This window comes from Pantoea sp. SYBGC1, assembly GCF_057197005.1.
This window is the reverse complement of the sequence record NZ_JBXUNM010000003.1, coordinates 115,729-164,066: the sequence shown is the minus strand read 5'-3', so window position 1 is coordinate 164,066 and position 48,338 is coordinate 115,729. Positions and strand designations below refer to the sequence as shown.

The following is a 48,338-nucleotide window of genomic DNA, read 5'->3' as shown; positions in this document are numbered from 1 at the left end:
TGGCTGGGGTGCAGGGATTCGAACCCCGGAATGCTGGTATCAGAAACCAGTGCCTTACCGCTTGGCGACACCCCAATAGGTGTTTAATCAAATTGTCTTTGTATGGCTGGGGTGCAGGGATTCGAACCCCGGAATGCTGGTATCAGAAACCAGTGCCTTACCGCTTGGCGACACCCCAATAGGTGTTTAATCAAATTGTCTTTGTATGGCTGGGGTGCAGGGATTCGAACCCCGGAATGCTGGTATCAGAAACCAGTGCCTTACCGCTTGGCGACACCCCAATTATCTGGTGGCTACGACGGGAATCGAACCTGTGACCCCATCATTATGAGTGATGTGCTCTAACCGACTGAGCTACGTAGCCATAATACTGCTTTACTGCTTTTCCCGATGCTGGCTGGGATACCTGGATTCGAACCAGGGAATGCCGGTATCAAAAACCGGTGCCTTACCGCTTGGCGATATCCCATCTGTTAACGCGTATCCACGAAAACATATCGGATTGGCTGGGGTACCTGGATTCGAACCAGGGAATGCCGGTATCAAAAACCGGTGCCTTACCGCTTGGCGATACCCCATCCGGCTGCCGAAGACTGAAATGGTGCGGGAGGCGAGACTTGAACTCGCACACCTTGCGGCGCCAGAACCTAAATCTGGTGCGTCTACCAATTTCGCCACTCCCGCAAAAAAGATGGTGGCTACGACGGGAATCGAACCTGTGACCCCATCATTATGAGTGATGTGCTCTAACCGACTGAGCTACGTAGCCATCTTTTTTCGCGTTACCTTCAACGGCGTTGCGGGGCGCATTATGCGTATTGAGCTTTGTAGCGTCAACAGTTTTTTTGCCGTTTTTTACCTTGCGGCGCCTGTTTGTCTGGCTTGTAACCAGGCTGGCGCTTTATTCAGCAATTTTCGATCACATCCGCGTCAGTTGCAACTAAAAAGGGACCGCAGCGGGTCCCTTACTCTATCCGGCGATGCGCTTATTTGTAAGCGGACTGATGTACGCCAACGGCACGGCCGGAAGGATCGTCCATGGATTTGAACGCCTCATCCCACTCAATCGCTTTAGCAGAAGAGCAGGCCACAGAAGGTCCGCCCGGCACGCACTCTGCCGCGCTCGGCAGCGGGAACAGCTCCTCAAAGATTTCGCGATAGAGATACGCTTCTTTTGAGCCAGGCGTGTTGTGCGGGAAGCGGAAGTGTGCGGTCGCCAGCTGCTGATCGCTGACCTGCTTCGCCGCCACTTCTTTCAGCGTATCGATCCAGCTGTAACCGACGCCATCAGAAAATTGCTCTTTTTGACGCCACGCCACGCTCTCCGGCAGGTACGATGAGAAGCATTCACGCAGAATATGCTTTTCCATCTTTCCGTTGCTGCCGCACAGTTTATCTTCCGGGTTGATGCGCATTGCCACATCCAGGAATTTTTTATCCAGGAACGGCACGCGTGCCTCTACGCCCCAGGCTGACATCGCTTTGTTCGCACGCGCGCAGTCAAACATATGCAGCGCCAGCAGCTTACGCACGTTCTCCTCATGAAACTCACGGGCGTTTGGTGCTTTATGGAAGTAGAGATAGCCGCCAAACACTTCATCTGCGCCCTCACCAGAAAGCACCATCTTGATACCCATCGCCTTGATTTTGCGCGACATCAGATACATCGGCGTTGAAGCGCGAATCGTGGTGACATCATACGTTTCGATGTGGTAAATCACGTCACGGATGGCGTCCAGACCTTCCTGTACCGTGAAATGAATTTCGTGGTGCACGGTACCGAGATGATCGGCGACCGCCTGCGCAGCTTTCAGATCGGGCGAGCCTTCCAGACCCACAGCAAACGAGTGCAGCTGTGGCCACCAGGCGTCGCTCTTATCAGCATCTTCCACCCGTTTAGCCGCAAAACGCTTGGTAACGGCCGAAATGATCGAAGAGTCCAGTCCGCCTGAGAGCAGCACGCCGTAAGGGACATCCGACATCAGATGGCTTTTTACTGACTCTTCCAGCGCATGTTTCAGGCCTGCAGCATCCGTGGTGTTCTGCGCAACCGCTGCAAAATCCATCCAGTCGCGCTGCCAGTAACGACGGATCTCACCGTCAGTGCTGGAGAGGAAGCTTCCCGGCGGAAATTCTTTAATTGAGCGGCAGACCGGAACCAGCGCTTTCATTTCAGATGCAACGTAAAGGTTGCCGTGCTCATCATTGCCCATATAGAGCGGAATGATACCGATATGATCGCGACCAATCAGGTACTGCTGTTTAACGCTGTCCCACAGGATGAAAGCGAACATACCCTGCAGGTCATCGAGGAAATCGACGCCTTTTTCCTGATAAAGCGCCAGAATCACTTCGCAGTCGGAGCCGGTCTGAAACGCGTAACGATCGCTCAGCTCAGCGCGCAGCGCCTGATGGTTATAAATTTCGCCGTTCACGGCCAGTACGTGGGTGTGGTCAGCGTTATACAGCGGCTGCGCGCCGTTGTTAACGTCAACGATTGAGAGGCGCTCATGCACCAGGATAGCCTTATCATCTGCAAACACTCCGGACCAGTCCGGGCCGCGGTGACGCATCAGACGGGAAGACTCCAGCGCTTTCTTGCGCAGTTCAACAGGATCGCTTTTCAGATCCAGCACACCAAAAATCGAACACATAACTGACTCCTGATCTCACCCTGTGGCGATGTTATTTTGCATTTGTCCGGCAGCCTGCGCTGCGTGATGTATAAGAAAATGCGCTAATTGATGGTGGTTGCGCAAGCAAAATAACGTTTTTATGATAAATAGAGTGTTGCACAGGTGAATAAATTAAATATTCATCAAAATAAATGCTGTTTTTTTAGATGATATCTAATAATTTGCCGATTTAGCTCTTTTTATCATCAGGGGTCCAAAACAGTAACGCCCCGCACACCGGCAGGTGGGCAGGGCGTCAGCAGATGCACGGCGCCGGTCAGAACAGATCGATATCGGCGACGGAAGGGAAAATCCAGTCGGGGCGGAACGGCATAGCGTCGATATCGCTCAGGGTAGAGACACCTGAGAGCACCAGAATGGTTTCCAGCCCCGCCTGGAAGCCTGCCAGAATATCGGTGCGCAGGTTATCACCCACGATCACTGTCTCTTCAGAGTGCGCATGCATTTTGTTCAGCGCAGCCCGCATAATGTAGGGGCTGGGCTTGCCAACGTAAAAGGGCTTACGGCCCGAAATGGTTTCGATACCGGCACAGAGTGCGCCGCAGGCGGGAATAAATCCACGCGCATGGGTATCCGGATTGGTCGCAATAAAGCGCGCGCCGTTAGCCACAAAAAATGCGGCTTTATGCATCATATCCCAGTTAAACGAGCGGGTTTCACCGACGATAACAAAATCAGGATTGACGTCAGTAATGGTAAAGCCGGCGTTGTAGAGTTCGTGAACCAGCGCACCTTCCCCGATTACATACGCTTTTTTCCCCTCCTGACGCCGCAGGAAATCAGCGGTGGCCATGGCTGAGGTATAAAATACCGAGTCAGGGATGTCGACGCCGGCGTTGGAGAAACGGTTAGCCAGATCCTGAGCAGTCTGCGACGGATAGTTAGTCAGCACGACCAGCGGCATGCCTTTTTCCAGGATACGCTGCAGAAATTCATTAGCCCCTTTCACGGCCGTGTTGTCATGCATCAACACGCCATCGATATCACAGATTACGCTTTTAATGGTCATACAAGATCCCGTCAGGCCGTCTCAGGCAGGTTACAATTAATCTTCCAGCAGATGCTGCAGCAGAATGCCATTCAGCATAGCGCGTTTTGCCAGCGCAAATGCACCAATCGCGGAGCGATGATCCAGCTGTGAACGCACTACCGGCAGGTTTTTGCGAAATTCACGCAGCACCTGCGTATTAATACAGCTCTCAATGGCGGGAAACAACACTTTGTCGGCGTCGGTGATTTCGCCCGCCAGCACCACCTTTTGCGGGTTAAAGAGGTTGATTGCAATGGCAATCGCTTTGCCAAGATAACGCCCCACATACTCAATCACTTCACACGCCAGCGCGTCGCCCTGATTAGCGGCGTGACAGATTTGCGGCATCAGGCAGTTATCCAGCGACAGCACACTCGGATATCCCTGATTCAGCAGATGGCGTACGCGGTTTTCAATGGCGCCATTTGCGGCGATGGTTTCCAGACAGCCGAAGTTGCCGCAGTGGCAGCGTTCCCCCAGCGGATCGACCTGGATATGGCCAATTTCGCCCACGTTACCGTTACTGCCGAGGAAAATTTGCCCGTTAGCAATAATGCCGGCACCGGTTCCACGATGCAGCCGCACCAGAATCGAGTCAGCGCAGTCGCGGCTTGCACCGAAGTAGTGCTCAGCCAGCGCCAGACTGCGGATATCATGCCCTACAAAGCTGGTCACGCTGAACCGCTGCTGCAGGCTGGCGACCAGCGGCCAGTGGCTGACGGCAATGTGCGGCATATAGCGAATAATCCCTTTAACCGGATCAACCAGCCCAGGCAGGATCACGGCAATTGCGATCAGCTCATGAATTTTCCGCTGATGCACGTTGATAAACGCGCTGATCGCATTAAACAGTGCGTTCTCCAGCGTCTCCTGCGTGCGCTCTGGTAGCGGATAATCTTCCTGCGCCAGCGATTTGCCGCTTAGATCAAACAGGGTAAGCGTGGCGTCGTTGCGTCCGAGACGGACGCCGATGGTATGAAAATGACGGGTTTCCGTGATAATGGAGATGGCGCGGCGACCGCCGGTAGAGGCCTGCTGCTCGACCTCTTTGATCAGACCGCGTTCAATCAACTGACGGGTAATTTTAGTGACACTGGCGGGCGCAAGCTGGCTGAGATCGGCAATCTGAATGCGCGAAATCGGCCCCTGTTGATCGATCAACCGATAAACGGCTGCGCTATTGAGTTGTTTGACAAGATCGACATTTCCTATTTGAGTCTGGCCGCCAGTGGTCATTCAATGCTTACTCGCTGAGGACGCTCTCTCCATTGACGAACGTCTTGATGATTTGATAATCGCGGGTAAAAACAGTGAGGTTGGCGGCTTTTCCTGCTGCTACCGTGCCCAGCTGTTTTTCCACGCCCATGGCTCTTGCCGGATAAAGCGTTGCCATACGTAACGCCTCATCCAGGGCAATGCCGCAATACTCTACGCTGTTCTGCACTGCTTCAATCATTGTCAGTGCTGAACCGCTCAGGGTTCCATGCTCATCCACGCACAGGCCATTGCGATAGTATATTGTTTTACCTGCAAAAATAAATTTATCAATCGCGGCACCCGCTGGCGCAGTCGCGTCAGTAACCAGAATCAGCCGTTCGCCTTTAAGCCGCTTTGCCATGCGCACGTTAGCGTAATTGACATGTAAGCCATCTGCAATGATGCCGCAGTATACATCAGGCGAATCAAACAGCGCACCGACCAGTCCAGGTTCACGGCCGCTAAAAGGGCTCATCGCATTATAAAGGTGGGTCGCAAAGGTAATACCGGCGCTGAATCCGGCTTTTGCCTCGGCATAGGTCGCATTAGAGTGACCGGCAGAAACGATGATACCGGCTGCGCCGAGCTGACGAATAACCTCGCTGCCTGCCTGTTCAGGCGCCAGCGTAACCTTAGTAATGACATCTGCGTTGGCACAAAGGTAGTCAACCAGTGCGGGATCGGGCTGGCGTATCAGAGCCGGATTGTGCGTCCCTTTTTTCTCCCGGCTGAGCCACGGACCTTCAAGGTGCAAACCCAGCGCCTGATTCTGCCGCGTTGTCAGCCAGGCGCGCATGGTTTCCACCGCCTGCTTCATCAGTTCATCACTGCTGGTAATCAGCGTGGGAAGAAAGCTGGTACAGCCTGACTTTTCATTAGCACGCTGCATTATCTCCAGCGTTTCCACGCTCAGCGCGTCAGGCGAATCGTTGAATTGCACACCGCCGCAGCCGTTGAGCTGCAGGTCGATAAAGCCGGGAGCGATAAACGCGCCGGCCATATCCTGTTGCGGTAGCGCTGCATCCAGCATGGCGCGCGGGCAAACCCGATCAATAATACCGTCCGCGATAACTACCGCGTGATCGTCCAGAATGTCATAGCCGGTAAAAATCCGACCGTTTACTAATGCGTACATTATCTCTCTCCCGGCTGCGCCAGCTGTCAGCGACAGCAGGCTTCTACATCGTCCTCTCAGACGCCCTGCATATTTTCCGCTTCAAGCTCGCGGAAATATTTTACCGTTTTAACTTTCAGTTCCATTGTCGCTGGCTCATCGCATACCACAACCGCTTTTGGATGCAGCTGCAGACAGCTGATGGTCCACATATGGTTTACGTTACCTTCTACCGCGGCCTGAAGCGCCAGCGCTTTGACATGGCCTGTCACGAGAATCATCACCTCTTCGGCATCCAGCAGCGTACCCACGCCAACAGTCAGCGCATATTTAGGAACCTGGCTGACATCGCCATCAAAAAAGCGTGAATTAGCGACACGCGTATCATGCGTCAGCGTTTTTATACGTGTACGCGATGAGAGCGAGGAGGCGGGTTCATTAAACGCAATATGGCCATCATTGCCTACACCACCCATAAACAGGTGGATTTTACCAAACGCACGAATCTTCTCTTCATACTGGCGACATTCTGCGTCAATATCTTCCGCATTGCCATTCAGAAGATTGATGTTTTCTGACGGAATATCAACATGATCGAAAAAGTTGCGATACATAAAGCTGTGATAGCTTTCCGGGTGCGCTTTCGGCAGACCAACATACTCATCCATATTGAATGTGACGACATGCTTAAAGCTGACCTGGCCCGCTTTGTGCATCTCAATCAAATGCTTGTAAGCTTCCAGCGGCGTGCCGCCCGTAGGCAATCCCAGAACAAAGGGACGCTCAGGGCCTGGGTTGAAGGCGTTAATCCGGTTGACGATATGGCGGGCTGCCCATTTGCCAACCTGAGCAGGTGTAGCCAGCGGAATCAGTCTCATAGTGCACCTCGGTTAAACAGATAAAAAGAATATGCTGTAGCAGCCGTGATCAAGTGTGAATGAGGTTAACGCGTTTATCAGCAGGCTACAGCGAAAAAGAGTGGTTGATATTTTTTATCATAAAATAAGTTTGTAGCAGTGACCAGTATTAAGCGACTTAATTTGGCTATTAAAGTGATAAAAGTCACAACCGGAGCGGTTTTAATTTGCGAGGCGAATTAATTTATCTTTACACTGCATCTCGCAGAGAATCGTCTTATCAACACGCCAGGTGCCGGGATAATAAAACCAACCCGTACCAGGGGATACGCCAGTCTCATAGGGGGAGAACAAGGTGAGTATATTAGGCTATTTACAAAAAGTCGGCCGTGCGCTGATGGTGCCGGTGGCCACGCTGCCGGCGGCCGCTATCCTGATGGGGGTAGGCTACTGGATCGATCCCGACAGCTGGGGGGCAGGTAACGCGCTGGCGGCACTGCTGATAAAGTCAGGCTCCGCGATTATCGACCATATGTCGGTACTGTTTGCGATTGGTGTCGCCTACGGTATGTCTAAGGATAAAGATGGCGCCGCGGCCCTGACCGGCTTTGTTGGCTTTCTTGTGGTGACCACGCTCTGTTCGCCTGCTGCCGTCGCTATGATACAGAAAATGCCGCTTGAGCAGGTGCCTGCGGCGTTTGGCAAAATTGAAAACCAGTTTGTCGGTATCATGGTGGGTATCCTTTCGGCTGAGATGTATAACCGCTTCAGCCATGTCGAATTGCCTAAAGCGCTCTCTTTCTTCAGCGGGCGTCGCCTGGTACCGATTCTGGTCTCCTTCCTGATGATTGTCGTGGCGTTTATCCTGATGTACGTCTGGCCGGTGATCTTTGGTGGTCTGGTAAGCTTTGGAGAACATATCCAGAAACTGGGTTCTGTCGGAGCAGGGGTATACGCCTTCTTTAACCGGTTACTGATCCCGGTTGGCCTGCACCACGCGCTCAATTCCGTGTTCTGGTTTGATGTTGCGGGTATTAACGACATTCCAAAATTCCTCGGCGGCGCGCAGTCTATTGCTAACGGCAGCGGCATTCCGGGCATTACGGGTCGCTATCAGGCGGGCTTCTTCCCAATCATGATGTTTGGCCTGCCGGGTGCGGCACTGGCTATCTATCACTGCTCGCGTCCTGAAAATCGCGCAAAAGTGGGTGGCATTATGCTGGCGGCCGCTTTCGCAGCATTCTTTACCGGTATCACTGAGCCGCTGGAATTCTCCTTTATGTTCGTGGCTCCGGTGCTCTATGTGATCCACGCGGTACTGACCGGTATTTCAGTGTTTATTGCGGCCAGCATGCAGTGGATTGCCGGATTTGGCTTCAGCGCCGGCCTGGTAGATATGGTGCTCTCATCGCGTAACCCGCTGGCGGTGCACTGGTGGATGCTGATCCCGCAGGGCCTGGTCTTCTTCGTGATCTACTACGTCGTCTTCCGTTTCACTATCCGCAAATTTAACCTGCTGACGCCGGGCCGCGAACTGGCAGCGGATGATGAAACCGATGGTTATGATGTGAATGTTATGCAGGAAAATAGCGGTGAAACGGCCACTGAATCGCTGGCGCGTCGCTATATTGCTGCCGTTGGCGGCTCTGAAAACCTGACGCATATCGATGCCTGTATCACGCGCCTGCGTCTGAACGTGAAAGATTCCGCACAGGTCAGCGAAGGTGTGGCAAAACGCATCGGCGCTTCAGGCGTTATCCGTCTTAATAAGCAGAGCGTGCAAATTATTGTGGGTACGCAGGCGGAAAGTATCGCTACTGCGATGAAGTCCGTATTGACCAAAGGCCCGGTGGCGGCCGCCAGCGCTGCGCCTGTGGCTAAACCGGTTGTGGCAGCAGCCGCGCCTGCGCCCGCGGCGACACATAAGGCGATTGCCACGCTGCTGGCACCGGTATCAGGTCATGTAGTGGCGCTGGATAAGGTGCCGGATGAAGCGTTCGCCAGCAAAGCGGTAGGTGATGGCCTGGCCATCCAGCCGTCGGATAGCCGCGTGGTGGCACCGATTGCCGGTACTATAGTGAAAATCTTCAACACCAATCACGCCTTCTGTCTGGAAACAGAGAGCGGCGTTGAGATAGTGGTGCATATGGGGCTGGACACCGTTGCGCTGGCAGGGCGCGGTTTTACCCGGCTGGTGGAAGAGGGCGCGACCGTTACCGCTGGCGAGCCGATCCTGGAGATGGATCTGGACTATCTGAACGCTCACGCGCGCTCGATGATCAGTCCGGTGGTGGTCAGCAACAGCGACGACTTCGCAGGTCTTACGCTGCTGGCAACCGGCACGGTTGTTGCCGGTGAAACGCCGCTCTATGAGGTGAAAAACTAACCCCAGGCGTTTAACCAATCAGGCAGGAAGCGATTCCTGCCTTTTTTGTTTTAAAAGCGCCAACAAACGGTTGTTTCCCTTCAGCGCTTTGTGGATCATACTCCGTTACTTCGAGGTAAAATCACCCGTTATTGTTTGAGGATTTTGAGATGAGTGAGGCTGAAGCCCGCCCAACGAACTTTATTCGTCAGATCATCGACGAAGATTTGGCGAGCGGTAAGCACAGTACTGTGCATACCCGTTTCCCGCCAGAGCCCAATGGTTATCTGCATATTGGCCATGCAAAATCGATCTGCCTGAACTTTGGAATCGCACAGGATTATCAGGGGGAATGCAATCTGCGTTTCGATGATACCAATCCGGTGAAAGAGGATATGGAGTTCGTCGAGTCGATCAAAAATGATGTGCAATGGCTGGGCTTTGAGTGGAGCGGCAACATTCGTTACTCATCCGACTATTTTGATCAGCTGTTTAATTATGCTGTCGAGCTGATCAACAAAGGGCTGGCGTACGTTGACGAACTGTCACCCGAGCAGATCCGCGAGTATCGCGGCACGCTGACGGCGCCGGGCAAAAACAGCCCGTATCGCGATCGCAGCGTTGAAGAGAACCTGGCGCTGTTCCGGAAAATGCGCGACGGTGGCTTTGAAGAGGGTAAGGCGTGCCTGCGTGCCAAAATCGATATGGCTTCCAGCTTTATCGTGATGCGCGATCCGGTGCTCTACCGCATTAAGTTTGCCGAACACCATCAGACCGGCAACAAATGGTGCATCTATCCGATGTACGACTTCACGCACTGCATCTCCGATGCGCTGGAAGGGATCACGCATTCGCTCTGCACGCTGGAGTTTCAGGATAACCGTCGCCTGTATGACTGGGTGCTGGATAACATCACGATTCCGGTGCATCCGCGGCAGTATGAATTTTCGCGCCTGAATCTGGAATATGCGGTGATGTCGAAGCGCAAGCTGACGCAGCTGGTGAGCGAAAAGCGGGTTGAAGGCTGGGACGATCCGCGCATGCTGACCGTTTCAGGCCTGCGCCGTCGTGGTTACAGCGCGGCATCAATCCGTGAGTTCTGCCGCCGCATCGGTATTACCAAACAGGACAATATCGTTGAGATGGCTTCGCTGGAGTCATGCATTCGTGACGACCTCAACGAAAATGCGCCGCGTGCTATGGCCGTGCTCGATCCGCTTAAAGTCGTGATTGAAAACCTGCCTGCCGGGCATGACGAGATCATCACCATGCCAAACCATCCTAACCGGCCGGAGATGGGGACGCGCGACGTGCCTTTCAGCCGCGAAGTATGGATCGACCGCGCAGATTTCCGTGAAGAAGCTAACAAGCAGTATAAGCGTCTGGTACTGGGTAAAGAAGTGCGCCTGCGCAACGCCTATGTGATCCGCGCTGAGCGTGTGGCAAAAGATGAGGCGGGCAACATCACCTGCATCTATGCGACCTGCGATGTGGATACGCTGAGCAAAGACCCGGCTGATGGCCGCAAAGTAAAAGGGGTGATCCACTGGGTCTCCGCAATTCATGCGCTGCCCGCTGAGTTCCGCCTCTACGATCGCCTGTTCAGCGTGCCTAACCCGGGCGCGGCAGAGGATTTCCTCGCGACCCTGAATCCGGACTCGCTGCAGATTAAGCAGGGCTTTGTGGAGCCAGGACTGCGCGAAGCGGTGGCAACCTCGCCATATCAGTTCGAGCGTGAAGGCTACTTCTGCGCGGACAGCGTCTACTCGCAGCCATCAGCGCTGGTATTTAACCGCACGGTAGGCCTGCGTGATACCTGGGCGAAGATCGGCAGCGAATAATAACCGCTTCCGGCATCATAAAATTATATAAGGGCGAGCATTCGCCCTTTTTTATTATCCTCTTTTGCTCCCCGGCAAACATTTATTCTGCGTTAAATAAAATTGTGCAGATACGCGGGCTTACGACTTGTCTGACTTTAAAAAAATTAACGCATTTGACCGTGTTAAATCCTTTTTTTCAGGTAGGCTATGCGCACTCCGGACTTGGTCTGTGGCTAGCAAAAAGGGAAAAATAATGACAAGCCTCGCTCAGGAAGCCAAACATAGCGTTGTGGTTTTACATCAGCTCATTGAACGTATTTTTAATCATGCGGATGTCAGCAACGATACCATGGGGCTGCTGCTGTCGCATTTCCATCCTGATTTTCGGATGGTTACGCCACAGGGCAGACAGCTGAATCTGAATGACGTTGAAGAACTATTTCGCCGCCTGTGCGGACAGCGTGAAGGAATGCGCATCGCGACCAGCGAACATGCGATCATTTCTGAGCAGCAAAAAGAGGTCACCATTCAGTATCGCGAACTGCAGATACTGAACGGCGAGAGCCACAGCCGTATTTCGCTGGCGGTGCTGGACTGCACAACGGAAAATCCGCGCTGGCGCTACCTGCAGGAGACGCTGGTCGCCTGAATTGCAGCAACAAAAAAACCGGTGCAGGCACCGGTTTTTTTATTTTACAGCGTAACTGCGTTATTTATCGTTATGCAGCGTTTCATCTTCCCGGCAGTCACCCACTTCGCAGTGACCATACAGATAGAGGCTATGGTTGGTGAGCTTGATACCGTGGCGGGTCGCGATTTCGCGCTGGCGCGTTTCGATCGACTCATCGCTGAACTCAATCACTTTACCGCAGTCCAGGCAGATAAGATGATCGTGATGCTGCTGCTGCGTTAATTCAAAAACGGACTTGCCGCCTTCGAAGTTATGACGGGTTACAATGCCCGCGTCGTCAAACTGGTTCAGAACGCGATATACCGTGGCCAGACCAATCTCTTCGCCCATATCGATCAGGCGTTTGTACAAATCTTCCGCGCTGACGTGATGGCACTGGGGTTCCTGAAGCACTTCCAGAATCTTTAATCTGGGCAGCGTGACTTTCAGGCCAGCCTTTTTCAATGCGGAATTGTTGTCAGTCATGCGGATATTGTCCTGTTACTTTGCTAGTCATTTGCGGCTTAACAGCCTTGAATGTGTGGTTAACGCGCATTCTCATTTGCGTCTCATTATAGAACCGGGACAGGCGAATAGAAACCAGGCAAATGTTAAAGAAATCACCAGAGGCGGGAGTAACGCTCTTGCTGTCGCCGGCGGGATTATACAGTGCTGGGTTCTCAGTTCACTCAGCCTCAGCCTGCTGACAGAGGAATAAGCCATTAACCGTTGCGGGTATTCTACAGAATTGCAGGGAAAAGTTAAAAAAGCGTAGCTATTATTTTTATAGGCAATTCCGTTACCCGATGTTAACCGCGCCTGCATCGGGTAACGGCAACACATTATGCCTCAATAATTTCTTTGAGCTGCAGCTCATCAAAAATCTGCTTCACCCAGCCCTCGACGCGCGCATTCGTCAGCTCTGGCTGACGATCTTCATCGATGGCGAGCCCGAGGAAATGCTTCTCATCAGCCAGGCCTTTGGAGGCTTCAAAGTGGTAACCTTCAACAGGCCAGTGACCCACGATAATTGCGCCATTTGGCTCAATAATGTCGCGAATTGTACCCAGCGCATCGCAGAAGTACTCAGCGTAATCTTCCTGGTCACCACAGCCAAACAGCGCAACCAGCTTGCCATTGAAGTCAATCTCTTCCAGCGTCGGGAAAAAATCATCCCAGTCGCACTGCGCTTCACCATAATACCAGGTAGGAATACCCAGCAGCAGGATATCAAACGCTTCCAGATCTTCTTTCGTGCTCTTAGCAATGTCATGCACTTCGGCGACATCTTTACCCAGTTGTTTCTGGATCATCTTTGCAATGTTTTCAGTGTTGCCGGTATCGCTGCCGAAGAAAATGCCTACGATTGCCATGGGTTAGGTAACCTCTTAAATCCTGAATGTGAGAGTAAGTCAACAGACTACACAGATAAGCGAATGATAGCAGACCCTGAAAAAGCGCGGAACGCGCAAAGCGCAGAGTTTGTGTTCCTGTGTGCGGTCTGCATAAATTATATGAGTTTGAGCTGCGTCAGCAGCATCTGCTCAATCAGCTCGCTGCGACTGATATTTTGCTGCTCAGCCAGCGTATTGAGCGCGTCAACCGCTTCGCCGGACATTTTGAGCTCTACGCGCCGTAGCCCACGAACCTTATCGCGTTTAAGCTGGTTGCGCTTATTAATGCGCAACTGCTCATCGCGCGACAGCGGGCTGGTTTTCGGGCGGCCCGGTCGTCGCTCGTCTGCAAAGAGATCAAGCGTGGTACGGTCTGTCTGTTCTTTTGCCATGATTTGCGAAACTGAGTGGGCGCGAACGGCGCCGCGCGATTAAACACATTATCGGCCAGCCACAGTGTGTAACCACCGCGGCAAAATTTTAGCGCGACATCATACTCCAGCGTCAGACGGGACGCCAATCTTAAACATAGCGCAATAAGCTTTTGCTTTCAGAGTGTAAAAAAGCGCCGTACGGCACGTAATACGGCATCAGGTTTCTCTGCATGCACCCAGTGCCCGGCACCGGCAATGACCTGCGCCCGCGCCTCAGGAAACTGAGCCAGCAGCGGGGCCCGATAGTGGTTATCCAGATACGGAGAGTCGCCGCCGCGAATAAACAGCGCCGGGTGAGCCGAGGGGGGAATAGGTTCCCAGCCCGATATCGTCGCGTAGTTATCCCATAATACCGGCACGTTGAACCGCCACTCTCCTTCAGCAAAGGACTTCAGGATAAACTGAATGATCCCCTCTTCAGGGATAAACTGTCGCATCACCGCTGTGGCTTCACTGCGGCGCGTCACGCCGGCTGCGGAGACCGCGCGAATCGCTGCAAAGATCTCATCATGCCGGCGCGTCTGATAGTCGACGGGAGCGATATCAATCAGCACCAGCTTGCCAACGCGTTCAGGCGCCAGCGCACTCAGTGCCATAGCGATCTTGCCCCCCATCGAGTGGCCAATCACATCAACCTGCGAGATCTGCTGTGCATCCAGCGTATCCACCATATCCTGCGCCATTGCAGCATAGCTCATGCTATTGCTGCGCGGCGATAAACCGTGATTGCGCACATCGACCTGCAGCGTAGTACGTGCATCGGCTACGCCACGTGCCAGCCCGCCAAGGTTATCCAGGCTGCCAAACAGGCCATGGATAAGTAAAACCGGTGCGCTGTGAGAATCAGATTGTGCAGTTTGCAGACGGGCATTCAAAATCATGGCTAAAGTTCTTACAGTTGAGAGCGTGGGTTAGGGTATCATGATTCTACCTGTCCGGGTGGCGGTCGCCAGGTATTAGGGCATATTCTGACTTTTGCCCGTAAACGTTGCCAGCGCTATCAGCTATTGCGGATTTAACTTTATAATCAATATGTCAGATCCCAGGCTCTCTGCGTGCCCGCTACCGGTAAGGGCGTTGCAGAATGCGGGATTCTGCTAGTTGCCAGACTCGTACGGAATAAGATGAAAACGATTGAAGTTGACGAAGAACTCTACCGTTATATTGCCAGCCACACGCAGCACATCGGTGAAAGCGCCTCAGACATACTGCGTCGCATGCTGAAATTTACCGCCAGCTCGCGCGCTGCAGCAGCGCCAGCAGTGACGGCCCCGGTAAAAGAGGCGACAGCAGCAGAGCCTGAAGCGCGTCCGCAGGACCGCGTGCGTGCCATGCGCGAGCTGATGCTGTCAGATGAGTATGCCGAGCAGAAAAAGGCGGTTAACCGCTTTATGCTGATTTTGTCAACGCTCTATCGTCTCGATCCTGATGCATTCGCCGATGCTACCGCATCGCTGCAGGGACGTACGCGCGTCTATTTTGCCGGTGATGAGCATACGCTGCTGCAAAATGGCACGCATACCAAACCCAAGCATGTGCCAGGTACACCTTACTGGGTCATCACAAACACCAATACAGGCCGTAAATGCAGCATGGTGGAGCACATCATGCTGGCTATGCAGTTCCCTCCGGAGCTGACAGAGAAAGTTTGCGGCACCATTTAAACTGAAGCGTCAGGGAGAAGCGCCAATGGCCAATCACCCCCGTGCCGGGCAGCCTGCCCAGCAGAGCGATTTGATTAACGTTGCACAATTAACCTCGCAGTATTACGTCCTGAAGCCGGATGCGGCTAACCCGGACCATGCGGTGAAATTTGGCACATCTGGCCACCGCGGCAGCGCGGGACGTCACAGCTTCAATGAAGAGCACATTCTGGCTATCGCACAGGCGATCGCCGAAGAGCGCAAAAAGAACGGTATCACGGGTCCATGCTACGTGGGCAAAGATACGCACGCGCTCTCTGAGCCCGCTATTCTGTCAGTACTGGAAGTGCTGGCGGCGAACGGTGTAGATGTCATCGTGCAGCAGGATAACGGCTACACGCCAACGCCCGCTATCTCCAATGCTATTCTGGAGCATAACAAACGCGGCGGCGCGCAGGCTGACGGCATTGTGATCACCCCTTCACACAATCCACCGGAAGATGGCGGCATTAAATACAATCCGCCAAACGGTGGGCCGGCTGATACCAACGTCACAAAAGTGGTGGAAGATCGCGCTAACCAGCTGATTAAAGGCGGTCTGCAGGATGTGAAACGTCTGCCGCTGGATCAGGCGTGGCAGAGCGGCCACATTGTCGAGCAGGATCTGATTCAGCCTTATGTTGAAGGACTGGCGCAGGTTATCGACTTCCCGGCGATTCAGAAAGCGGGACTGAAAATTGGCGTAGATCCGCTTGGCGGCTCAGGTATGGCTTACTGGCAGCGTATCGCTGAGCATTACAACCTCGATCTGACCATCGTTAATGACGCTATCGACCAGACCTTCCGCTTTATGCATCTGGATAAAGATGGCGTGGTGCGCATGGACTGTTCATCAGAGTGCGCGATGGCGGGTCTGCTGGCATATAAAGACAAGTTTGATCTGGCCTTCGGCAACGATCCCGATTATGACCGTCACGGTATTGTCACGCCAGCTGGCCTGATGAATCCTAACCACTACCTGGCCGTCGCTATCAACTATCTTTTCCAGCATCGTCCGCAGTGGGGCAGTGATGTTGCCGTGGGCAAAACGCTGGTCTCCAGCGCGATGATTGACCGCGTGGTTAATGATATTGGTCGCAAGCTGGTAGAAGTACCGGTGGGCTTTAAGTGGTTCGTTGATGGACTGTTCGACGGCAGCTTTGGCTTTGGCGGCGAAGAGAGCGCGGGGGCTTCTTTCCTGCGTTTTGATGGTTCAGCCTGGTCCACGGATAAAGATGGCATCATTCTCTGCCTGCTGGCCGCTGAAATTACAGCGGTGACCGGAAAAAATCCGCAGCAGCACTATGATGAGCTGGCAGAGCGCTTTGGCGCGCCAAGCTACAATCGTCTGCAGGCGTCGGCCACCTCGGCTCAGAAAGCCGCGCTGTCAAAGCTGTCACCAGAGATGGTCAGCGCTGATACGCTGGCGGGCGATCCGATCACCGCACGCCTGACGGCCGCTCCGGGTAACGGCGCATCCATTGGCGGACTGAAAGTCATGACGGAGAACGGCTGGTTTGCCGCGCGTCCGTCCGGCACTGAAGATGCTTACAAGATTTACTGCGAAAGCTTCCTTGGCGCTGAGCATCGCGAGCTGATTGAGAAAGAAGCGGTGGAAATTGTCAGCGAAGTTCTGAAGAACGCCTGAGAGTGATACCGTGAAAAGGGCCGCTGCTGCGGCCCTTTTTTTATGGCATAAAACGGTAGCCGATACCGGTTTCCGTCAGCAGGTGAGCAGGCTGCGTCGGATTTTCTTCGAGCTTCTGACGCAGGTGGCCCATATAGATGCGCAGATAGTGGCTGTGTTCCACCGCATTGGGTCCCCAGACCTGATTCAGCAGCTGGCGCTGCGTCAGCACCTTGCCGGCGTTATTCAGCAGCAGACTGAGCAGGCGAAACTCGGTTGGCGTCAGATGCACTTCCTGGCCGCGGCGGGTGATGCGGCGTGCAGCCAGGTCAACGCAGACTTCACCAAACAGCACGCGCGCATCGGGCTGACTGCCCTGATGACGACGTAAAGCCACCCGCACCCTGGCCAGCAGTTCGCCAATGCCAAACGGTTTTGTCAGATAATCATCCGCACCTGCGTCCAGCGCTGCGATCTTATCCTGCTCATCACTGCGGGCTGAAAGCACAATAACCGGCATCGTGCTCCACTGGCGTACTTCGCGAATAAACGCGATGCCATCACCGTCAGGCAGGCCGAGATCGAGGATCACCAGATCGGGCTTGCGCGTTGCCGCTTCAATCAGACCACGCTGCAGCTGTTCAGCTTCGACAATTTTTACGCCTTCGCTCTCTAACGCCAGGCGTACAAAACGGCGGATCTCTTTTTCATCTTCCACAATCAAAATGGTTGTCACGTGGGCTCCTGCGACACGGTTTTCTCTACTTTAGCAATAAACCGCAGCGGCGTCCGCGCAGCGATTTACCACAGTAAAATAACCCGTTATTCACACCGTTGTAACGCCATTCTGTGGAACGGGAAAACGGCTAAAAAAAGTTCAGAATAAGTGGTCTGATGAGTAGCAAAAGTGAGCAGTCAGGCGTAATATTTGCGGCAGATCACACTTTACAACAGACTGCTCAGGAGGAACGCAATGGATAAACGCTATTCACTGCCAAAAATCGTTATACGGCGCACACTGGTGCTGATTGCAGGCGTTGCGGCACTTCCTTTTATGCTATTTCGCCGCGATCGTGCGCGTTTTTATAGCTACCTGCACCGTATCTGGTGCAAAACCAGTACCAAGCCGGTATGGCTGGCGCAGTCCGAGGTGGCAGGCGGTATTTACTGGTAACAGAATTTTTCTGACTAAGGCGGACGCTTTTACCCGAAGCGCCCGCTTTTTTTGACAAAATTTTCCTTATAGCGCCTGCTATATCCTGCCATTCATCGCCATTTGCGCTACACTTAAACCTCTACAAGATTTTGGAGGTTGTACAAGTATGAGCGAGAAAATTCCTGTCGGCATCAGTGCCTGCCTGCTCGGGGATAGCGTCCGATTTGATGGCGGCCACAAGCGTTTTGCCTTTGCAACGGACGAACTCGCGCAATTTGTGCGCTATGAGCCGGTCTGTCCTGAGATGGCTATCGGCCTGCCCACACCGCGTCCGGCATTGAGACTGGTGAAGCAGGGCGACGATCAGATCCATATCTGTTTCAGCAAAGATGATAATCAGGAAGTCACCAGCGAAATGCGCAGCTGGTCAGCGGAGCGCGTCAAATCGCTGCACCATCTTTGCGGCTATATTCTCTGCGCCAAATCACCCAGCTGCGGTCTGGAGCGGGTGCGCGTTTACGATCCTGCCACAAACAATAATCGCAAATCGGGCATCGGCATCTTCACCTCTTTTTTGCAGCAGGAGATGCCCTGGCTGCCGCTGGAAGAGGATGGCCGCCTGCACGATCCGGTTCTGCGCGAAAATTTCACCGGGCGCGTATTTGCGCTGCATGAGTTTAACGAAATGTGGCGCAGCGGACTGACGCGGCACAAACTGATCGCCTTTCACAGCCGGTATAAACTGCTGCTGCTGTCGCACGCGCAGGATGCCTATCGCGAACTGGGACGCTTCGTGGCCGCTATGGATAAATGGGCGTCGCTGGAGGAGTATGCGTTTGAGTACCGCAACCGGCTGATGCAGCTGATGTCGCATCGCGCATCGCGCCGCAATCACACTAATGTGCTGATGCATGTACAGGGCTATTTCCGGCCAAAACTCAGCTCTCCTCAGCGTCAGGAACTGGCGCAGCTAATCGATCGCTATCGCTGTGGCGTTCAGCCGCTGCTGGCCCCTATCACCATGCTGAAACACTACATGGCTGAGTATCCGCATCCCTGGCTGGCGCAGCAGCGCTATTTCGATCCCTATCCGGAAGCACTGCGCCTGCGTTACGGACAATAAGGACAAGGCCCCATGACCACACACCTGCTCTGGCTGCGCAACGATCTGCGTATTAACGATAACAGCGCGCTGGCGGCAGCGTGTCATGATAAAAAAGCTGACGTCATGGCGCTGTTTATCGCCACGCCGAAACAGTGGCGGCAGCACAGCATGTCAGCAAAACAGGCGACCTTTATTCATCAGAATCTGTGCGAGCTGCAGCAGGCGCTGGCGGAACGCGGCATTCCGCTGCATTTTCATCAGTGCGATGATTTTGCTGCTTCAGTTGATTACCTGAGCGACTTCTGCAAAACGCATCAGGTGGATGCGCTGTTTTACAACTATCAGTATGAAATTAACGAGCGCGAGCGCGACGCTGCCGTCGAAAAGCAGCTGGATGAGCAGGGCATTACCTGTCAGGGATTTGATGACAGCCTGCTGCTGCCGCCGGGCAGCGTGCAGACCGGCAATAACACCACGTTTAAAGTTTTTACGCCGTTCAGCAAAGCGTTTGTAAAACGGCTGCAGCAGGGGCTGCCAGAGTGCCATAGCGCTCCTGCCGCACGCGGTGATGCTCCGCTGAAAAACCTGAAAAAGATCCCCGCATTTGATTATCCGACTGAAAAACCCGATGAAAAGCTCTTTCCCGCCGGCGAACAGGCGGCGTTGAAACGCCTGCGCGCGTTTGCCAGACAGCCGGTGCTGGATTATCCCTCAGAGCGCGATACGCCTGCCAGCGACGGGACCAGCCAGCTGTCAGCCTATCTCTCAACCGGCGTACTCTCACCCCGGCAGTGTCTGCACCGGATTGTGAAAGAGCATGCTGATGCGCTGAAAGGAGGAAAAGCCTTTACCTGGATCAGTGAGCTGATCTGGCGGGAATTCTATCGCCATCTGATCGTGGCCTATCCGGCGCTCTGTAAACATCAGCCGTTTATCGACTGGACTCATCACGTCAGCTGGCAAAAAGACAGCGCCCATTTTGACGCCTGGAAAGCGGGCAAAACCGGCTATCCCATCGTTGATGCAGGCATGCGCCAGATGAACAGCATTGGCTGGATGCACAACCGGCTGCGCATGATCACCGCCAGCTTTCTGGTAAAAGATCTGCTTATCGACTGGCGGCAGGGCGAGCGCTACTTTATGGAACAGCTGATTGACGGTGATTTCGCTGCCAACAACGGCGGCTGGCAGTGGGCAGCCTCTACTGGCACCGATCCCGTTCCCTATTTCCGTATTTTTAACCCGACAACCCAGGGTGAACGGTTCGATAAGCAGGGCGCATTTATCCGGCAGTGGCTGCCGGAGCTGAAAGAGGTGCCCGACAGCGATATTCATCAGCCGCACGTCTGGGCGAAGAAAAACAACAAGAAACTCGATTATCCCCAGCCGATCGTGGAACATAAGGCGGCACGCAAAAAGACATTAGACGCTTTTGAACGCGCACGTGGCGCGGCCTGAGGCGATTACGGAGCCTTTATGAATAACATTGAGCTGGAAAAGATCGTTAACCAGCAGCTAAACAGCAGCGCGTTTAGCGACTACGCGCCTAACGGACTGCAGGTTGAGGGACGCAGTGAAGTCAGGAGAGTGGTTACCGGCGTTACCGCCTGCCAGGCGCTGCTGGATGAAGCGGTAAAGCGGAATGCAGATGCCGTTCTGGTACACCACGGCTACTTCTGGAAAAACGAAGCCCCGGCAATAAAAGGCATGAAACGACAGCGTCTGCGCACGCTGCTGGCTAACGATATTAATCTCTATGGCTGGCATCTGCCGCTGGATGCGCATCCACAGCTGGGAAATAACGCACAGCTGGCGCGCCTGTTTGATATCGACGTCAGGGGTGAAATCGAGCCGCTGCTGCCCTGGGGTGAGCTGCGCACGCCGCTCAGCGGCAGCGACCTGGCAGAAAAAATCGCGCAGCGCCTGGGACGCACGCCGCTGCACTGCGGTGATAACGCACCCGCGCTGATCAAACGCGTGGCCTGGTGCAGCGGCGGTGGTCAGGGCTTTATCGACAGCGCGGCCGCGGCCGGCGTTGACGCCTTTATTACGGGCGAAGTCTCTGAGCAGACCATTCACAGCGCGCGCGAACAGGGGCTGCACTTTTTCGCTGCGGGCCATCACGCGACCGAGCGCGACGGTATCAAAGCGCTGGGTGAGTGGCTGGCGCAGCATCACCACCTCGATGTTACCTTTATTGATATCGACAATCCTGCCTGATTTTTCTCTCTCTGCGTCCGCTCGCCGGGCGCAAACTGGTTGACACATCTCCGCCACTTTTGCATAACCTATTGAACCTGAGCAGCTATGTGAAAGGTTTATCGTGCCGCAGCACGTCTGCCGGCGCGCGTTATTCACGATCGGGAGGTGGGTTTTGCAACAGGCACGTTGTTATTTACTGGGAGAGCGGGCGGTGGTACTGGAACTGGCGCCGCCGGTTTCGCTCGCCAGTCAGCAGCGCATCTGGGGATTATGTGAGCGACTGCAGCAGGATGAGCAGGTGCAGGAGGCGATCCCCGGCATGAACAACCTCACGCTGATACTGCGCGAGTCACAAATCGATGCGCAGGACGCCATAGAGCGTCTGCAGCGCTGGTGGGAAGAGAGTGAAGAGCAGCCGCAAACTAATCCCCGGCTGATTGAGATCCCGGTGGTGTATGGCGGCAGCGCCGGACCCGATCTGTCAGAAGTGGCAGATCGCGCCGGGCTGACGCCGCCGCAGGTGGTAGAGCTGCACAGCAGCGCAGATTACATTGTCTACTTTCTTGGCTTCCAGCCTGGTTTTCCCTATCTGGGCGGCCTGGATACGCGACTGCATACGCCGCGTCGCGCCGAACCGCGCGTGGCTGTCCCGGCTGGTTCAGTGGGGATTGGCGGCAGTCAGACCGGTATCTATCCGCTGGCTGCCCCCGGCGGCTGGCAGCTGATTGGCCATACGCCACTTAGCCTGTTTGATCCGCTTAAGCAGCCGCCCACGCTGATGCGTCCCGGGGACCGCGTGCGGTTTGTGCCGCAGAAGGAGGGTATATGCTGAATATTTTACGCGCCGGCCTAATGACTTCGGTACAGGATCGCGGGCGGCACGGCTGGCGTCAGCTGGGCGTCAGCCTGAGCGGTGCGCTGGATGAGCCCTCCATGCGTACCGCAAATATGCTGGTAGGTAATAGCGAGAACAGCGCGGTGCTGGAGATTGTGCTGGGTCAGTTCAGGGCGGAGTTTCAGCGCGACGGCTGGTTTGCGCTGACGGGAGCCGCCTGTAACGCTGAGCTGGATGGCAAGCCGGTCTGGACCGGATGGCGCCTGCCGGTGCAGCGTGGTCAGGTGCTTACGCTATCCATGCCAACCAGCGGCATGCGCAGTTATCTGGCGGTAAACGGCGGGTTTGCGGTAGCAGAAATGCTGGGCTCGCACAGCACCGATCTGAAAGCTGCGTTTGGCGGCTGGCAGGGCCGCAGGCTGCAGGATGGCGATCGTCTGCCGCTGGGCGAGCCAACCCGCCACTTCAGCCAGCCGGCGGGTGTGCGCCAGCTGCTGTGGGGAAACCGCATTCGTGCGCTGCCGGGTCCGGAATATAGCGAATTTACCCAGGAGGCGCAGGAGGCATTCTGGCGTAACCCGTGGAAACTGAGCCCGCAGAGTAACCGTATGGGATATCGCCTGCAGGGCGACAGCCTGCAGCGGACCGCCACGCGCGATCTGCTCTCACATGGTCTGGTGCCTGGCGTAGTGCAGGTGCCGCCAAACGGCCAGCCTATTGTGCTGATGGCGGATGCACAGACCACCGGCGGCTATCCGCGGATCGCCTGTATTATCGAGGCGGATATTTATCAGCTGGCGCAAATCCGGCTCGGCGAACCGATTCACTTTATTCCGTGCACGCTGGAGGAGGCGCTGCTGGCGAAACAGCAGCAGCAGCGCGCGCTGGATCAGATAGCCTGGGGGCTTACGCATGAAAATTGATCTGAATGCCGATCTCGGCGAAGGCAGCAGCTGCGATCGGGAACTGCTGATGCTGGTAAGTTCTGCCAATATCGCCTGCGGTTTTCACGCCGGTGATGCGCAGACCATGCTGCAGTCGGTGCGCTGGGCCAATGCGTCAGGGGTGGCGATTGGCGCCCATCCGGGCTTTCCCGATCGCGAGAATTTCGGCCGCACGGCGATGCAGCTGCCGCCGGAGACAGTCTATGCCCAGATGATCTATCAGATTGGCGCGCTGAAAAGCATGACGGAAAGTGAAGGCGCACGGCTGTTTCACGTTAAGCCGCACGGCATGCTTTATAACCAGGCCGCCGCCGATCCGCAGCTCGCTGACGCGATTGCCCGGGCAGTACGGGCGGTGGATGCTCAGCTCATTCTGGTTGGCCTGGCAGGCAGCGAGCTGATTGCGGCAGGCGCCCGGTATGGCCTGCGCACCCGCGAAGAGGTGTTTGCCGATCGCGGCTATCTGGCAAGCGGGGCGCTGGTGCCGCGCAGCCAGCCAGGCGCGCTGATTGATGATGCCGGCCAGGCGCTGGCGCAGACGCTGGCTATGGTAAAGCAGCAGCAGGTGCAAAGCGTGAGCGGTGAGTGGGTCGCCGTCAACGCGGAGACGGTCTGCCTGCACGGCGATGGCGCACACGCGCTGCAGTTTGCCCGCACGCTGCGTGCCGCGTTTGCTGCTGAGCAGATTGCCGTCAGCAGCGCATAACCTCCCTTTTTCGCCCGGCCTGCTACGGCCGGGCTTTTTTGTTTTCAGTGAGGAAAATCATGGAAAACGTTGTCAACCTCTGGCCCCTGCTGGGGATCCTGGCCATTATTATTGGTTTTTTATTACGCTTTAATCCGGTGCTGGTGGTGATCGTCGCGGGCTTTGTTACCGGTCTTGCGGCGCAGATGCCACTCGGCGACATTCTGGAAAAACTCGGTTCCGGCTTTCTCAATACGCGCAATCTGCCGCTGATCCTGCTGCTGCCGCTGGCGGTAATCGGATTGCTGGAACGCCACGGGCTGAAAGAGCGTGCCCAGAGCTGGATTGCGCAGATCAAAACTGCCACCGCCGGCCGTCTGCTTATCGTTTACCTGTTTGTGCGCGAAGCAACTGCTGCGCTCGGGCTGACCAGCCTGGGCGGCCATCCGCAGATGGTGCGTCCGCTGCTGGCACCAATGGCGGAAGGGGCGACGGAAAACCGCTACGGTGAGGTTTCGCCAGAGATACGTCACCGGCTGCGCGCCATGTCTGCCGCGACGGATAACGTCGGTCTTTTCTTTGGTGAGGATATCTTTGTCGCGTTTGGCGCGATTATCTTTATGCATAACTTTATGCAGGAATCAGCGGGCATTACCACCGAGCCGCTGCATATTGCACTGTGGGGTATCCCGACCGCGCTGTGCGCCTTTCTTATCCACTCGGCTCGTCTGGTGCGGCTGGATCGTCAGCTGTCGCGTGAGCTGGGTGCGCTGAATCAGCAGGCGCTGCACGCCAGGGAGGAGAAGTAATGTTTCAGCAACAATATCTGATGTGGCTGGCAGGGGCGATTCTGCTGGTGGTTGCGCTGCTCTCCTGGGGAGACCGCGCCAATCCGCGTCGTCTGACAACCGGTCTTTTCTGGGCGCTCTATGGCCTGATTTTTCTGATTGGTGATGGCGCTTATCAGCTGGCGGGGCAGTGGGCCGGTGACGCTGAGCTGGGCCGCCGCTGGCTGCATATCGCCACCGGGGTGGTCGTGGTTGTGATGGCGCTGATCGCTGGCTGTGGCGGGGTGCGCCTCGGGCGCTATCATCAGCGTACTGAGGCAGAGAAACAGGCCAGCGCCAGACGGCTGGGCAATAAGCTGTTCTTACCCGCGCTGGCGATACCGCTGGTTACGGTGATTGGCGTACTGGCGTTTAATCATATTCCCGGCCTGCAGGAGCAGGTGTTTGGCGCGGGCAACCACGCTACGCTGGTGACGCTGTTTTCAATGATGGTGGGCTGTATTCTGGGCTGGCTGATTGCGCTGGCGTTTACGCGGGAAAAACCGCTGCAGTCGATGCAGGAGACACGGCGCCTGCTGGATGCGGTAGGCTGGGCGTTTATTCTGCCGCAGATCCTCGCCACGCTGGGGTTGCTGTTTACCAGCGCCGGTGTCGGCAGCGCGATTTCGCACCTCACTGAACACTATCTGGCGGTGGATAACCGGCTGATTGCGGTGGCGGTCTATGCCGGAGGAATGGCGCTACTGACGATGGTGATGGGCAACGCCTTTGCCGCGTTCCCGATTGTGACGGCCGGCGTCGGCATTCCGATTCTGGTCCTGCAGCATGGCGGCAACCCGGCCGTCATGGCGGCGATCGGCATGTTTTCCGGATACTGCGGCACGCTGATGACACCGATGGCAGCAAACTTCAACATCGTGCCCGCGCGCCTGCTGGAGCTGCCGGATCGGAATGCGGTGATCAAGGCTCAGGTTCCTACCGGTGTACTACTCTTGTTAGTGAATATTTTCCTGCTCTACTTCCTGATGTTTTTGTGAGGCAGTAATGAAAACGGTCTTGTTAACGGCTTTTGAGCCGTTTGGCGGTGAGCGTCTCAATCCTTCCTGGGAGGCGGTACGCGACTTTGACGGTAAAACGCTGGCTGGCGTGCGGGTGGTGGTACGCCAGCTGCCGGTGGTGTTTGCAACCTGCGGTGCGGTGCTGACTGACGCGCTGACCACGCTGCAGCCCGATGGCGTTCTCTGCGTGGGGCAGGCGGGCGGGCGCTGCGATATTACGCTGGAGCGGGTAGCGATCAATATTCACGATGCGCGTATCCCCGATAACCAGCAGCAGCAGCCGGTGGATGAGCCGGTCGTAGCGGGAGGTCCGGCGGCCTACTTTGCCACGCTGCCCATTAAAGCGATAGTCGCCTCGCTGCGGGAGGCGGGCATTCCCGCCTCGGTTTCGCAAACGGCCGGCACCTTTACCTGTAACAGCGTGATGTACTCTCTGCTGCACTGGTTGCATACCCACGGCAGCCCGGCACGCGGCGGATTTATGCACATTCCCTGGATGCCGCAGCAGGCGGTGAATCATCCTGGTGCGCCCAGCATGTCCGTTAGCAGCGTGACGCAGGCGCTGGAAATCGCCATTCAGGTCATGATGAACACCCATGACGACATCCGTGTTGCGGGTGGCGCAACACACTAATCAGGAGTCTGTATGCCAGAGGGACCGGAGATCCGCCGGGCGGCGGATCAGCTGGAAGCCGCTATCGTGGGCAAGCCCCTTACCGATGTGTGGTTTGCTTTTCCATCGCTGAAAACCTATGAGCCCGCCTTGCTGGGCGAAACGGTTAACGCCATTGAAACGCGCGGTAAGGCGCTGCTGACCCATTTCTCTAATGGCCTGACGCTTTACAGTCACAATCAGCTCTACGGCGTCTGGCGGGTCGTGGCCGCAGGCACGCAGCCCGCGACCACCCGGCAGCTGCGGGTGCGGCTGGAGAGCGCCGATAAAGCTATTCTGCTTTACAGCGCGTCTGATATTGAGCTGCTGAATGCGGACACGCTCGGTGCACACCCGTTTCTGCAGCGCGTCGGGCCGGATGTGCTGGATGCCACGCTGACCATCGCGGAGGTGCGCGAGCGCCTGCTTTCGCCGCGGTTCCGGCGCCGGCAGTTCAGCGGCCTGCTGCTCGACCAGGCTTTTCTGGCCGGACTGGGTAACTATCTGCGGGTTGAGATCCTGTGGCACGCCGGCCTGCGCGCGCAGCACCGGGCGCAGGATCTGGACGACGCTCAGCTCGACAGGCTCAGTGACGCGCTGCTGGCGATCCCGCGTCTCTCTTACAAAATGCGTGGCAGCATGAAGAAGTATCATGAAGAGGCGGCGTTTCGCTTTGAAGTCTTTCACCGGCAGGGCAAAAAGTGCCGGCGCTGCGGTACGCTGATTGAGAAAGGCGTGCTCTCATCACGTCCTTTTTACTGGTGTCCGGGGTGCCAGCTATAACCAGACGCGGGCAGATTGCGGGCAAAAGAAAAGGGCAGAAGAATCTGCCCTTTTTTATGGCGTGACGGCGCTTATTTTTTCAGCGCTGACTCAAACGGACGCTCGGTGTAACCGGTATAGAGCTGACGCGGACGGGCAATTTTCATGCCTTCATCGTGCATCTCTTTCCAGTGCGCAATCCAGCCAACGGTACGCGCCATCGCAAAGATCACGGTAAACATTGAAGAAGGAATGCCCATCGCTTTCAGAATGATGCCGGAGTAGAAATCGACGTTTGGATAGAGTTTACGCTCGATAAAGTAGGGGTCGTTCAGCGCAATGTGTTCCAGCTCCATCGCCACTTCCAGCAGGTCATCTTTCATACCCAGCTCATTGAGCACTTCATGGCAGGTCTCACGCATCACGGTGGCGCGCGGATCGTAATTCTTGTAAACGCGGTGACCAAAGCCCATCAGGCGGAATGAGTCATTCTTATCTTTAGCACGGCGCACAAACTCCGGAATGTGCTCTACGGTGCTGATCTCTTCCAGCATACGCAGGGTAGCTTCGTTGGCGCCGCCATGTGCCGGTCCCCAGAGTGAGGCGATACCGGCCGCGATACAGGCAAACGGGTTAGCCCCGGATGACCCTGCGGTACGTACAGTAGAGGTGGAAGCGTTCTGTTCATGATCGGCGTGCAGGATCAGAATACGGTCCATCGCGCGCTCAAGCACCGGATTCACTTTGTACTCTTCACACGGTGTGGCAAACATCATATGCAGGAAGTTACCGGCATAGGAGAGGTCGTTACGCGGATAAACAAAAGGCTGACCGATAGAATATTTGTAACACATGGCTGCCATGGTAGGCATTTTCGACAGCAGGCGGAACGCAGCGATTTCGCGATGGCGCTCGATGTTTACATCCAGCGAGTCATGATAGAACGCGGCCAGCGCACCGGTTACGCCGCACATAACGGCCATCGGGTGTGAGTCACGACGGAAACCGTGGAACAGACGGGTAATCTGCTCGTGGATCATGGTGTGACGGGTAACGGTCGTGCAGAACTCTTTGAACTGCTCCTGGGTAGGCGCTTCGCCGTACAGCAGGATATAACAGACTTCCAGATAATTTGAGTGGGTCGCCAGCTGATCAATCGGGAAACCGCGATGCAGCAGAATGCCTTCATCACCATCAATAAACGTTATTTTGGATTCACACGACGCGGTAGAGGTAAAGCCGGGGTCAAATGTAAACAGGCCTTGTGAGCCAAGGGCGCGGACGTCAACAACATCCTGTCCCAGCGTGCCTTGCATCACATCCAGTTCAAGCGTGTTGTTGTCTTGTAGGGTCAGCGTCACTTTTTTATCTGTCATTTTTCGTCTCCATAGCGCCTGGGTAAGTAAGGATCTTTAGACACCAGAATAGTTCGCATGTTGCGTAACACCACTCGCTTCAGATTATCACCTGGCAATAACCTGCACGTAATGAGGTTACGCAGTACTAAGGCATCCGGGGCAAGGATATTCGGACATGACATGGCGCTCATCGCAGATGTTAAAGATCCTGTCACGACATAACTTCTTGGTAACCAATAACCTGACGGTTTATGTTGCTCGTTAGGGCAATGTTACATAACTTGAGCTTAGGGGAAAGTGTATCCCCATAACTTTTGTGCATCATAGGGCTTTAGTGCGATTGTTTGTAACTGAAATGTTGATCTATTGTCAAATCAGATAATTAAAAATGTATATTTTGTGAAAATCGTGAGTCTGATCACTGTTTAGCTTAAATGTGACCAAACAGATTGTAGGGGAATTGTAATCAGAATGTGATCGTCCTATACTGCCGCCAGGTCTCCGGAATACCCTGACACCAGGAGCCACCCAGCGTTTTACCCGCTTCATATAACACTGGATGTTGCTATTTTGGTGGCGGTTGTCGTCTGAACACGCTCAGTGCTCTGCTGCAACTCAGGACCGGAGGAAGCAAAATAAAAAAGAGCTGTGTGGGCAAAACCGTGAAAAAACAAAGACCTGTTAACTTGGATCTCACGACGATCCGGTTTCCCGTTACTGCAATATCGTCCATTCTCCACCGCGTCTCCGGCGTGATTACGTTTGTCGCTCTCGGAATTCTGCTCTGGTTACTGGGTCTCTCTCTCTCCTCTCCCGAAGGTTTTCAGCAGGCGGCATCCATCATGGATAGCTTCTTTGCCAAATTCATTATGTGGGGCATTCTGACCGCGCTGGCCTATCATGCGGCAAGCGGTATCCGTCATATGCTGGCAGATTTTGGCTTTACCGCAGAGACCCTGCAGGTGGGAGCCCGTACCGCGCAGGCGGTTTTTGTTATCACTGTCGTGCTCTCAATTCTGGCTGGAGTCCTCGTATGGTAAGCAATGCTTCTGCTTTAGGACGCAACGGTATCCACGACTGGCTTCTGGTCCGTGCTTCCGCAATTCTGATTACGCTCTACATCATCTATCTGCTCGGCTTTGTCGTCATGACCGACACGCTGACCTATGATGTCTGGCGCAGCTTTTTCGCCTCCTCCTTCACCAAAGTGTTTACGCTGCTGACCCTGTTCTCCATTCTGGTTCACGGCTGGATCGGTATGTGGCAGGTGCTGACTGACTACGTGAAAGCGCTGGCGCCGCGTTTGTTGCTGCAGCTGGTTATTGTGGTCGCGCTGTTGTCGTATGCCGTTTATGGCACTGTTGTTGTGTGGGGTGTGTAAATGAATTTGCCAGTCAGAGAATTTGATGCCGTGGTGATCGGCGCAGGTGGCGCGGGTATGCGCGCGGCACTGCAAATCTCCCAGTCGGGCCAGAGCTGTGCCCTGTTATCGAAAGTTTTTCCAACCCGTTCCCATACCGTATCGGCGCAGGGCGGCATTACCGTTGCGCTGGGTAACACCCATGACGATAACTGGGAATGGCATATGTACGATACCGTAAAAGGTTCCGATTACATCGGTGACCAGGACGCAATCGAATATATGTGTAAAACCGGTCCGGAAGCGATTCTGGAACTGGAGCATATGGGACTGCCGTTCTCCCGTTTAGAAGATGGTCGCGTTTATCAGCGTCCATTTGGTGGCCAGTCCAAAAACTTTGGCGGCGAGCAGGCAGCGCGCACCGCTGCGGCCGCTGACCGTACCGGTCACGCGCTGCTGCATACGCTGTATCAGCAGAACCTGAAAAACAAAACCACCATCTTCTCCGAATGGTATGCGCTGGATCTGGTGAAAAACGCAGATGGTGCGATTGTGGGTTGTACCGCTATTTGTATTGAAACCGGTGAAACCGTCTACTTCAAAGCGAAAGCAACTATTCTGGCAACCGGCGGTGCGGGACGTATTTACCAGTCTACCACTAACGCGCATATCAATACCGGCGACGGCGTGGGCATGGCAATCCGTGCCGGCGTACCGATGCAGGATATGGAGATGTGGCAGTTCCACCCGACCGGCATTGCGGGTGCGGGCGTGCTGGTCACCGAGGGCTGCCGTGGGGAAGGCGGCTATCTGCTGAACAAACATGGCGAACGCTTCATGGAGCGCTATGCGCCAAACGCCAAAGATCTGGCGGGCCGCGATGTTGTTGCGCGTTCGATGATGGTTGAGATCCGTGAAGGTCGTGGCTGCGATGGCCCGTGGGGTCCGCATATCAAACTGAAGCTCGATCATCTGGGCGCTGAAGTGCTTGAATCGCGTCTGCCAGGTATTCTTGAGCTGTCGCGCACCTTTGCGCATGTCGATCCGGTTAAAGAGCCGATTCCGGTCATTCCAACCTGTCACTATATGATGGGCGGTATTCCGACCCGCGTAACCGGACAGGCGCTGCGCGTGAACGAGCAGGGCGAAGATGAAGTGATCCCGGGCCTGTTTGCGGTCGGTGAGATCGCCTGCGTATCGGTTCACGGTGCTAACCGCCTGGGCGGTAACTCACTGCTGGATCTGGTGGTGTTTGGCCGTGCAGCAGGTGTGCATCTGATGGAGTGTATCGCTGAGCAGGGCGAACTGCGCGATGCTACCGCGGAAGAGATCGATGCGGCCATGGCGCGCTTTAATCGCTGGGAAAATAACACCACGGGTGAAGATCCGGTGGAAATCCGCAAAGCGCTGCAGCGCTGCATGCAGAACAACTTCTCGGTGTTCCGCGAAGGTGACGCCATGCGTGAAGGCCTGGCCGAGCTGAAATCGATTCGCGAGCGTCTGAAGAGTGCGCGTCTGGATGACCGCTCACCCGATTTCAATACGCAGCGTATCGAATGTCTGGAGCTGGATAACCTGATGGAAACCGCTTATGCAACCGCGGTTGCCGCAAACTTCCGCACGGAAAGCCGTGGCGCACATAGCCGCTTCGACTATCCGGAGCGTGATGATGCAAACTGGCTGTGTCACAGTCTCTATGTTCCGCAAACGGAAAGCATGACGCGCCGTGAGGTGAACATGCAGCCGAAACTGCGCGCGGCCTTCCCGCCGAAAGCGCGTACCTATTAATTGCGGAGGTCATGATGAAACTCGAATTTTCAATCTACCGTTATAACCCGGACGTCGATGACAAGCCGCGCATGCAGGATTACACCCTGGAGTCGGAAGACGGGCGCGACATGATGCTGCTGGATGCGCTGATTCGGCTGAAAGAGCAGGATCCAACGCTGGCGTTTCGTCGCTCTTGCCGCGAGGGTGTCTGCGGTTCAGATGGTCTGAACATGAACGGCAAAAATGGTCTGGCCTGCATTACTCCGGTCTCAGCACTGGGTAACGGCAGCAAAAAGATCGTGATTCGCCCGCTGCCTGGTCTGCCGGTTGTGCGCGACCTGGTGGTCGACATGAGCCAGTTCTATACGCAGTATGAGAAAATCAAACCGTTCCTGCTGAATAACGGTGAGAATCCGCCGGCGCGTGAGCACCTGCAGAGCCCGTCGGAGCGTGAGCACCTGGATGGCCTGTATGAGTGTATTCTCTGCGCCTGCTGCTCAACCTCCTGCCCGTCGTTCTGGTGGAATCCGGATAAGTTTATCGGTCCGGCCGGCCTGCTGGCTGCCTATCGCTTCCTGATTGACAGCCGCGACACGGAAACGGACGCGCGTCTCGACAATCTGAGTGATGCTTTCAGCGTATTCCGCTGTCACAGCATTATGAACTGTGTGAGCGTATGTCCGAAAGGGCTGAACCCGACGCGCGCCATCGGCCATATCAAGTCGATGCTGCTGCAGCGCGGGGCGTAAAGCTAAGAAGTCCTGCCGGGAACTCAGGTTCCCGGCAGCGTATGGAAGCCTCTATAAGCGCGGTGCTGACCACGCTTATAAAGGTTCCCTTACGGGCCCGGCGCCGGTAGCGCACAGGTTCGTATCGCTGAACTCACTACGGCAAGCCGTGAAAGCGGCAACAAATGAAACCTCATAAAAAGCAGCTTAATGCTTAAGGGATCACAATGCAGAACAGCGCGATGAAACCCTGGCTGGACTCCTCCTGGCTGGCCGGCGCGAACCAGTCTTACATAGAGCAACTCTATGAGGATTTCCTGACCGATCCTGACTCTGTTGATGAAGTGTGGCGCGACCTGTTCCAGCAGTTGCCAGGTACCGGCGTAAAACCAGAGCAGTTTCACTCCACGACGCGTGACTATTTCCGCCGCCTGGCGAAGGATGCCACCCGCTACACCTCTACCGTTACCGATCCGGCTACTAACTCCAAACAGGTTAAAGTCCTGCAGCTGATTAACGCGTTCCGTTTCCGCGGCCATCAGCACGCTAATCTTGATCCGCTTGGCCTGTGGAAACAGGATATCGTGGCCGATCTCGACCCGGCCTTTCACGATCTGACCGACGCCGATTTTCAGGAAAGTTTCAACGTAGGCTCATTTGCGATTGGCAAAGAGACGATGAAGCTGGCCGATCTCTACGCCGCCCTGCAGCAGACCTACTGCGGATCGATTGGCGCAGAGTATATGCACATTAACAACACTGAAGAGAAGCGCTGGATCCAGCAGCGTCTTGAATCAGTGGCTGGACAGGCTTCATTCAGCGCGGAAGAGAAAAAAGGCTTCCTGAAAGAGCTGACCGCAGCCGAAGGTCTGGAAAAATATCTTGGAGCGAAATTCCCCGGCGCCAAACGCTTCTCACTGGAAGGTGGCGATGCGCTGGTGCCTATGCTGCGCGAAATGATTCGCCACGCCGGGAAAAGCGGTACGCGCGAAGTGGTGCTGGGTATGGCGCACCGCGGACGTCTGAACGTGCTGATTAACGTACTGGGCAAAAAGCCGCAGGATCTGTTTGATGAGTTCGCCGGCAAGCACAAAGAGCATCTGGGTACCGGTGATGTGAAATACCACATGGGCTTCTCTTCCGATGTAGAAACGGAAGGGGGCCTGGTGCATCTGGCACTGGCGTTTAACCCGTCGCATCTGGAGATTGTCAGCCCGGTTGTCATGGGCTCCGTACGCGCCCGCCTCGATCGTCTCTCTGAGCCGGGCAGCAACAAAGTTCTGCCTATCACCATTCACGGTGACGCAGCGGTAATTGGTCAGGGTGTGGTGCAGGAAACCCTGAACATGTCGCAGGCGCGTGGTTATGAGGTTGGCGGTACGGTGCGTATCGTGATCAATAACCAGGTTGGCTTTACCACGTCAAATCCAAGAGATGCGCGTTCCACGCCTTACTGTACCGATATCGGTAAGATGGTGCTGGCGCCTATTTTCCACGTGAACGCGGACGATCCGGAAGCCGTTGCTTTTGTTACCCGTCTGGCGCTCGACTACCGCAACACCTTTAAGCGCGATGTCTTTATCGATCTGGTCTGCTATCGCCGCCATGGCCATAACGAAGCGGATGAGCCAAGTGCAACGCAGCCGCTGATGTATCAGAAGATTAAAAAGCATCCAACGCCGCGTAAACTGTATGCCGACCGGCTGCAGAGCCAGGGCGTAGCCTCGCAGGAAGATGCCACCGAACTGGTTAACCTCTATCGCGATGCGCTGGATGCCGGTGAGTGCGTGGTGCCGGAATGGCGCCCGATGAGCCTGCACTCGTTTACCTGGTCGCCTTATCTCAACCACGAGTGGGATGAGAGCTACCCGGAAACGGTTGAGCTGAAACGCCTGCAGGAGCTGGCGCGTCGTATCAGCACGGTTCCGGAAGCGGTTGACGTGCAGTCGCGCGTGGCCAAAATTTACAACGACCGCAAAGAGATGGCGGAAGGCAACAAACCGTTTGACTGGGGCGGGGCAGAGAATCTGGCCTACGCCACGCTGGTAGATGAGGGCATTCCGGTGCGTCTCTCTGGCGAAGATTCCGGACGCGGCACCTTCTTCCACCGCCATGCGGTGATCCACAACCAGCTGAATGGCTCTACCTATACGCCGCTGCACCATATTCATAATGGTCAGGGAGAGTTCAAAGTCTGGGACTCCGTGCTGTCGGAAGAGGCGGTACTGGCGTTTGAATATGGCTACGCCACCGCAGAGCCGCGCGTGCTGACCATCTGGGAAGCGCAGTTTGGTGACTTCGCCAACGGCGCACAGGTTGTTATCGATCAGTTCATCAGCTCGGGCGAGCAGAAGTGGGGCCGTATGTGTGGCCTGGTAATGCTGCTGCCGCACGGTTATGAAGGTCAGGGTCCGGAGCACTCCTCAGCGCGCCTGGAGCGTTATCTGCAGCTCTGCGCTGAGCAGAATATGCAGGTTTGCGTGCCATCCACTCCGGCTCAGGTTTACCACATGCTGCGTCGTCAGGCGCTGCGCGGTATGCGCCGTCCGCTGATTGTGATGTCGCCGAAGTCGCTGCTGCGTCATCCGCTGGCGATCTCCAGCCTGGACGATCTGGCAAACGGCAGCTTCCAGCCGGCGATTGGCGAGATCGATGCGCTCGATCCGCAGCAGGTTAAACGCGTGGTGCTCTGCTCAGGCAAGGTCTATTACGATCTGCTGGAGCAGCGCCGCAAAAACGAGCAGAGCGATGTTGCCATTGTGCGCATCGAGCAGCTCTATCCTTTCCCGCACAAAGCGGTTCAGGAAGCGTTAAAAGATTATGCCCATGTCCAGGATTTCGTCTGGTGTCAGGAAGAGCCGCTGAATCAGGGCGCATGGTATTGCAGTCAGCATCATTTCCGCGAAGTGGTTCCCTTTGGTGCGTCGCTGCGTTACGCAGGCCGTCCGGCATCTGCTTCACCGGCCGTGGGCTATATGTCCGTACATCAACAACAGCAGCAAGACCTGGTCAACGACGCGCTGAACCTTGGTTAATAAAAAGGAAAGAAAATGAGTAGCGTAGAAATTCTCGTTCCCGATTTACCTGAATCCGTAGCGGACGCAACGGTTGCAACCTGGCACAAAAAACCGGGCGATGCAGTCAGCCGTGATGAAGTGCTGGTCGAAATTGAAACCGACAAAGTGGTGCTGGAAGTTCCTGCTGCTGCTGATGGTATTCTGGAAGCCGTGCTGGAAGAAGAGGGTGCTACCGTCACCTCGCGCCAGCTGCTTGGTCGCCTGAAAGAGGGCAACAGCGGCGGGAAAGAGACCTCAGCGAAAGTTGAGAGCAATGAATCTGCACCGGCACAGCGCCAGTCCGCGTCTCTGGAAGAAGAGAGCAGCGATGCACTGAGTCCTGCTGTTCGCCGTCTGATTGCGGAAAACAATCTCGATGCCAGCCAGATCAAAGGCACCGGCGTGGGTGGCCGACTGACGCGCGAAGACATTGAAAAGCATCTGGCGAAAAAGCCAGAGGCGAAAGCGGCGCCGGCTGCTGAAGCGGCAGCTCCGGCTCCGGTTGCTAACCGCAGCGAGAAGCGCGTGCCGATGACCCGCCTGCGCAAACGCGTGGCTGAGCGTCTGCTGGAAGCGAAAAACAGCACCGCCATGCTGACCACGTTCAACGAAATCAACATGAAGCCCATCATGGACCTGCGCAAGCAGTATGGTGAGGCGTTTGAAAAACGCCACGGTGTGCGTCTGGGCTTTATGTCCTTCTACATCAAAGCGGTCGTTGAAGCCCTGAAGCGCTTCCCGGAAGTGAACGCCTCTATCGATGGCGAAGATGTGGTGTACCACAACTACTTCGATGTCAGCATCGCCGTTTCTACCCCACGCGGTCTGGTCACGCCAGTGCTGAAAGATGTGGATGCGCTGAGCATGGCGGATATCGAGAAGAAAATTAAAGAGCTGGCGGTGAAAGGCCGTGATGGCAAGCTGACAGTTGAAGAGCTGACCGGCGGTAACTTCACCATCACCAACGGCGGCGTATTTGGTTCGCTGATGTCAACGCCAATCATCAACCCGCCGCAGAGCGCCATTCTGGGCATGCACGCCATTAAAGATCGTCCGATGGCGGTCAATGGTCAGGTTGTGATCCTGCCGATGATGTATCTGGCGCTCTCTTACGATCACCGTCTGATCGATGGCCGTGAATCGGTAGGCTATCTGGTCGCAGTGAAAGAGATGCTGGAAGATCCGGCTCGTCTGCTGCTGGATGTCTGATTTTCGCCGGGCGCGCAGCGATGCGCGCCCACATTTAAATGTTTCAGATCTGAATGGATAGAACATCATGAACTTACACGAATACCAGGCGAAGCAGCTGTTTGCACGGTATGGTATGCCAGCACCGACTGGTTATGCCTGCACCACGCCACGTGAAGCCGAAGAAGCCGCCTCAAAAATTGGCGCAGGCCCGTGGGTAGTGAAATGTCAGGTTCATGCCGGTGGCCGTGGTAAAGCGGGCGGCGTGAAGGTAGTGAAAAGTAAAGAAGAGATCCGTGCATTTGCTGAGCACTGGCTGGGTAAACGCCTGGTGACCTATCAGACAGATGCGCTGGGTCAGCCGATTAACCAGATTCTGGTTGAAGCAGCAACGGATATCGATCAGGAACTCTATCTGGGTGCGGTCGTCGATCGCGCCACGCGCCGCGTGATCTTCATGGCATCAACCGAAGGCGGTGTGGAAATTGAAAAAGTGGCGGAAGAGACCCCGCACCTGATCCACAAAATGGCGCTCGACCCGTTAGCGGGACCGCAGCCATACCAGGGCCGCGAACTGGCGTTCAAACTGGGTCTGACCGGTAAGCAGGTCAGCCAGTTCACCAAAATCTTTATGGGTCTGGCTACCATGTTCCTGGAGCGCGATCTGGCGATGGTTGAGATCAACCCGCTGGTGATCACCAAACAGGGTGACCTGATCTGCCTGGATGGCAAGCTGGGCGCAGACGGCAACGCACTGTTTCGCCAGCCTGAACTGCGCGAAATGCGCGATCCAAGCCAGGAAGATCCACGCGAAGCGCACGCAACGCAGTGGGAGCTGAACTATGTCGCGCTGGAAGGCAACATTGGCTGTATGGTCAACGGCGCGGGTCTGGCGATGGGCACAATGGATATCGTGAAGCATCACGGTGGCCAGCCTGCAAACTTCCTTGATGTCGGCGGCGGCGCAACCAAAGAGCGCGTAACCGAAGCCTTCAAAATCATCCTCTCTGACGACGCGGTAAAAGCGGTATTCGTTAACATCTTCGGCGGTATTGTCCGTTGCGATCTGATCGCTGACGGCATCATCGGCGCGGTGGCAGAAGTGGGTGTCAACGTGCCGGTAGTGGTACGTCTGGAAGGTAACAACGCTGAGCTGGGCGCTAAGAAACTGGCGGACAGCGGTCTGAACATCATTGCAGCAACCAGCCTGACAGACGCGGCACAGCGCGTTGTTGCTGCAGCGGAGGGTAAATAATGTCCATTCTGATCGACAAGAACACCAAAGTCATCTGCCAGGGTTTCACCGGTGGACAGGGGACTTTTCACTCTGAGCAGGCGCTGGCTTATGGCACGCAGCTGGTTGGCGGCGTAACGCCAGGCAAAGGCGGCACTACCCATCTGGGCCTGCCGGTGTTCAATACCGTGCGTGAAGCGGTAGAAGCGACCGGCGCGACGGCAACGGTTATCTACGTTCCGGCTCCGTTCTGCAAAGACGGTATCCTGGAAGCGATCGACGCGGGCATCAAGCTGATCATCACCATCACTGAAGGTATCCCGACGCTGGATATGCTGACTGTGAAAATGAAGCTGGATGAAGCAGGCGTGCGCATGATTGGCCCTAACTGCCCTGGCGTCATCACCCCAGGCGAATGCAAAATCGGCATTATGCCAGGCCACATTCATCAGCCGGGCCGCGTGGGCATCGTATCACGTTCTGGTACCCTGACTTATGAAGCGGTTAAGCAGACCACAGATATTGGCTATGGCCAGTCTACCTGTGTCGGTATCGGCGGCGACCCGATCCCGGGCTCTAACTTTATCGATATTCTGCAGATGTTCCAGGACGATCCGCAGACTGAAGCGATTGTGATGATCGGTGAAATCGGCGGCAGCGCGGAAGAAGAAGCGGCAGCCTTTATCAAAGAGCATGTCACCAAGCCGGTTGTTGGCTATATCGCAGGCGTAACGGCGCCGAAAGGCAAACGTATGGGCCATGCTGGCGCCATCATTGCCGGCGGTAAAGGCACGGCTGACGAGAAGTTTGCTGCGCTGGAAGCGGCAGGTGTGAAAACCGTCCGCAGCCTGGCCGATATCGGTGATGCGGTAAAAGCGGTTCTGCCTGCTAACTGATTGCGCTGACTGAATAAGCATAAGCCACCTCCGGGTGGCTTTTTTTATGCCTGCAGCGCAGCTGTTTTCATTTATTATCCGATGCGGCGGATTTTAAAGTTAATAACTAACAGAAAAGGTAATCGTAATTTTAATTAAACACGGCAGCTTTTGACATCGCTTTAACAACTCTTTCAGACTACATATTCGTAAACTTTATATCTTAATCCAGATCAAATAATAGCGTGTTATAGCAAACTTTACTGCTGGCTAAAAACAACCCAGCCGGTTTAAATTGCGCTGCATCAATTCATAGTTTTGTCACTGATAACAGTCGCCTGAGTCGTATGCCCCCGGATCAATATTGTGGCATCTGACGCTGACGCCTGCATGACAGAAATGTGAAGCGATATTTTCAGGGAATTATCACCACTATTACTCGCTCATTTCGGGCCGCAGATTGCGCTATCTGCGGATAATAAAACCGGAATTAATAATCGGCCGTTCCTGCACGCTGTTGCGCCGTTTACCGTCCGGCAATATAGCGGCATGCGAAGAGCAAGGAGTTCTTATGTTAGATGTTGTCGAGCTGTCGCGCTTACAGTTTGCCCTGACGGCGATGTACCACTTTCTGTTCGTACCATTAACGCTGGGTATGGCGTTTCTGCTGGCGATCATGGAAACCGTCTACGTGCTGTCGGGCAAACAGATTTATAAAGATATGACCAAATTCTGGGGCAAGTTGTTTGGCATCAACTTTGCGCTGGGCGTGGCCACCGGACTTACTATGGAGTTTCAGTTCGGCACTAACTGGTCCTATTACTCCCACTACGTCGGCGATATTTTCGGGGCGCCGCTGGCCATTGAAGGATTAATGGCGTTCTTTCTTGAATCCACCTTTGTCGGCCTGTTTTTCTTTGGATGGGACCGGCTGGGCAAAGTTCAGCATCTGGCGGTCACCTGGCTGGTGGCGCTGGGATCCAACCTTTCTGCGCTCTGGATCCTGGTGGCGAATGGCTGGATGCAAAATCCCATCGCCGCAGCATTCAACGCTGAAACCATGCGTATGGAAATGCTGAGCTTTTCAGAGCTGGTGCTTAACCCGGTTGCACAGGTGAAATTTGTGCATACCGTGGCGGCGGGCTATACCGCTGGCGCTATGTTTGTGCTGGGGATAAGTGGCTGGTATCTGCTTAAAGGGCGCGATGTGGCGTTTGCCCGCCGCTCCTTTGCCATTGCGGCCAGTTTCGGCATGGCGGCGGTGCTCTCGGTGATTGTGCTCGGCGATGAGTCGGGCTACGAGATGGGGGATGTCCAGAAAACCAAACTGGCCGCAATTGAGGCGGAGTGGGAGACCCAGCCGGCACCCGCTGCCTTCACGCTATTTGGTATACCGAATCAGGAGACGCAGGAGAACACATATGCGATTCAGATTCCGTATCTGCTTGGCCTTATCGCCACGCGCTCAGTGGATAAACCCGTGACCGGCCTGAAAGAACTGCAGGCGCAGCATGAGGTGCGGATCCGCAACGGCATCAAAGCGTATGGCCTGCTCAATGCGCTGCGCAATGGCAATCAGGACCCGGAAGTTCGCCGCGCGTTTGAAGCCAGCAAGCAGGATCTTGGCTACGGCCTGCTGCTTAAGCGCTACACCCCGACGATCACCGATGCCAGCGAAGCGCAGATACAGCAGGCGGTGAAAGACGCCATTCCGCGCGTGGCACCGCTCTATTTTGCCTTCCGTATCATGGTGCTGTGCGGCGCGCTGTTGCTGGCGATTATTGCCCTCTCATTCTGGAGCGTAATCCGCGACCGGATTGGTCAGCAGCGCTGGCTGCTGAAAGCCGCACTGTATGGTATTCCGCTGCCGTGGATCGCTATCGAGGCGGGCTGGTTTGTTGCGGAGTACGGGCGTCAGCCGTGGGCAATTGGTGAAGTGTTACCCACCGCCGTAGCGAACTCTTCACTGACCGCGGGAGACGTGCTGTTTTCGATGACGCTGATTTGCGGACTCTACACGCTGTTTCTGGTGGCAGAGATGTATCTGATGTTCCGGTTTGCCCGCCTAGGGCCGGGCAGCCTGAAAACCGGCCGCTATCACAATGAATCAGTGCAGATCGCTACGCAGCCAGAGCGTGGCTAAAGGAGAGTAACCATGTTTGACTACGAAGTGTTACGTTTTGTCTGGTGGCTGCTGATTGGCATACTGCTGATCGGCTTTGCCGTGGCGGACGGCTTTGATATGGGGGTCGGTATGCTGACGCCCGTGCTCGGACGCAGCGACACCGAGCGTCGTATTATGATCAACACGATTGCACCGCACTGGGACGGCAATCAGGTCTGGCTGATCACGGCTGGCGGTGCGCTGTTTGCCGCCTGGCCCATGGTCTATGCCGCCGCTTTCTCTGGTTTCTATGTCGCCATGATTCTGGTGCTCGCCTCGCTCTTTTTTCGCCCGGTAGGTTTTGATTATCGCTCCAAAATTGAAGACAGGCGCTGGCGTGCCGTGTGGGACTGGGGCATCTTTGCCGGCAGTTTTGTCCCGCCGCTGGTGATAGGCGTCGCCTTTGGCAATCTGCTGCAGGGGGTGCCGTTTCATGCGGATAGCTATCTGCGTCTGTTCTATACCGGCAATTTCTTCCAGCTGCTCAATCCATTTGGCCTGCTGGCGGGAGTCATCAGCGTGGCGATGATCCTGACCCAGGGCGCCACCTACCTGCAGATGCGCACCTGCGGTGAGCTGCATTTACGCGCGCGCAGCGCGGCGCAGGCGGGGGCGCTGGTGATGCTTATCGCCTTTGTGCTGGCGGGCTTGTGGGTAAAATATGGCCTTGACGGCTATGTGGTGAAAAGCGTTATCGATCACCACGCAGCCTCTAATCCGCTGGGCAAAGAGGTGGTGCGCGAGGCGGGCGCCTGGCTGCGTAATTTTGAGCAGATGCCGCTGCTGTGGGCGTTTCCGCTGCTGGGCGCTGTTCTGCCGCTGCTTACACTACTCTGCTCGCGCGGTGAGCGGGGCGCCCGGGCATTCATCTTCTCTTCCCTGACGCTGGCCTGCGTCATCATGACCGCCGGTATCGCGCTGTTCCCGTTCATCATGCCCTCCAGCACTGTGCCGGGCAGCAGCCTGACCCTCTGGGATGCCACCTCCAGCCTGCTGACGCTGAAGATTATGACCATCGCCGCACTCATCTTTGTGCCGATCATTCTGGCCTACACCAGCTGGTGCTACTACAAAATGTTCGGTCGCATTACCAAAGATGATATTGAACGCAACACGCACTCTCTCTACTGATTAAGGAGCTTTTGCATGTGGTATTTTGCCTGGATCCTCGGCACGCTGCTGGCCTGCGCATTAGGTGTGATTACCGCCCTGGCGCTGGAGCAGAAAGACGCAAGCCGTGCAGAGGATGATAACGCCTGAACGGTCAGCGCGCTGGCCGCTAGCATGCGGTAACAGAGGGGTCCGGACGGGCCCTTTTTTATGCCTGTTAACGGCAAAAATGCCTGACTGCAGACAAGGATTTTTGTCAGCATCAGGTCAGGAAATGTTGAGTAATTCCTTCTGGTTGTTACCGTCAGATAATTATTTTCTTCTGGCTCTGGCGGACCATTCCCAAGCGGATCGCTCTTGCGTATAGTAGCAACGTTTAAAAATGAGACCGGGATGTAGAGTGAGTACAACGCTGTTTCGCTGGCCGGTGCGGGTCTACTATGAAGATACCGATGCCGGAGGTGTGGTTTACCACGCCAGCTATCTTGCTTTTTATGAACGAGCACGTACCGAAATGCTGCGTCAGCGCCATTTCAATCAACACGTCCTGTTAGAAGAGCAGGTCGCATTTGTGGTACGGCGCATGACGGTGGAGTTCATCGCCGCGGCTCGCCTTGACGACCTTCTGGAGATACAGACCGAAGTGACCTCAATGACCCGCGCAACCATGACCTTTACCCAGCGTATCGTCAATGCTGAAGGCAGGGTGCTCAACGAGGCGGATGTCCTGATCGCCTGCATTAACCCACACCTGATGAAGCCGATTGCGCTTCCCAAGTCTATTGTCGCGGAGTTCAAGCAGTGACTGACATGAATGTTCTTGATTTGTTCCTGAAGGCGAGCCTTCTGGTCAAACTTATCATGTTGATTTTGATCGGCTTTTCTATTGCCTCCTGGGCAATCATCATCCAGCGTACGCGCATTCTGAATGCGGCAGGACGCGAAGCGGACGCCTTTGAAGATAAGTTCTGGTCCGGTATCGAACTCTCGCGTCTCTATCAGGAGAGCCAGGGGCGTCGTGATGAGCTGGGCGGTTCGGAACAAATTTTCTACGCTGGCTTTAAAGAGTTTGCCCGCCTGCATCGCGTAAACAGCCATGCGCCGGAAGCGGTGGTTGAGGGCGCCAGCCGCGCCATGCGTATCTCTATGAATCGCGAGCTGGAAGCGCTGGAGACCCATATTCCTTTCCTCGGCACCGTGGGTTCTATCAGCCCCTATATCGGTCTGTTTGGTACCGTATGGGGGATCATGCACGCTTTCATCGCGCTGGGCGCAGTCAAGCAGGCCACGCTGCAGATGGTGGCACCGGGTATCGCAGAAGCGCTGATCGCCACTGCAATCGGCCTGTTTGCCGCGATCCCGGCGGTCATGGCCTATAACCGTCTGAACCAGCGCGTCAACAAGCTGGAGCAGGGTTACGATAACTTTATGGAAGAGTTCACGGCTATCCTGCATCGTCAGGCTTTCTCTAGCGACAATACGAAGTAAGTCGAGGTTTACGATGGCCAGAACCCGTGGTCGCGGACGCCGCGATCTTAAGTCGGAAATCAACATTGTTCCGCTGCTCGATGTGCTGCTGGTGCTGCTGCTTATCTTTATGGCAACCGCGCCAATCATTACGCAGAGCGTGGAAGTTGATCTGCCGGACGCCACTGACTCCAAAACGGTCGCCAGCGATGATAATCCGCCGGTGATTGTTGAAGTAGCTGGTGTAGGACAATACAGCCTGGTGGTGGATCACGATCGTATGACCCAGCTGCCGCCTGAGCAGGTTGTGAGTGAAGCGCAGCGTCGTATTGAGGCCAATCCTAAAACCGTGTTTCTGATTGGCGGGGCCAAAGATGTGCCTTACGACGAAATCATTAAAGCGCTGAACCTGCTTCATCAGGCTGGCGTCAAATCAGTCGGTCTGATGACGCAGCCGATTTAACGCGACTTGTTTTTGGGAACCGAGAGTGTCGAAGGCAACCGAACAGAACCAGAAGTTGAAACGCGCAATTATCGTTTCGGTGGCGCTGCACATCGTGCTGATCGCGCTGCTGATCTGGAGCTCGTTCAACGAACATATTGAAGCGAGCGGCGGCGGCGGCGGTAGCGATATTGATGCCGTCATGGTCGATCCCGGGGCTGTGGTTGAACAATATAATCGTCAGCAAAATCAGCAGAGCGACAGCCAGCGCGCAGAACAGCAGCGGAAAAAGCAGGCGCAGCAGCAGGCGGAAGAGCTACAGCAGAAGCAGGCCGCCGAACAGCAGCGTCTGAAAGCGCTGGAAAAAGAGCGGCTGCAGGCGCAGCAGGAAGCGAAAGAGCAGGCTAAACAGCAGGCTGAGCAGCAGAAAGCGGCCGAAGCAGCTGCAAAGCAGGCTCAGGAGCAGCAAAAAGCGGCTGAAGCGGCTGCCGCACAGGCGAAAGCAGATGCGAAAGCAGAAGCAGACGCGCGCGCTAAAGCAGCAGCAGAAGCGAAAGCAACCGCAGCAGCTGAAGCGAAGCAGGCTGCTGCCGAGGCGAAGAAACAGGTGGAAGAGCAGGCGAAAGCAGCGGCAGCGGATGCTGCAAAAGAGAAAGCAGCAGAGCAGGCGAAAGCGGCAGCTGAAGCGAAAGCCAAAGCGCAGGCGGAAGCGAAAGCGCAGGCAGCGGCCGATGCCAAAGCTAAAGCAGCGGCAGAGGCGAAAGCCAAAGCTGCGCAGGAAGCCAAAGAGAAAGCAGCAGAGGCGGCAAAGGAAAAAGCTGCGGAAGCCGCTAAAGAGAAAGCAGCTGAAGCGGCTAAAGAGAAAGCGGCCGCTGAGGCGAAAGCGAAAGCAGACGCCGCTGCCAAAGCGAAAGCGGATGCAGCCGCTAAAGCAAAAGCAGATGCAGCGGCGAAAGCCAAAGCAGCCGCGGACGCGAAGAAAAAGGCGGCTGCTGAAGCCGCGCAGGGCGAAAGCGACGTTGACGATCTGCTGGGCGGCCTCTCCTCCGGTAAAAACGCGCCGAAGAGTGGTGCTGCAGCCGGCGGCGGTGGTGCAGCAGGGCAGGGCAATCAGAAGAAAGCGGGTGCATCAGCTGCAGACATTAGTAACTATGCAGGGCAAATTCAGGCTGCAATCAAAAGTAAATTTTACGATTGGGAAAGCTATAAAGGACGCACCTGTACGTTACGTATTGTCATGATGTCCGATGGTACGTTGGCTAATGTTACTCCTCAGAGCGGCGATTCTGCGCTCTGTCAGGCCGCGGCCGCAGCTGCACGACAGGCCCGTATTCCAAAGCCGCCGAGTCAGGCTGTGTACGAAGTATTTAAAAATGCACCGCTGGATTTTAAGCCGCAATAATGCAGTAACGTACGGCAGGTTGAACTAAGGTTAGCTTGCCGTATTCTATAAAATACTCGTGTTTTTTCAGGAACTGTGCGAATTATCGTGAACTCAGGTTCAGGTAAGGGAGATAAGATGAAGCAGGCACTTCGTGTAACCTTAGGTTTTTTTGTACTGCTGTGGGCCGCTGTGCTGCACGCAGAAGTACGCATTGAAATTACGCAGGGCGTTAACACTGCCCGTCCGATTGGCGTAGTACCGTTTAAATGGGCCGGCCCTGGCGCGGCGCCAGAAGATGTCGGCGGCATTGTGGCAGCTGACGTGCGCAACAGTGGTAAATTCAATCCGCTGGATCGCTCACGTCTGCCGCAGCAGCCCGGCAGCGCGCAGGAAGTTCAGCCTGCCGCATGGAGCGCGCTGGGCATCGATGCCGTGGTCGTCGGTCAGGTCTCACCTAACGCCGATGGCAGCTATCAGGTCGCCTATCAGCTGGTCGACACCGGTGGTGCGCCGGGCAGCGTACTGGCACAAAACTCCTTCAAAGTAACAAAACAGTGGCTGCGCTATGCGGCGCATACTGCCAGTGATGAAGTCTTTGAAAAGCTGACCGGCATTAAAGGCGCGTTCCGCACTCGTATCGCTTATGTTGTGCAGACCAACGGCGGCCAGTTCCCGTATGAGCTGCGCGTGTCTGACTACGATGGTTACAACCAGTTTGTGGTCCACCGTTCACCGCAGCCGCTGATGTCACCGGCCTGGTCACCTGACGGCAGCAAACTGGCCTACGTTACGTTTGAGAGCGGTAAATCAGCGCTGGTGATCCAGACGCTGGCAAATGGCGCTATTCGTCAGGTTGCCTCCTTCCCGCGTCACAACGGTGCACCATCGTTCTCACCGGATGGTTCTAAGCTGGCTTTCGCCCTCTCTAAAACGGGCAGCCTGAATCTCTATGTAATGGACCTGGGCTCAGGTCAGATCCGTCAGGTAACAGACGGCCGCTATAACAGCACTGAGCCAACCTGGTTCCCGGATAGCCAGACCCTGGCGTATACCTCGGATCAGGCGGGTGCACCGCAGATTTATAAAGTGGGTATTAACGGCGGCGCGCCACAGCGTATTACCTGGGAAGGCAAACAGAACCAGGATGCGGATGTGTCGACCGACGGTAAAACCATGGTGATGATCAGCAGCGCCGGTGGCGCGCAGCACGTCGCCAAACAGGATCTGGAAACGGGAGCCGTTCAGACGTTAACGGACACGTTCCTGGATGAAACGCCAAGTCTGGCACCAAACGGCACCATGGTTATTTACAGCTCTACTCAGGGGATGGGATCCGTGCTGCAGCTGGTTTCAACTGACGGGCGTTTCAAAGCGCGTCTTCCGGCAACTGATGGACAGGTAAAATCACCTGCCTGGTCGCCGTATCTGTGATGCATCGCTCCCTTGCCTCGCAGGCGGGGGAGTCAATGTATGGCAAACAAAATAATAGGATAAAGAAATGCAACTGAACAAAATGCTGAAGGGTTTAATGCTGGCTCTGCCAGTGATTGCAGTCGCTGCTTGTAGCTCACACAAAAACAACAACAACGATCAGTCCGGTATGGGTGCTGATGGTGCGTATGGTGCGGGCTCTGGCGCTGGCATGAACGGCGGCAACATGTCTTCTGACGAGCAGGCGCGTCTGCAGATGCAGCAGCTGCAGCAGAACAACATCGTTTACTTCGGTCTGGACAAGTATGACGTGCAGTCTGACTATGCTCAGATGCTGGATCAGCACGCAGCTTTCCTGCGCGGCAACCCGTCTTACAAAGTGACTATCGAAGGTCATGCGGATGAGCGCGGCACGCCAGAGTACAACATCGCCCTGGGCGAGCGTCGTGCTAACGCAGTGAAAATGTATCTGCAGGGCAAAGGCGTCTCTGCCGATCAGATGTCTATCGTATCTTACGGTAAAGAGAAACCAGCCGTACTGGGCCATGACGAATCAGCGTACGCTAAAAACCGTCGTGCTGTACTGGTTTACTAAGAGAATCATATGATTAGTAACTTCAGACTATCCCTTGCGGGTCTGTCGTTACTGGTTGGCGTAGCGGCCCCCTGGGCCGCTAATGCCCAGGCGTCAATCAGTAGCGTTGGCTCAGGCTCGGTCGAAGACCGTGTCACCACTCTTGAACGTATCTCCAATGCTCAGGCGCAGCTGCTGCAGCAGTTACAGCAGCAGATGAGCGATAATCAGAGCGACATCGATTCCCTGCGCGGGCAGATCCAGCAGAACAGCTATCAGCTTAACCAGGCGGTTGAGCGTCAGAAGCAGCTTTATCAACAGCTCGACACGTTAAGCAGCAGCCAGTCCGCTGCACAGAGCGGCGGTAACGCTGATGCTGCCGGTGCCGCAGCGGGAAACGCTGATGCGGGTAGCAGTAATACGGCTGCCGCACCCGCACAAACCGGCGATGCAAATACCGATTACAACGCTGCCGTCGCGCTGATTCTGGAGAAGAAGCAGTACGATCAGGCTATCTCTGCGCTGCAGGCATGGGTGAAGAAGTATCCTGACTCTACCTATCAGCCAAATGCTAACTACTGGCTGGGGCAGCTGCATTACAACAAAGGCAAGAAGGATGATGCGGCTTACTATTTTGCCACGGTGGTGAAGAACTATCCCAAATCACCGAAAGCGGCGGAAGCGCTGTTTAAGGTTGGCGTGATCATGCAGGATAAAAAAGACACAGCAAAAGCCAAAGCGGTTTATCAGCAGGTGATCAAACAGTTCCCGGATAGTGAGTCAGCAAAGCAGGCGCAAAAGCGGCTGGCCGGATTGTAATTTGTACGAAAAAGACCAGATTTCGCCTGATTTCTGGTCTTGCCGCCTGAAAGGTAAGCAGTTGAGCCATTTGCGGGAAAATAAGGGTTGCGCCCTCCCGCTAAATCAGTAATATATGCCGCCGTTGCCGGGACATATGTAAATGCGTATCGGCGACGCTGAAGATGGGTCGTTAGCTCAGTTGGTAGAGCAGTTGACTTTTAATCAATTGGTCGCAGGTTCGAATCCTGCACGACCCACCA

Annotated in this window: 45 protein-coding genes and 9 tRNA genes; 35 read left to right on the top strand and 19 right to left on the bottom strand. The window is 55.3% G+C overall.

Translation table 11 applies throughout. The features are described 5' to 3' along the window. The 13 genes from AC2CF9_RS08050 to nagB all read right to left on the bottom strand — a co-directional run bounded on the left by AC2CF9_RS08050 (position 1) and on the right by nagB (position 6,975). A tRNA-Gln gene (locus tag AC2CF9_RS08050) sits at positions 1 to 75 on the bottom strand. Positions 76 to 103: 28 nt separating this feature from the next. Then, positions 104 to 178, bottom strand: a tRNA-Gln gene (locus AC2CF9_RS08045). Positions 179 to 206: 28 nt separating this feature from the next. Beyond that, positions 207 to 281 (bottom strand) — tRNA-Gln (locus AC2CF9_RS08040). 6 nt (positions 282 to 287) lie between these two features. Further along, positions 288 to 364, bottom strand: a tRNA-Met gene (locus tag AC2CF9_RS08035). 30 nt (positions 365 to 394) lie between these two features. Then, positions 395 to 469, bottom strand: a tRNA-Gln gene (locus AC2CF9_RS08030). Positions 470 to 503: 34 nt separating this feature from the next. After that, positions 504 to 578 (bottom strand) — tRNA-Gln (locus AC2CF9_RS08025). A 21-nt stretch (positions 579 to 599) separates the two neighbouring features. Continuing rightward, positions 600 to 684 (bottom strand) — tRNA-Leu (locus tag AC2CF9_RS08020). 8 nt (positions 685 to 692) lie between these two features. Continuing rightward, positions 693 to 769 (bottom strand) — tRNA-Met (locus AC2CF9_RS08015). A 217-nt stretch (positions 770 to 986) separates the two neighbouring features. Next, positions 987 to 2,654, bottom strand: coding sequence for an asparagine synthase B (asnB, locus tag AC2CF9_RS08010; RefSeq protein WP_039383166.1), 1,668 nt, complete (start codon positions 2,652 to 2,654; stop codon positions 987 to 989). Between the two features lie 298 nt (positions 2,655 to 2,952). Then, entirely contained in the window at positions 2,953 to 3,705 is a 753-nt protein-coding gene (locus AC2CF9_RS08005; protein WP_039383168.1) for an HAD-IIA family hydrolase, read from the bottom strand. A gap of 36 nt (positions 3,706 to 3,741) precedes the next feature. Then, positions 3,742 to 4,962 carry a DNA-binding transcriptional regulator NagC gene (gene nagC, locus AC2CF9_RS08000; protein WP_150017523.1) on the bottom strand — a complete coding sequence of 407 codons (1,221 nt, stop codon included), beginning with the start codon at positions 4,960 to 4,962 and terminating at the stop codon, positions 3,742 to 3,744. A gap of 7 nt (positions 4,963 to 4,969) precedes the next feature. Then, positions 4,970 to 6,118: an N-acetylglucosamine-6-phosphate deacetylase gene (gene nagA, locus AC2CF9_RS07995; RefSeq protein ID WP_484556721.1), complete on the bottom strand. Its 1,149-nt coding sequence runs from the start codon at positions 6,116 to 6,118 to the stop codon at positions 4,970 to 4,972. Between the two features lie 56 nt (positions 6,119 to 6,174). Then, positions 6,175 to 6,975 carry a glucosamine-6-phosphate deaminase gene (gene nagB, locus AC2CF9_RS07990; RefSeq protein ID WP_150017521.1) on the bottom strand — a complete coding sequence of 267 codons (801 nt, stop codon included), beginning with the start codon at positions 6,973 to 6,975 and terminating at the stop codon, positions 6,175 to 6,177. A gap of 340 nt (positions 6,976 to 7,315) precedes the next feature. On the opposite strand from nagB, the gene nagE reads away from it, so the two are divergent. From nagE to AC2CF9_RS07975, 3 genes are all read left to right on the top strand, one after another. Then, positions 7,316 to 9,340 (top strand): N-acetylglucosamine-specific PTS transporter subunit IIBC, encoded by a 2,025-nt coding sequence (nagE, locus tag AC2CF9_RS07985; protein WP_484556799.1) that lies wholly within the window; start codon positions 7,316 to 7,318, stop codon positions 9,338 to 9,340. Between the two features lie 149 nt (positions 9,341 to 9,489). Then, positions 9,490 to 11,160: a glutamine--tRNA ligase gene (gene glnS, locus AC2CF9_RS07980; protein WP_150017519.1), complete on the top strand. Its 1,671-nt coding sequence runs from the start codon at positions 9,490 to 9,492 to the stop codon at positions 11,158 to 11,160. A gap of 235 nt (positions 11,161 to 11,395) precedes the next feature. Next, a complete protein-coding gene (locus AC2CF9_RS07975) occupies positions 11,396 to 11,791 on the top strand; it encodes a hypothetical protein (RefSeq protein WP_484556720.1) in 396 nt (131 codons plus the stop codon). Positions 11,792 to 11,851: 60 nt separating this feature from the next. Here the strand turns inward: AC2CF9_RS07975 and fur are convergent, their stop codons facing one another. From fur to ybfF, 4 genes are all read right to left on the bottom strand, one after another. Then, positions 11,852 to 12,298, bottom strand: coding sequence for a ferric iron uptake transcriptional regulator (gene fur, locus AC2CF9_RS07970; protein WP_039383181.1), 447 nt, complete (start codon positions 12,296 to 12,298; stop codon positions 11,852 to 11,854). A gap of 356 nt (positions 12,299 to 12,654) precedes the next feature. Next, positions 12,655 to 13,185 (bottom strand): flavodoxin FldA, encoded by a 531-nt coding sequence (gene fldA / locus AC2CF9_RS07965; protein WP_039383182.1) that lies wholly within the window; start codon positions 13,183 to 13,185, stop codon positions 12,655 to 12,657. 137 nt (positions 13,186 to 13,322) lie between these two features. Beyond that, positions 13,323 to 13,598 carry a LexA regulated protein gene (ybfE, locus tag AC2CF9_RS07960; RefSeq protein WP_039383184.1) on the bottom strand — a complete coding sequence of 92 codons (276 nt, stop codon included), beginning with the start codon at positions 13,596 to 13,598 and terminating at the stop codon, positions 13,323 to 13,325. 158 nt (positions 13,599 to 13,756) lie between these two features. Further along, on the bottom strand, positions 13,757 to 14,521 hold the full coding sequence (ybfF, locus tag AC2CF9_RS07955) for an esterase (RefSeq protein WP_484556719.1): 765 nt from the start codon (positions 14,519 to 14,521) through the stop codon (positions 13,757 to 13,759). 243 nt (positions 14,522 to 14,764) lie between these two features. Here ybfF and seqA point away from each other — a divergent pair, with 243 nt between their 5' ends. Both seqA and pgm read left to right on the top strand, forming a co-directional pair. Further along, on the top strand, positions 14,765 to 15,304 hold the full coding sequence (seqA, locus tag AC2CF9_RS07950) for a replication initiation negative regulator SeqA (RefSeq protein ID WP_150017513.1): 540 nt from the start codon (positions 14,765 to 14,767) through the stop codon (positions 15,302 to 15,304). Positions 15,305 to 15,329: 25 nt separating this feature from the next. Then, positions 15,330 to 16,970, top strand: coding sequence for a phosphoglucomutase (alpha-D-glucose-1,6-bisphosphate-dependent) (pgm, locus tag AC2CF9_RS07945; RefSeq protein WP_039383189.1), 1,641 nt, complete (start codon positions 15,330 to 15,332; stop codon positions 16,968 to 16,970). 40 nt (positions 16,971 to 17,010) lie between these two features. Here the strand turns inward: pgm and kdpE are convergent, their stop codons facing one another. Further along, on the bottom strand, positions 17,011 to 17,685 hold the full coding sequence (gene kdpE, locus AC2CF9_RS07940) for a two-component system response regulator KdpE (protein WP_484556718.1): 675 nt from the start codon (positions 17,683 to 17,685) through the stop codon (positions 17,011 to 17,013). Between the two features lie 237 nt (positions 17,686 to 17,922). On the opposite strand from kdpE, the gene AC2CF9_RS07935 reads away from it, so the two are divergent. The 11 genes from AC2CF9_RS07935 to nei all read left to right on the top strand — a co-directional run bounded on the left by AC2CF9_RS07935 (position 17,923) and on the right by nei (position 27,157). Next, positions 17,923 to 18,123 (top strand): YbfA family protein, encoded by a 201-nt coding sequence (locus AC2CF9_RS07935; RefSeq protein WP_094111652.1) that lies wholly within the window; start codon positions 17,923 to 17,925, stop codon positions 18,121 to 18,123. A gap of 148 nt (positions 18,124 to 18,271) precedes the next feature. Next, entirely contained in the window at positions 18,272 to 19,228 is a 957-nt protein-coding gene (locus tag AC2CF9_RS07930) for a YbgA family protein (RefSeq protein WP_039383196.1), read from the top strand. A gap of 12 nt (positions 19,229 to 19,240) precedes the next feature. Beyond that, positions 19,241 to 20,668 carry a deoxyribodipyrimidine photo-lyase gene (gene phrB, locus AC2CF9_RS07925; RefSeq protein ID WP_484556717.1) on the top strand — a complete coding sequence of 476 codons (1,428 nt, stop codon included), beginning with the start codon at positions 19,241 to 19,243 and terminating at the stop codon, positions 20,666 to 20,668. An 18-nt stretch (positions 20,669 to 20,686) separates the two neighbouring features. Next, positions 20,687 to 21,430, top strand: coding sequence for a type 2 GTP cyclohydrolase I (locus AC2CF9_RS07920; protein ID WP_150017507.1), 744 nt, complete (start codon positions 20,687 to 20,689; stop codon positions 21,428 to 21,430). A 154-nt stretch (positions 21,431 to 21,584) separates the two neighbouring features. Continuing rightward, positions 21,585 to 22,244, top strand: coding sequence for a 5-oxoprolinase subunit PxpB (gene pxpB, locus AC2CF9_RS07915; RefSeq protein ID WP_484556716.1), 660 nt, complete (start codon positions 21,585 to 21,587; stop codon positions 22,242 to 22,244). After that, positions 22,238 to 23,170, top strand: a complete 933-nt coding sequence (gene pxpC, locus AC2CF9_RS07910) for a 5-oxoprolinase subunit PxpC (RefSeq protein WP_150017503.1) — start codon at positions 22,238 to 22,240, stop codon at positions 23,168 to 23,170. Before pxpB ends, pxpC begins: the two co-directional genes overlap by 7 nt. Further along, positions 23,160 to 23,897 carry a 5-oxoprolinase subunit PxpA gene (gene pxpA / locus AC2CF9_RS07905; RefSeq protein ID WP_484556715.1) on the top strand — a complete coding sequence of 246 codons (738 nt, stop codon included), beginning with the start codon at positions 23,160 to 23,162 and terminating at the stop codon, positions 23,895 to 23,897. Before pxpC ends, pxpA begins: the two co-directional genes overlap by 11 nt. A 59-nt stretch (positions 23,898 to 23,956) precedes the next feature. After that, entirely contained in the window at positions 23,957 to 24,685 is a 729-nt protein-coding gene (locus AC2CF9_RS07900; RefSeq protein WP_039383210.1) for a DUF969 domain-containing protein, read from the top strand. After that, complete coding sequence (locus AC2CF9_RS07895; protein ID WP_150017499.1) at positions 24,685 to 25,701, top strand: DUF979 domain-containing protein; 1,017 nt, start codon at positions 24,685 to 24,687, stop codon at positions 25,699 to 25,701. The genes AC2CF9_RS07900 and AC2CF9_RS07895 overlap by 1 nt, the downstream gene beginning before the upstream one ends. A 7-nt stretch (positions 25,702 to 25,708) precedes the next feature. Beyond that, positions 25,709 to 26,356 carry a pyroglutamyl-peptidase I gene (pcp, locus tag AC2CF9_RS07890; protein WP_150017497.1) on the top strand — a complete coding sequence of 216 codons (648 nt, stop codon included), beginning with the start codon at positions 25,709 to 25,711 and terminating at the stop codon, positions 26,354 to 26,356. Positions 26,357 to 26,368: 12 nt separating this feature from the next. Beyond that, positions 26,369 to 27,157 carry an endonuclease VIII gene (nei, locus tag AC2CF9_RS07885; protein ID WP_484556714.1) on the top strand — a complete coding sequence of 263 codons (789 nt, stop codon included), beginning with the start codon at positions 26,369 to 26,371 and terminating at the stop codon, positions 27,155 to 27,157. Positions 27,158 to 27,228: 71 nt separating this feature from the next. Here the strand turns inward: nei and AC2CF9_RS07880 are convergent, their stop codons facing one another. Next, positions 27,229 to 28,512, bottom strand: coding sequence for a citrate synthase (locus tag AC2CF9_RS07880; RefSeq protein WP_039383219.1), 1,284 nt, complete (start codon positions 28,510 to 28,512; stop codon positions 27,229 to 27,231). 632 nt (positions 28,513 to 29,144) lie between these two features. Here AC2CF9_RS07880 and sdhC point away from each other — a divergent pair. The 19 genes from sdhC to AC2CF9_RS07785 all read left to right on the top strand — a co-directional run bounded on the left by sdhC (position 29,145) and on the right by AC2CF9_RS07785 (position 48,338). Further along, the gene (gene sdhC / locus AC2CF9_RS07875; protein WP_484556713.1) at positions 29,145 to 29,534 is read left to right on the top strand and encodes a succinate dehydrogenase cytochrome b556 subunit; all 390 of its coding nucleotides are present in this window, start codon (positions 29,145 to 29,147) and stop codon (positions 29,532 to 29,534) included. Next, entirely contained in the window at positions 29,528 to 29,875 is a 348-nt protein-coding gene (gene sdhD / locus AC2CF9_RS07870; protein ID WP_065649844.1) for a succinate dehydrogenase membrane anchor subunit, read from the top strand. Before sdhC ends, sdhD begins: the two co-directional genes overlap by 7 nt. Then, on the top strand, positions 29,876 to 31,642 hold the full coding sequence (gene sdhA, locus AC2CF9_RS07865) for a succinate dehydrogenase flavoprotein subunit (RefSeq protein WP_150017493.1): 1,767 nt from the start codon (positions 29,876 to 29,878) through the stop codon (positions 31,640 to 31,642). A gap of 14 nt (positions 31,643 to 31,656) precedes the next feature. Then, positions 31,657 to 32,373 carry a succinate dehydrogenase iron-sulfur subunit gene (locus tag AC2CF9_RS07860; protein WP_039383229.1) on the top strand — a complete coding sequence of 239 codons (717 nt, stop codon included), beginning with the start codon at positions 31,657 to 31,659 and terminating at the stop codon, positions 32,371 to 32,373. A gap of 206 nt (positions 32,374 to 32,579) precedes the next feature. Next, a complete protein-coding gene (sucA, locus tag AC2CF9_RS07855; RefSeq protein ID WP_484556712.1) occupies positions 32,580 to 35,387 on the top strand; it encodes a 2-oxoglutarate dehydrogenase E1 component in 2,808 nt (935 codons plus the stop codon). 15 nt (positions 35,388 to 35,402) lie between these two features. Continuing rightward, entirely contained in the window at positions 35,403 to 36,617 is a 1,215-nt protein-coding gene (odhB, locus tag AC2CF9_RS07850) for a 2-oxoglutarate dehydrogenase complex dihydrolipoyllysine-residue succinyltransferase (protein WP_039383234.1), read from the top strand. 67 nt (positions 36,618 to 36,684) lie between these two features. Continuing rightward, the gene (gene sucC / locus AC2CF9_RS07845) at positions 36,685 to 37,851 is read left to right on the top strand and encodes an ADP-forming succinate--CoA ligase subunit beta (RefSeq protein ID WP_484556711.1); all 1,167 of its coding nucleotides are present in this window, start codon (positions 36,685 to 36,687) and stop codon (positions 37,849 to 37,851) included. Further along, positions 37,851 to 38,726, top strand: a complete 876-nt coding sequence (gene sucD / locus AC2CF9_RS07840; protein ID WP_039383236.1) for a succinate--CoA ligase subunit alpha — start codon at positions 37,851 to 37,853, stop codon at positions 38,724 to 38,726. The genes sucC and sucD overlap by 1 nt, the downstream gene beginning before the upstream one ends. A gap of 550 nt (positions 38,727 to 39,276) precedes the next feature. After that, entirely contained in the window at positions 39,277 to 40,848 is a 1,572-nt protein-coding gene (gene cydA / locus AC2CF9_RS07835; RefSeq protein ID WP_484556710.1) for a cytochrome ubiquinol oxidase subunit I, read from the top strand. A 12-nt stretch (positions 40,849 to 40,860) separates the two neighbouring features. Then, entirely contained in the window at positions 40,861 to 42,000 is a 1,140-nt protein-coding gene (cydB, locus tag AC2CF9_RS07830) for a cytochrome d ubiquinol oxidase subunit II (protein WP_484556709.1), read from the top strand. Between the two features lie 15 nt (positions 42,001 to 42,015). Further along, positions 42,016 to 42,129 (top strand): cytochrome bd-I oxidase subunit CydX, encoded by a 114-nt coding sequence (cydX, locus tag AC2CF9_RS07825; protein WP_484556708.1) that lies wholly within the window; start codon positions 42,016 to 42,018, stop codon positions 42,127 to 42,129. 250 nt (positions 42,130 to 42,379) lie between these two features. Beyond that, complete coding sequence (gene ybgC / locus AC2CF9_RS07820; RefSeq protein WP_039383240.1) at positions 42,380 to 42,784, top strand: tol-pal system-associated acyl-CoA thioesterase; 405 nt, start codon at positions 42,380 to 42,382, stop codon at positions 42,782 to 42,784. Beyond that, entirely contained in the window at positions 42,781 to 43,467 is a 687-nt protein-coding gene (tolQ, locus tag AC2CF9_RS07815; protein ID WP_039383242.1) for a Tol-Pal system protein TolQ, read from the top strand. Before ybgC ends, tolQ begins: the two co-directional genes overlap by 4 nt. Positions 43,468 to 43,480: 13 nt before the next feature. Then, positions 43,481 to 43,909, top strand: coding sequence for a colicin uptake protein TolR (gene tolR, locus AC2CF9_RS07810; protein WP_039383244.1), 429 nt, complete (start codon positions 43,481 to 43,483; stop codon positions 43,907 to 43,909). A 25-nt stretch (positions 43,910 to 43,934) separates the two neighbouring features. After that, positions 43,935 to 45,290 carry a cell envelope integrity protein TolA gene (gene tolA / locus AC2CF9_RS07805; protein ID WP_484556707.1) on the top strand — a complete coding sequence of 452 codons (1,356 nt, stop codon included), beginning with the start codon at positions 43,935 to 43,937 and terminating at the stop codon, positions 45,288 to 45,290. A gap of 117 nt (positions 45,291 to 45,407) precedes the next feature. After that, positions 45,408 to 46,703 carry a Tol-Pal system beta propeller repeat protein TolB gene (gene tolB, locus AC2CF9_RS07800; protein ID WP_484556706.1) on the top strand — a complete coding sequence of 432 codons (1,296 nt, stop codon included), beginning with the start codon at positions 45,408 to 45,410 and terminating at the stop codon, positions 46,701 to 46,703. A gap of 67 nt (positions 46,704 to 46,770) precedes the next feature. Then, on the top strand, positions 46,771 to 47,298 hold the full coding sequence (gene pal / locus AC2CF9_RS07795) for a peptidoglycan-associated lipoprotein Pal (protein ID WP_039383250.1): 528 nt from the start codon (positions 46,771 to 46,773) through the stop codon (positions 47,296 to 47,298). A 9-nt stretch (positions 47,299 to 47,307) separates the two neighbouring features. Further along, positions 47,308 to 48,096, top strand: a complete 789-nt coding sequence (cpoB, locus tag AC2CF9_RS07790; RefSeq protein ID WP_071668993.1) for a cell division protein CpoB — start codon at positions 47,308 to 47,310, stop codon at positions 48,094 to 48,096. Positions 48,097 to 48,262: 166 nt separating this feature from the next. Beyond that, positions 48,263 to 48,338, top strand: a tRNA-Lys gene (locus AC2CF9_RS07785).

Excerpts from the sequence above, each read along its gene's own strand:
- pxpC (WP_150017503.1), top strand. The coding sequence starts at position 22,238 with ATGCTGAATATTTTACGCGCCGGCCTAATGACTTCGGTACAGGATCGC.
- cydB (WP_484556709.1), top strand. The coding sequence starts at position 40,861 with ATGTTTGACTACGAAGTGTTACGTTTTGTCTGGTGGCTGCTGATTGGC.
- pgm (WP_039383189.1), top strand. The coding sequence starts at position 15,330 with ATGGCCAATCACCCCCGTGCCGGGCAGCCTGCCCAGCAGAGCGATTTG.
- sucC (WP_484556711.1), top strand. The coding sequence starts at position 36,685 with ATGAACTTACACGAATACCAGGCGAAGCAGCTGTTTGCACGGTATGGT.
- sdhD (WP_065649844.1), top strand. The coding sequence starts at position 29,528 with ATGGTAAGCAATGCTTCTGCTTTAGGACGCAACGGTATCCACGACTGG.
- sucD (WP_039383236.1), top strand. The coding sequence starts at position 37,851 with ATGTCCATTCTGATCGACAAGAACACCAAAGTCATCTGCCAGGGTTTC.
- AC2CF9_RS07920 (WP_150017507.1), top strand. The coding sequence starts at position 20,687 with ATGAATAACATTGAGCTGGAAAAGATCGTTAACCAGCAGCTAAACAGC.
- fldA (WP_039383182.1), bottom strand. The coding sequence starts at position 13,185 with ATGGCAATCGTAGGCATTTTCTTCGGCAGCGATACCGGCAACACTGAA.
- tolR (WP_039383244.1), top strand. The coding sequence starts at position 43,481 with ATGGCCAGAACCCGTGGTCGCGGACGCCGCGATCTTAAGTCGGAAATC.
- AC2CF9_RS07900 (WP_039383210.1), top strand. The coding sequence starts at position 23,957 with ATGGAAAACGTTGTCAACCTCTGGCCCCTGCTGGGGATCCTGGCCATT.
- odhB (WP_039383234.1), top strand. The coding sequence starts at position 35,403 with ATGAGTAGCGTAGAAATTCTCGTTCCCGATTTACCTGAATCCGTAGCG.
- pxpA (WP_484556715.1), top strand. The coding sequence starts at position 23,160 with ATGAAAATTGATCTGAATGCCGATCTCGGCGAAGGCAGCAGCTGCGAT.
- AC2CF9_RS07880 (WP_039383219.1), bottom strand. The coding sequence starts at position 28,512 with ATGACAGATAAAAAAGTGACGCTGACCCTACAAGACAACAACACGCTT.
- nagB (WP_150017521.1), bottom strand. The coding sequence starts at position 6,975 with ATGAGACTGATTCCGCTGGCTACACCTGCTCAGGTTGGCAAATGGGCA.
- cpoB (WP_071668993.1), top strand. The coding sequence starts at position 47,308 with ATGATTAGTAACTTCAGACTATCCCTTGCGGGTCTGTCGTTACTGGTT.
- AC2CF9_RS07975 (WP_484556720.1), top strand. The coding sequence starts at position 11,396 with ATGACAAGCCTCGCTCAGGAAGCCAAACATAGCGTTGTGGTTTTACAT.
- tolB (WP_484556706.1), top strand. The coding sequence starts at position 45,408 with ATGAAGCAGGCACTTCGTGTAACCTTAGGTTTTTTTGTACTGCTGTGG.
- ybfE (WP_039383184.1), bottom strand. The coding sequence starts at position 13,598 with ATGGCAAAAGAACAGACAGACCGTACCACGCTTGATCTCTTTGCAGAC.
- sucA (WP_484556712.1), top strand. The coding sequence starts at position 32,580 with ATGCAGAACAGCGCGATGAAACCCTGGCTGGACTCCTCCTGGCTGGCC.
- seqA (WP_150017513.1), top strand. The coding sequence starts at position 14,765 with ATGAAAACGATTGAAGTTGACGAAGAACTCTACCGTTATATTGCCAGC.
- pal (WP_039383250.1), top strand. The coding sequence starts at position 46,771 with ATGCAACTGAACAAAATGCTGAAGGGTTTAATGCTGGCTCTGCCAGTG.
- asnB (WP_039383166.1), bottom strand. The coding sequence starts at position 2,654 with ATGTGTTCGATTTTTGGTGTGCTGGATCTGAAAAGCGATCCTGTTGAA.
- AC2CF9_RS07930 (WP_039383196.1), top strand. The coding sequence starts at position 18,272 with ATGAGCGAGAAAATTCCTGTCGGCATCAGTGCCTGCCTGCTCGGGGAT.
- AC2CF9_RS08005 (WP_039383168.1), bottom strand. The coding sequence starts at position 3,705 with ATGACCATTAAAAGCGTAATCTGTGATATCGATGGCGTGTTGATGCAT.
- nagA (WP_484556721.1), bottom strand. The coding sequence starts at position 6,118 with ATGTACGCATTAGTAAACGGTCGGATTTTTACCGGCTATGACATTCTG.
- pcp (WP_150017497.1), top strand. The coding sequence starts at position 25,709 with ATGAAAACGGTCTTGTTAACGGCTTTTGAGCCGTTTGGCGGTGAGCGT.
- nei (WP_484556714.1), top strand. The coding sequence starts at position 26,369 with ATGCCAGAGGGACCGGAGATCCGCCGGGCGGCGGATCAGCTGGAAGCC.
- ybfF (WP_484556719.1), bottom strand. The coding sequence starts at position 14,521 with ATGATTTTGAATGCCCGTCTGCAAACTGCACAATCTGATTCTCACAGC.
- nagC (WP_150017523.1), bottom strand. The coding sequence starts at position 4,962 with ATGACCACTGGCGGCCAGACTCAAATAGGAAATGTCGATCTTGTCAAA.
- AC2CF9_RS07935 (WP_094111652.1), top strand. The coding sequence starts at position 17,923 with ATGGATAAACGCTATTCACTGCCAAAAATCGTTATACGGCGCACACTG.
- AC2CF9_RS07860 (WP_039383229.1), top strand. The coding sequence starts at position 31,657 with ATGAAACTCGAATTTTCAATCTACCGTTATAACCCGGACGTCGATGAC.
- cydA (WP_484556710.1), top strand. The coding sequence starts at position 39,277 with ATGTTAGATGTTGTCGAGCTGTCGCGCTTACAGTTTGCCCTGACGGCG.
- AC2CF9_RS07895 (WP_150017499.1), top strand. The coding sequence starts at position 24,685 with ATGTTTCAGCAACAATATCTGATGTGGCTGGCAGGGGCGATTCTGCTG.
- fur (WP_039383181.1), bottom strand. The coding sequence starts at position 12,298 with ATGACTGACAACAATTCCGCATTGAAAAAGGCTGGCCTGAAAGTCACG.
- phrB (WP_484556717.1), top strand. The coding sequence starts at position 19,241 with ATGACCACACACCTGCTCTGGCTGCGCAACGATCTGCGTATTAACGAT.
- cydX (WP_484556708.1), top strand. The coding sequence starts at position 42,016 with ATGTGGTATTTTGCCTGGATCCTCGGCACGCTGCTGGCCTGCGCATTA.
- sdhA (WP_150017493.1), top strand. The coding sequence starts at position 29,876 with ATGAATTTGCCAGTCAGAGAATTTGATGCCGTGGTGATCGGCGCAGGT.
- glnS (WP_150017519.1), top strand. The coding sequence starts at position 9,490 with ATGAGTGAGGCTGAAGCCCGCCCAACGAACTTTATTCGTCAGATCATC.